Source organism: Neobacillus jeddahensis (assembly GCF_000612625.1).
Classification (GTDB): Bacteria; Bacillota; Bacilli; order Bacillales; family Cytobacillaceae; genus Neobacillus; species Neobacillus jeddahensis.
Map to the genome: position 1 here is coordinate 1 of NZ_CCAS010000031.1, position 51,571 is coordinate 51,571.

Consider the following 51,571-nt stretch of genomic DNA (forward strand, 5'->3'; position numbering starts at 1 on the left):
ACAATGCTTCTTTGTATAATTTCTCTATTCTTTAATGTAGATAGCATGAGCTTGAACTTTTCCTGATTCTGATACTGCTTTTCTAGTTTTTCAAGAGATACATAAAAATGACCAAGAATAATAATTGCCTTTAATTTTTTCTCAGCCCTGATTACATTATCCAGCTTTTCATTACTCAATCCGTTTTTAAAAACTTCTTCGTTTAAGACAAGATTTTTTATTATATCAAGTTCTTCAAGGTACTCCTGTTTTAGTTTTTGGTCAAGCGGCCAAATATTTTCCTTATCCCAAGGAACATTTATGATTTTCTCCTGGCTGATGAGAGGCTTGTAAGGAAATTCCGTTATGTCCGTATTACTGTCTTTCCGAAGTTCCACTTCAAGTTTTTCCAAATTCTTTGTAAGGGGGCGTTTATAGTTGATTAGTTTGTTTCTTGTTCTCTCCAGAAACAGTTTTTGATTCGTTTCTTCTTCAATATTAAAAAGTTTCGAAATTACAGCCATTCTGTCTTTGTCGGTCTTTTTAAAAAGATGTGTGCTTTCCTCTTGCTCAATATAGTGGTACAAATTAAACCTGTCACTCATATCCTTCATGCCAAACATATCATTGAGCTGGCTATCGGTTAAAACCTCTTTGTTTTCCTCATCCTCAAAACTAGTTAGCCTGTAAAGCTTATATTGGGAAAAATCCTGTGGCTTCTTCTGACTCACCAGTAAATTGGAAGGGGGCATAAGGACTCTCTGCAAAACCAGTTTGTTTTCTGGGGAAAGTTTATCAGTAAATTCGATAGTAATTGCGGTCGGAAGGGTTTGATCCTTGCTAAACAAATGATCTTGGAACCCCTTGTTCCCCGCAACAATCCTGTTGGATTCTATACGCCTAACGGAACCTGTTATCAACAATTGGATGGCATCATAAATGGTTGTCTTTCCAAAACCGTTCGGACCGTCAAGGACATTCAAATTAACGCCTTCTAGTTCGACTTTTGCTTCGTCAATGGATTTGAAATTTTTCAAAAAAATCCTTGAGATTATATAATTATTCACCATCGTCAACCCCCACTGCCTTCAATATTGCTTCAATAGAAGGGTCACTTCCGTTTTGTTCTCTCAACCCCATCAGCGCATCCCAGGTTCCTCTGTCATTTTCGCCGAAACTCTCAAGGATATCATTCAAAAGCAAATCCATCTCCTTATGCTGGTTTTTGATGCTAAGATACGGAAGTTTGATAAACATTTTTGAAACCAAGTCATACACCAAGGCGTTTTCATTTGTTTCTCGGTTTTTAAAGGTCGAAAATTTCTCTGTATCATAAAGGATTTTATATAAAAATGATGTCACATCTTGGCCTGATTCTTTGAATAGAGATGTGAGCAAGGATTCCTGTTCACCCGTGTATGTAAGAATATATTTCTTGAAAGTATATGGATCTTCTTCAATATCGAAGATTAAGGATTGGATGGCAGGAGGATGATCTAAAGAATCCACTTTTAGCATAATAAGTAAGGAGAGGTTCTTGTCCATCCCAACGATTGCACCGTTTTCCTCAGATACTGCTGAACGGAATCGCTGTATATTTTCAGTTAAAGTGTCTTCTGACATTTGGTCTTGGTTCATAAAAGAAACTGTAAGGAAATCAAACCCGTTTCCATCCAGACGATCCGCCTGGAAAGCTCTCTCATCCTTTAAGCAGTTTTCATCAATACTAAACCCATTCTCAAGTAAAATCCTTTTCATGAATGACTTCATGATTTAAACACCTCCATTGCTGTTTCTACCTTCATAAAATGCATTCTTTTATATTTTGTAATGGTATCCTTTTCCTCAAATCCAGGTATGACATTTTCAAAATCATGTCCTGCATCCACAATCTTACCTTCAAAGGGACCCTCCAGCTCATTTGTAATAACTTTGTTTACATCAAAAAGCAAATACGTCAGTTGATTATCATTTTTTAATGCCTCAAATATTTTCTTCCCTTGATTTGCAGCCTCGTTCTTCCCCCAAGTCTCTGCAATGGTGGTAATAAGGTGATGGATCCCCTCCTTATTCAAGACAAACATCTCTTTTACACCCTCGATTTTAAGTGCGAAATGTCCCGAACTCATTACCAATGGGAAAAGGGTTTTATGGGCCCCTGCCTTTACAATCAGCTCTCTCAAAATAATTGCTTCTAATTTCTTAGTGTTCGCATTGACCGTGGGAGTCAATTTTTTGCATAACAACAAGAAGTCATGATCATTCAGCCTACATATCCACTCCCAATTTTCCTTCCATGCCAAACAGTCCTCGGGTTCTAAATCGAATTTTTCGCAAAATTCAGCAAAGTAAGCAGAAAGGATGTTTTTCAGCATACTCGCAGCGGTCTTTTCTGTAAAAGCAAACACATACTCATTAGTGAGAATGTCCACAAATGTTGAAAAGGAGATGCTATTATCTTTTTCTTTATCTGCATGCCCTTTTGCAACCAACTGGTTGATTTCATGGATGAAATTAAAATAAATAAAGTTAATATTCTCATCCGATTCAACAAATTCGTATTTGCATAATTCATTATTCTTTTCTAAAAACATTCTGATTTGTCTTTTTATTTCATCCTCAATTTCTAGCCTGCCTATGACACTTCTAAATTCATTGCCTTCTGCTTGGTTCAATAATAGCTTTTCAATTGTTTCGTCATATTTCCCCTCTTTAAATAGAAGATTATTATACTCTACCAGTTGCAGCTTATTCTTTTCAGATTTGATCCCTTCAAGTTCAGTTTTAAATGCATCCTCTTCCGGCATTTCAATTTGATGGCACGTGTGTAGATAACATAAGGTAATCGCTGGATATTTAGCACACTTCCCCAATAAATCATGTATTGCTCTTTTAAATTTTCCAAATGTCGCTTTGTCCTGGTAAGCCTTTACTTGATGGATTGTCAAAGGGTATCCCTTATGATTAATGCTGAAATCCTCCAATGATTCTATCTGCAATTCGTAATCTTTTAATTGAATGCTAGATAAATCCATCTGATTCAATTGTTTCATCACCCAATAAATCGAAACTTGACCTTGATAATCAAACCCGCTCCAAGTAGGAACTGCACTGTGGGTATCTAATTTTTCAATTGCTACATTATCTTCAACGATATCCATCTTTCCACTCCACCCAAATATAAAAGAATATTTTAAGATTACTTAAATTGATAATATCAAAAACTCGACATAATATCCCCAGAAAAATTACAATTATTGTTGTTTTTTGGAAATTGTAACAACTTTTTGTCTAATTTAAAAAGCACCATTCCATTTAACGGGGTGTTATATTTTTTCTAAAAACCTTATTTACATATGATATGGCTATCCGTAATGTATTTAAATGAAGTTTTTCTAATCAATTTGCTTTAATAATTTGCTAAACACCTTGTCCATCCTTAAAACCTCCCTTATTCCCTTATAATATTTATATAAGGGAATAAGGGAGGTTTCAATTATCAACATTTACCTTTAACACAGCCTAAACAAAACAAAAAACCTTTCCTAACTATAAAGTTTCGGAAAGGTAATAAGCATCAGCATTCTGTATGCACAATTCAAAACGCAAATATTTTTAGTAGTTCTGCCCATATGTTGGATTCAACAAAAAAGTTCCCCCAAACCATTAGTTTGAGGGAACTTTTTATGAACCACTTATTACACAGGTGCCACTGCACGATTATTTGAAAGTAACAGTTACGGTATAATCTAGATTTTTATAAAAATCTTGCAGGGCAATGCGGGCATTATCTTCAGCAGTTTTTAAAAGACCAGACTCTCTAGCTTTCTTTTTTATCTTTTGTTTAGCAAGATCTTCTTGTTCGAACCCTTCCTTCCCATTTGGTTCACTACGAAACAGGCCTTCATTTGAAAAGATTTGAATGTTCTTTGAGTCGATAGATGGTTCTTGGACAATGGTGGCATGCGGTAAAGTGATATGAATCTCCTTCGTGTCGGTATCCAAAGTGATGTCCTTTTTAGTCAAATTCTTTAAGTCAACACCTGCAGTCACTTCTCCAGAAGCAACCAAGAAAAATGTCCTTTTTGTCCCAGGAAAATAAAATGAGATGTTTTTTCCAAATAATTTACTATCTTCTTTAGATATAATCGTTTCGATATGTGCTTGTACCGTTGCCAATGTAGCTAATTCTTGGACGCTCTCTACCACTGTTGCACTTTTTATTGTTTCTTCTTTTTGAAAAAAATCTCCTGCAAATGAAATGACTAGACCAACAATAACCCCTATTACAATCCCCAAAATCCAAGTTTTAGCCAATCGGAATTTTTGAAAAAGATGAATAGGTCTAGCTGGTTGCACTGCTAAAGTGGAAACTGTTTCCTTTTGCGTTTGTCTCAGCTGATTCATGATATAATCTAGATCACTCTTGGATAGTTTGTCTTCTTCGTTCATACGTTTTCCCCCCATACTCAACCTTCCATTTAGTAAAATGAGATTCTGTACCCACACGAAATAACTTTTTTTCATGAATCTATTATACTTTAATTCGACATTTTTTGTTGAATTTATTTTAATTTCACCAATTATTCACAGGGGGTTCAATAAAATTCCATCCACAAACATAATTTAAAATGATAAATCTTTGATTCTATGGAAATTGATGAAAATGATTTTATAATTGAAATGGAGCCACCATGTAATTACAAATTAAAAACAAAACACCAGTCCTGTTATATGGATTGGTGTTATTCTGTTTCCCCTAAAAACAACAATCTTTACGAAAAGAGTCAAAAAATAAAAAAAGAAATGAGAATTCCCACATTCGGCTCCCACTCCTTATAAAACAACCGATATTAGCGAATAGTGCTTTTCTCTTTTGGCTAATACCGGTTGTTTAAGATCAATGAATATTTCATTTTCTCTACATAGCTTAGATGGCAAATGAATTAAGGTGGTGACCCTAACTTAATTCAGGCAAATGATCATCCATATAAAATTTCATACTCTTCTTCGCGCCCCTATATATGGCTGCTCAATTACCTTTATTGCTTCGTTATTCGTATGCAAGATATATAATTCACGGCTTTGATTTTCCGCATGGAGTTTTTTATATACTTTCCATGCTTCATTGCCATTCTCAAAGTCATCGATTACCGACATTTCTTCAATGACTCTTTCTTTCCCTCTTGTTTCTGATCTTATTGCTTCTACTAAAACACAACGTTCTGGAAAATGCTGACGTACTTCAGACCATTTCATCCCCATGTGTCTCCACTTTATGAATTAAATTCCTTTTATTATATCATTTTTATTATGTTAAAAGTTGGATACTGCCACCAGGAATCTAGCACCTTGTGTCTGGCACTTAACCTAATATTTTTTTACTTTTTCGTTCATTTAAGAGGTGGTAAAAAAATATTTATATGATTTGCGGAAGGTGGTAAGGAAATAGTAACTTGTTGAAGTTTATGGATAAAGAAATGAAAGAGAGGAATTCAAAGAATACTCTAAAATAACGTTTAGCAAAAACAACCTCTTAACTAGAAAGAACCATTTAAGAGATTGTTTAAAACGTTGGGATTGTTTTATCATTCATCTTGAAATTAGTATAGTTACGGAAGTCATTATAAGTTGGCATAATAGTAGTTGTAAAATGATGATTTTATAGAGGAAGATTGCCATTTTACAAGAGAGGAATAAAAGATTCGAAAAAATAATATCATATTTAACTTCATATTTAATTTGACTTTACAAAATCTTTTCTACAAATATGTGAACAGCTTGATCATGCCCTTGCAAAATCTGAAACAACTAAAACTGACAATCAATAATAAATAAAACGGCCGCAATTGCTACCGTTTTATTCACTCAATACTTTATATATTAAACAATTTCATCATGGAATTATCGATGATTTACTCAACTCTCTGCTTTACCATTATTTATGATAAGGTTCTTCGTAACATCTGTAAAATCGGTTTCTTTATATTATGAGGAATTCTAATAAGACAACGAGTCAATGGTTACCAGCTTGGGCCTGAGAGATACAAAGATAGCGATAACTTTTTGATAGCCGTACGATGTTTAAAAAAGTCCTTTTCAGAAGAAGTGAATGGAAGACGGCAATTATGCCAGTAACTATGAGACAGCTGGCAACTTCAAACGATTGAATTCCATTTTATTTCTTCTTTTGACAATATGCAGCTATAAACCCGTTAAAGACACTATGACTTAATCTAAAACCATATTTTTCGTAGAGTTTTCCAACAGACTCATTACCATTCGCCACATATACCCATAAATCATCTACATCTTCATGACTATTAAGCCAATCCATAGTCATGTTGGACAATTGTTTCCCTATACTTAAATGTCTATATTCATCGTCCACATAAAGTATTTTAAAAGTTCCAATGGTCTTCGGTACTTGATAGTTTTCCGGATAAAATCCTATCCCATCCAGTTCCGCTGCCCAACCAGGTTTTCCCTTCACGTTTTCTTCAGTTACATTTCCGAGTGTTGCAAAGGCAAAACCTACTGGTCTTGCTTCATCATATGCGACTACCAGGTGTTTTCTCAAGGTGTTAGCATATTCCGGCTTCAATCTGTTATTGTAGTTCATAATTGCCATGATATCAGGACGTATCGTTGCATGATCTGCTTGAAATCTCATCAACTGATTACATAATCCCTCCAAGAAATCAATGTTATCGGTTGAAATTACTTGGTAATGAATATTTATCATAGTGCCTCCTTATAATAGCTTACTATCGGAATAACTATATTATAGATGTTGCCAGAGGAAGGCAACAGTCCCAAAAAGCCACGTATCAAACTCGACATCATAAATCTACTATTTTATTACGCATGGACATAGAGGGACCATCACATGACAACCCCGATGGTGAGGACGTTCCTTGCCACACATTCATATTTATCGCGAAGGTTTTGATGATTCCCTTTAGAGCAAGAAATAACAACGAATACAGAGGATTAAATCCGAGTGTTAATAGACTTTTTTACTTATTACCATATTAGTAACCGCCATTCGTTACTATATAAATCTTTCTCTTTTGTTTTATCAAGCCAATTTAAAAATCACTTTTTCCTGTCAAATACCCTTCAATGATTTAGAATCCTTTGCTTTCTCGGAAAGCCTTCGCCCGTTTTATCTCTTTTCTGCTGTAACAGAAGCGGGCGATGAAATAAAAAAGGCAAGACCGATTTAAAAAATCTGGACTTGCCTTTTTTCGTTTGGACTGATTGTGTGTCAAAAATAATATAGCCACCCCATTTTATTATTTTTCCAGACTAGGTGACTGCAAGAAAAACCGTACTTTAAATAAGCTAGCTATAAAATATACAATGGAGCCGATTAAAACGTACGTCCATAGTTGATTGATAGCAGGGGTGTTCCAGACGCCTAAAAAATACAGTAACGAAGGGATCGTTAATGTTACCCAAGACTGTATGAAGGCAACTTTGGCAATATAGTGGTCAATATCCTTATGGAGTGAATTGGATAAAAAGAATAAACACCAAAGATAGGCCCACATTCCCCATGTTAAAGCACTGACGGCATCATGGGAATGTAAAATTTCGGTGAGCGTGTAGACCACAGCTATAATAGCCACCCATAAACAAAACCAGCCGAGACCTTTACCATCAAGCCCCTTTAATGCGGTTACTCCTACATATAAATAGGTTAACCCAAATAAAAAGATGGACGCGATCGAATACAGTTCCCAATGATCTTGACTCGAAACAATCATTAAATAAAATGGAATCATTAATTGGATGATTCCTACGAAAATATTAAAGATCCCCACACTTTTTGCTTCTGCCTTTCCTGCTAGCATAAAACTATTAAGAAATAGAACAGCACCTGAAAGAAATAAACCAACGAAACTCATATCATTTGTTGTGAAAAGATCTTTTCACAACTTCCCACCTTTCAAAAGAGGAAAAAGCAGTCTTTCATCCTATTAAAGGAGAAAAATTGCTTTTTCAACAAAATAAATCAATCGCTTTCATTCTCACTAGAACAATAATATTTAAAGTATAAATAATATTAAAATAGATAATTACTATAACAGCCGTAACCTAGTATGTAAACAGTTCGATAAATTGTTATAATTTTTTTTTGATTAGCTAAAGTTTGGATTTTCACAATATAAGTATAGTTTGAAATCTAATTTAATCTGTCATATAGGTGTTAACTAATTCGTAACATCTTTCCTTTGTTGAGTTGTATAAAGAGATATAATTTGCAACGTTTTCAAAAGTTCCCCCGTCATACTTTAGTCTTTCTTCATTAGCCATATCTTCTTTCTTTTTTATCCATTTAATTTGTTCATTTTTTAAATCCTTCATTGCCCCTGGAGATAACTCCTTTTGTAGTAAAGCATAAATCTCATTTAATATTTTGTCATACGTTTCGTAAGAAATTCCATAGTAGTTTTTCATAGCGTTTGTTACACCTTTATCTGAATCCTTCTTTTCCGGCATAGCATCAAGTTCTTTTTGGATGTTGTCTAATCTTTCTATAAACTCGTTCCTTCTTCCCTCTATTTTTGATGTTTTTTCTTCCTGAATCGTTTCATTTATTTTATTTGATGTAGAAACACTATTATCGGATTTCACTGTACTGTCAGTAGATGAATCAGTAGATTCAGTGGAATCGTCCTTACTTTCTGAAATGTTATCAGGTTCCGACTGACTTTTGGTTGATGTAGTATTATCAGATGTATTGCTACAAGCAGACATTCCAACCAATAAAATAACTAAAAGGGTTGTCGTAATAAAACTTTTGCTTTTTTTCATTTCTCCAACTCCAATCTCCTTTTTTATGTTCCATACAAATTATTTTAGCATAACCAAAAATATCCTTTTAAATTTTTGTGTTAATCCCTCCCAGGCTTTACTTTTCCAAATGAACAAACCGCCCATATTGTTTGTTAAACCCAAGCTCAACAGTTCCAGTCGGCCCATTCCGATGCTTTGCAAGTATAATCTCCATTCTGTCTTTCTGTGGAGAATCATTCGTATAGTAATCATCCCGATAAAGAAAGGCGATCAAATCAGCATCCTGTTCAAGTTGACCGCTTTCCCTTAAGTCAGAAAGTATCGGTCGTTTGTCCTGGCGGCTTTCAACTCCACGGCTCAGCTGGGAAAGGGCAATGACGACTACGTTCAGTTCTCTCGCCATCGTTTTTAAGGCTCTACTTATTTCACTAATCTCTGCCTGCCGGTTATGTTTGTATTTTGGATCACCTGCGATCAGCTGCAGATAATCAATCACCACTAGGATTCTTTTTTCACGATCGTACTCACTGCGAATCTTGCGGAGCTTTGACCAGATATAGGGGACATCCATCCCTGCCCGGTCAAACATATGGAGATTGACCTTTGATAACGTTGCGATACTGTCCGTAAAATGCTGCCAATCTTCCTCTTGAAACTCCTTTTTTGGGTTCTTCATTTTGAGACTATCGATGCATCCTGTAAAACCAGCCATGCGTTTTAGCAGCTGTTTTTTTCCCATTTCCAAAGAAAATACGACACTTACATCTTGAAATGCCGCATGCAGGGCCAGATTCAAGGCGAATGCTGTTTTCCCCATACTGGGGCGGGCACCAATGATCACTAAATCGGATTCTTGGAACCCGCCCGTAAGCCGGTCTAAATGGGCAAAACCGGACGGAATGCCGACGATCTCGCCCAGATCTTTTTCACAGTCCGTAAATAAATCCACTAACGACGGTGTAATATCCCCATTATCTTCATCAGCTTCATCCTCTTCGACAGCCATTAATTCGTGGATCCCCTCGTGTAACGTCTTACTGATATCTTCTGCTTGTGCCTGCTCAATTATTTTTCCGGCAATTTGAATGGCCTTTCGTTTCTGGGCATATTCCCTGACCAGTTTCTCATAAAAATGAAAGTTGGCGGTCGTCGGTACACTGTCAGCTAATCGGGTAATATAACTGACCCCGCCCACCATTTTAACGTTCGGAATCCCTAGTTCCTCCACAACCGTGATGATATCAATCGGCTTGCCTTCTTCATCCAAACTGCGGATCGCTGTATATATTAGTTTAAGTTTCCAGGAATACAGCTGTTCCGGACGAAGACTGCACGCTTTCACCAATTCCCCTTCTAAAAAGAACGCCCCTACCACAGCCTCTTCTGCTTCTTGATTAAATGGCTCAAGCCCTTGCATCCTTCGCCCCCCTTTCAATCCCCAAGATGGCTCTCATTTTTGCCAGCTCTCTTTGAACAACGATTTCGCTTGCCGGTTTCAGCATCGAAGTCAATTTCATCGTTTCTTCCGCATTTGGAATCGTCTTTGGATTCGTAGACTTTAAGAGCAAATCAGACACTTTAGGCGGAAAGGCCGCCCCCTCTACAAAGGCCAACAGGTTTCCATGGATCTCGTCAAAAGTGTGACCCTTTAATACTTCATGCCACAGGTTCACTTTTTCCTGGTTCACAACAAACTGATCATAAAAAACAGCAATTCTCTTTAATAATTCAAACGTCTCACGCTTCATCATCTAGATCAAAATCCTCCTCGTTCAAGGATTTCTCGCAGGACTTTTGGTTGAGATACGATTCAAATTTACTGCCAAATAACGTGGCCGGCCTTAAGTATTTGCACATTCTCGGGTCATACATCCATTCTATAGTCTTCAAATCTATGACCTTTTTAAAATCCTCAACTGTAAAGCCTTCTCGTATTCTTGCTCTGATCATTTCCTGCGTTTTATATGTACTGGGTTTGTAGTCTGCTTTTGTTTTTTCATTAAGGTAGTGGATGATCTCGACGACAGGAGTTTCTTTCTCTGAAGTAATCTCTGAAGTACTCTCTGGTATTGCTTGGTTCAGGTTTGTGTCCTCGATTATGCAGGCTGACGTACTAGATAATTCAGTTTGAGCAAACGACGGCTCAGATTCTGTTGGCTCTAATGCTTCTAGCCGTTCATAATCGATCGTATACCACTTGGTCTTATCGATTTTCAGTTGATTAAAATTACCTGACCGTAAGTAGCCTTGGTCCTCAAGTGAGCGAATCGCCCGTTTGATGGTACTCTCCGACCAAAATGGAAGCTGCTTCTGCCAATCCTTATAGGTATTGTAGATCCATTTTCGTCCCTCGATGACATGAGTACTGGATGTAATCCAATAGTGGATTTGCTGTAGCACCACCGCTTCGTTTATGCCGAGCCGCACTGCCAATGAAGGAATAATCATCACTGGCGCCTCATTAATTAATAATTTACTCATCTTCACTCAACCCTTTCTTTACGGCCGAATCTGCATGAACCATCTGGAGCTTCCTGTTCATCAAGTTGATTCATCCATCGGACCTTTGTCATGCACTTTCTATATATAAAGGACGAGCGAAAAAGGACAGGTGCTTTTTACTATTTTTTCGACAAAATAGAAAAGACCTTATCCGATGATGGATAGGGTCCATTTTCACTTAGGTGATCAGTGGGAAACTCCAACTGAGGAATTTGTTCGATTTATGCTAAATCAAATCTACGATGGGGTTAAAACGAAGAATACCATTGAAAAATTTGAACCAATTTTAATTTCGCCCTATCATGGTGAAATTAGAGGAGCACAATTACCTCATGCCGCCATAAATTTTCTGCGGTAACCTATACAAACCACCCAAAGTGAATTGACTGATCTTATTACCTTTGTCAGTTCCCTACTGAGAAGAGAATTATTTATTCCCCTTCTGTATAGACCAGCACTTGATTCTGTACTTCTAACTAAAAATTGAACCACGAGAACCGTCCCCTATGTTACCACTAGGAACGCCACCAAGCGAAACCGCGGTAGCCATTCTGTGTCTACTTTCTTGACATAGTATCAATCTTATTACCCATGATCATTAGGAGATTTCGTGTTAATGTGATACACTCTATTTACCATTTGATTTACTGTTCACATGTTCCCCACTCACGCGCGAGTGGGGTTCCTTGTTTTTTAAGATAAATAAAAAAACAGACTCAAAAGAGAGCCTGTTTTTATCCTAATGGTTATTAAGCTTTTTGAACGTTAGTAGCTTGAGGTCCACGTTGACCTTGCTCTACTTCAAAAGTAACTGCTTGACCTTCGTCTAATGATTTGAAACCTTCACTTTGGATTGCTGAGAAGTGAACGAATACATCGTCTCCAGCTTCGCGTTCGATGAATCCAAAACCTTTTTCTGCGTTAAACCATTTTACTTTACCTTGTTCCATGTGTGTTTCCTCCTGCTGTGTGCTTTTGCACACAATATGTTACTATCCTTGCTACTAGTGATCATTAAGACGAAAAGTTCTACTAATACTATCCTTTACACCGAACAAAAATAATTCTTCCTTAGAATACCATTTTTCGAAAGGGTTTGCAAGTGTACCATTACATCTGCCGAAAATGTTGCGTACAGTAGAAGAAATATAGAAACCGTTCAATATCAGCTTTTGATAATTCCAATTTAATCTACAAAAAAACTCTCATACCGCCGAAGTATTATTTACTTACGTTACATAATTGACTATATTAGGTCGATAAATGCTCAATTATCTATGGTTTAATTAATGGTAATACAGTGCTAGTCCGGATTGCATTTGTATGATCAATTTCATTGACATCCTGAAACCTAAAAGCAATTGTGTGTTTCCGCCATTTTTGTTATGATTACATTAATTATTTATGAAATGGAGGTTTTCCTTTTGACAGCATCAATGAGATTAAGATTCCCTATTTTCATTCGTTAATTAAATACGTTTGAAGGCTCTGCCTATGTTCAGAGCAACGGGATTGGTCTGTCTATTTTTAAGGAAACCTATATTTAACGGTTATTTTAAAAAGAGGGGATAAGTCTTCCCTCTTTTTTGTTGTCTTTAAAAATAATTTGAATAGAGCGGGACGATGTTTATGTATGTAGGTGAAGCATCTTATTTGAAAAAATTTGAGTAGAAATGAGTTGTTAATCAATGAACGCAACAAATAACACTCTCAAGGAGAATTGGTTAAAAAATATCATTCTCTTTTTAAGCAGCCAGACGATTTCTCTTTTTGGATCGTCTTTGGTTCAATATGCCATTATGTGGCATATCACTTTAAAGACTGAATCTGGATTGATGATGACGTTGTACATTATTTGCGGTTTTATTCCAACTTTTATTTTGTCACCAGTTGCTGGGGTTTGGGCAGATCGCTATAACCGAAAAATACTGATTATGTTATCAGACGGACTCATTGCAATGGCTACACTCATTCTTGCCATTCTCTTCTTAATGGGATTTGATTCCATTTGGCTACTTTTTGTAATGGCAGCGATTCGTGCCTTTGGAACAGGAATACAAACGCCGGCAGTGGGCGCCATTTTACCACAGATTGTTCCAAAGGATAAGCTGACGAAGGTAAACGGAGCAAATGGCAGTATTCAAGCTGTTATCATGTTCGTATCTCCAATGGTTAGTGCCGCCCTATTAGGAATGGCTTCAATTGAAATCATATTCTTTATTGATGTCATTACTGCAGCAATTGCGATTGTCACACTGCTTGCCTTTTTAAACATCTCTGTACATGAGAAGGCAGCGAAAAAACAAACAACGAGCTATTTGAGTGACTTTAAACAGGGTTTACAATATGTGAATAATCATGCTTTTTTGAAGAAATTCTTCCTATTCTTTGCCGTCTTCTTTGTACTGATGGCACCTGCAGCATTTCTGACACCGCTCCAGGTTACACGCACCTTTGGCGATGATGTTTGGCGACTAACTGCAATCGAGATTGCCTTTTCCATTGGCATGATGGCAGGTGGTGGTATGATCGCATCTTGGGGAGGATTTCAAAATAAAATAAAAACGATGACGTTTGCAAGCCTAGTTATGGGAGCCTGTACATTGGCACTAGGTATCATTCCAGTTTTTTGGATTTATTTAGTTTTCATGGCTCTATTTGGGGTTGCCATGCCAATATTTAATACACCGACGACCGTTTTATTACAGGAGAAAATAGAAGAAGATTATTTAGGAAGAGTGTTTGGCGTAATGGGGATGATTTCAACCTCGATGATGCCGCTTGGAATGCTTATATTCGGTCCAATCGCCGATATCATCAAAATTGAATGGCTCCTAATAGGAACTGGTGTATTCATCATCATCCTAGCCGTTTTCTTAGGCCGAAACAAAGGACTAGTCGAAGCGGGAGAACCAGCATTGAAAGAATCATAACTTATCCATTCATTTAAGGATGTCCCATTTTAACATGTGTCACATCAAGATAATGGACGAAATGAAAAAAAGCTTCTCTCCCCCATGAGAGAAGCTTATTTTCATTATTAAACTTGTTTCCACTATTTCTGGTATGGTTCACCGTAAAGGAAAAATATTGACTTTCTTTGTAATGAGGAATGCATTTATTTTGTCCAGACTTTCAACTTAACAACAAAAATACCACCGATTTTAATAAAAATTTATTGTTAATCGATAAATAACATGTTAATATCAAATAAACAGGGAGGGAAAACCGTGGACACAAACAATTTGATTACTGAAAATATTGCTAACCCACAGGTGCTGGAGAGAATGTTTAGAAATGACCCCAAAGCTTTTAAAAAATCATTCTTACACGCCTGGGAACAAAATCCTGATTCACAGGTTCTTGCCGTTTGGTATGAAAGATTGCATTTCAAGGAGACGGCGCATGCAGAAAAAGCCTCCTTGCTTCAGAAAGGCTTCATATTCATGGGCATATTAGCCATTTTAGCCGGGATAACCACCAGGATCATTTTCCATTATGTCGAACAGCAAGCAATAGCCCCAATTAATCTTGCTTTTGGGATTCTTCCCTTTATTGCAGCCTATTTCGTATTTAATAATGCTCCCAAAAAGAATGTTCTTTATATCCTTGCATCCTTGTTCCTAATCTCCGGTTTATATCTTAATATGCTGCCATTAAATAATAAAGACAGTATTTTTCTTGCTTATTTACACCTTCCCATCTTCTTATGGGGATTGCTTGGGCTTGCATTTACAGGAAATGAATATGCAAAAGGCAGCACAAGATTAGCCTATCTTAAATTTAATTTAGAATTTTGCATACTCTACGCCAGCATGGCCATTAGTGGAATGCTGTTAGCAGCATTCACCATGCAATTATTTAGCTTTGTCGACTTGGATATAGAAGATTTCTATTTTAGAAATGTCGTGTTATTTGGTGCTGCAGGTCTTGCAATTGTGGCTGCCTACCTAGTATCAAAGAATCTTAAACTTGCTAAGAATATTACACCGTATATAGCTAAAATTTTTAGTCCTCTTGTCTTAGCTACATTATTGGTCTATCTTATAACAGTTATTTGGATTGGAAAAAATCCATTCATGGATCGTAATTTTCTGATAGTATTCAACGGAATACTCCTTGGTGTATTGATCGTTACCATATTTTCCATTACCGAAAGCGGTTCAGATGAGAAAAGGAACATTTCTGATTATATAAATTTTTCCCTAATTGTTCTTGCTCTTATCATTGACAGTGTGGCTTTGTCAGCCATAGTATTCCGGCTTTCTTCTTACGGGATTACACCCAACAGACTTGCTGTTTTAGGCGTAAATATACTTATCTGGGGAAATCTGATTTGGATTATGCTCTCCTATATGCGATTTCTACAAAACAAAACCGGACCTTCAACCATCCAAGATGCGGTTACTAAGTATTTGCCGGTCTACGGACTTTGGGCAGCTTTCGTTGCATTTACTTTTCCATTAATTTTTAATTAGAACGGCTCCCTTAATACAGCGATGTTGTTCTTCCTTATAAAGGCCAAAAATATACAAGTTTTTATTCCTAACTTGTACATTTTTGGCTTTTTATTTATTCTAAAAAGACCTCATTTACTTATGGTACCGTTGACTTTTTTAGATACATTTAACTCCCCAAAAGCACTACAATACAGCTGTTTTTAGGGAGTTGGTTTATTTAGATTAGTTTACAATACAATTATTTCGCAATGGGTTGGGTAATTTCAGGTCCCTTTTTCTCTTTATGTTTGTTGTACAAGTACGAAAATAATTTAATATATTGGCCGACAAGCAATGCGTTTAAGACTGTACCTTCTCGAATAAACATAATTTTACCGGCTAAAATCAATCCGAAAATGATTGCTAAGGCAAGCAGTGTCAAGTCAAAACACGTTTTAACGTTACCCCATTTAAATCCGGTCCGTAGCTTAATAAATAGAATTAACTAAATAATCGATAGGCATTAGAACAACTTCAGATTGAAGCATAAGAAATACACCAAAAGCCAAAAATGCATCCCCGACAACAAGTGTTAAAAGTTTAGCCCAATACACCGGAAGATCTAAGTAGGCAAATGTAAGCGATAAATTGAAATCTAGACAAACTGCGAAAACTGCGGAAACAACCAGCCCTAAAACATGGTATAATTTAAAGCCCTTTCTGTACACTAAAATTGCCAGCCCTAAACAGATACACTCTAAAATAAAATTCGCTCTTCCTTGGGTTAACCAATCAGTATGCACGACGAAAACCCTTTGGAAAGCACTTTGTGGTGAAATTCCGATCCCAGCTGTAATGGCAAAACTAACACCAAGTGACACCATATAAATACCAATAATATAAATAATCCACCGTTTTACTAAACTACCTCTTTCTACCTTTAAAACGCTTTCACTTTGCATAAAAACCCTCCCTTTACCCCTTAAGAAATTTTAATAGTGCTAGTTAATCATTTAATAACTTGGGTGGAACATTTCGCATATTGTGTCTCTTGGTAGAAGGTTATATTCTTATCTAAATACCTGGTGGTGAGATGGATAAATTTCATAATTTTTAGATAACGGCAGACATACTGCTAGCATTTGGCTCCATTTCTATTTCATTAGTCGGAAGCGGTGCAGCGAAATAAATAGACTTAAAAGCTTGTTCACAACCGGTTCACCTTCATTGCGGTTGCCCATTTCTTCCAAAGCTGCATCAATAGCATCGGCGCTGTTGGTTAATTCCTCAACAGTCATATTAGCCATCGCGCCATAGATTTCAAGCGGCATCACACTCTTAATCGTTTTATCATCCGTAACAATACATCCTCCTGAATATTGATCCACTTCTTTTGCGCAGAAGCACATTTCGTCACTTTCCTGTCCGACTACAACAAAATACGGTGATGGCGCTGACCAGAAAGTGGCTACGGCACCATGTTCGACATACACACCTTTAAATAAACCATTCACTACATGCCGTTTTCCATCTGCATAACGTTGGATAACAGACAGACGGCTTAATTTCTCCCCTTCATATTCCGGAACAATCTTGCCATTTACCATTGGCACCCAAATTTCTTGGTGAAACTTGGCATGACCGCGTCCGTATACATCGAATAAATACACTTTTGCCTTTGTCCCATCTTCAGAAACCTCAAAAGGAACAATGTCTAGCTCTGCTGGTGTTAAGTCATTTAAACCTTGTACGCCCTTCGTACACATGGCAGAGTAGTCTATTTCGACTTTCTTTACTAACTTTTTATCTTGTGCGATTAATTCACCATCTTTAAATACATACAGGGGATTTATTTTCGATAAGCTGTCTGTCAAGACAATATCCGCAAAACGCCCCGGTGTCAAGGAACCAATTTGATCTTCCATATGGTAGGATCTAGCTGTATTTAACGTGGCCATTTTAATGGCCTTAATTGGACTAATCCCCATCTCCGTACAAAGCGAGATAATCCAATCCATATGTCCCATCTTAAGTAATCGTTCAATCGAGATATTATCTGTACATAGCATAAAGTTATCTGTTGGAAACTTGCGGTCTACTATGGAACGAAGCAATGTTTTTATCACTACACTGCTGCCTACACCAAATTTAATTTGGGTTGAAAAACCGTAACGAATGCTTTTCTCAATATCGTCACCGTTCCAGACATCATGATTATTGGATGTACCAATGGCAGGCAAATAATTTAAGATCATATCCGGAAGACCCGTTAAGCCCCAATGTCCGTTCATGAATCCCCCTTTTTCTCTTACCCAGGAAGCCTTGTGGAAGTCATCCTCATCCCCCTTGCTATAAGTAAAATGTTCAAATTCACCTAATCCGATTACCGGATCCATATTTAAGACTTCCTTCGTTACCTATGCAGCTACTTTCTTCCCTGGAGCAAATGCATATAATCTGTATGGCAATTTTTCATAATCACGGAACAAGCCTTGAGCCGCTCTTACCCCATCCTCACCGGCTGCACTTAGAAGGTCTAAGGTCTCAGCAAAGATAGTCGTTGTTCCATTCGGGACCATTGCCTCGCCGAGCGCTACTGGATGAGCCAGCTGAGATTCAAAATGCAAATGAGCATCAATTAATCCTGGAATAGCATAAAGCCCTTGTCCATCAAATACATCCTTCACCTTGGCTATGGATTCATCCGGATTCAAAGCTACAATCCGTTTATCATAGATTAGTAAAGATCCTTGAAAGACCGTTTCCCCATGTACATCCAAAATGTTTACATTTTTAATAAGGAGATCAGCCTCTTTTCTGCCGTTTAAAATCTCGTAAATATCCCGAACCTTTTCAAGATGATATGTCGCTGTTTGTTTCATGATTAGTTCTCCCTTTCATTATAAATTTATATTTTTATAAGAAGAGCATAGCTCTTACCTTATCGAAAATAACGAATCAGTTAATCGTTTAACTAAGTGGGTAAAATCTATGTTAACGAATTAGTTAATCGTTTAACTAATAGATAAAAAAACTTTGTAACCTACATTTCTCATGATCAGGAAGATTTCCGTTCAACAATAAACGGTTCTAATACGGTTACCGGTTCAAACTCTTCTTTTCGAATTTCACTCAGAATAATTTCTGCACTTCTTATGCCTAATTCCAGGTTCTGCAAGTCCACACAAGTAAGCTCAGGTGTCGAAATTTGTGATAATAGAGAATTCCCCAAACTCAAAACGGCCATATCCTCCGCTATCCGAATGTCCGCTTGCACTAATGCTTTAGTCAAATAAACTGCACTTAATTCATTTAAGACAAATACACCATTAATATGATTTTGAAGAAGGATAGGAACACAATCTTTTGATAAGTTCATATCGTCTTCGATTTCTATCATCAAAGGCTTTTGCTCGCAATCGCTTGCTTGATGAAAGCCATTCAAAAATAATTCAAGCACCTCGTACGGCAGTTTTTTGTGAACTAAAGCAATTCTATTTTTACCTTTTGAAAGCAGATGCTCTGCCCCGATTTTCCCTGCCTTGGTTAAGTCCGGGTAGACGATTGGAAAGTCAGAGTACGAAATACATCGGTTTGCATAGACAACCGGTATCCCCCATTCGATAAAACTATAAATACTTTCTTTAAACGATAGATCAGAAAATAACCCAATAATGATAATTCCCGCTATCATGTTTTCGCGCATAAGTTGAACAACATCTGCTTCACTTAAATGGAGATTGTCAACTTCATAAATAAATAGATTATAATTATGTTTTATTAAAGTTTGGCTAATTCCGGAAGTGATCTCAGAATAATTAAGACTATTAATCTTTGGCAGGATTACCGCAACATTAGTCGTTTCCTTCCGCTTTAATGCTTTTGCAACCACATTTGGAACATATCCTAATTCCTTAATGGCGGTCTGGATCCTTTCCTCTGTTGATTTTTTTACAACAATATTTTTGTTTAAATATCTGGAAACAGTACAAGCGCTTACATTAGCATGTTCTGCAATATCTTTCAAAGTTGCCATTTCCATTCTCCTTGCCATAGGTTAAACGTATTAGTAAATCGTTTAACCTGATATAAACATAAAATATCATGTTGTAAACTGAATTGAAAGAAAATTATGTATAATTTTTAAATAAAGATACGAGGGGCACCTACCCCATAAAGTCCACAATTTAATGAGGCAGGAGAAAGCTCAACTAAGTTGAGTATTCTCCTGCCTTTTTACTTTTACAAAAAAACTAGGTACTCTTTAACTTTTCTGTCTCCTTCGTAAAAATATCAATACTTATTTTTAAAAAATGGAGAATGGTTTTTAATTCACTTTCATTGTAACTGGAAAATAATTTGCCCATTTCTACCCCAAACGATTGGAAGATTGGAACCATTTCTGTTTTGGTTTTCTCTATATTTCTTTTTATGATTACTTTCCGTCGATCATTGGGATGCTTATCTCTATATACAAAGTTTTTCTTTTCCAGTCGATCCACCACCGTTGTAACCATTCCCGTTGATAATCCTGATTTACTAGCAATTTCTCCTGCGGTAACCCCCTCATTTGTAATAATCCCTAACACTTTATAATCTGTAACATTTAAGCCTAACTTCTCTGCTATTTGTTGGTGAAACATAATTAAAGCAAAACTAAACTCTTGCCCCATTAGGTTATTTTCAAAATTTCCACTTTCCATTGACAGATAGTCCCCCTCCCATTATCATTATATTATCTCTATTTTAGAGATACTTTATTTTGGAGATACTCGTTTATTGGGTAATTTTTTTTAGTATACCAAAAAAGGAGGAAGCAATCATGCTCATATTGGACAGTTTTCAAACTTTACTTTCATCTTTCCAATTCTACTTCTCAAGTTTTATGTTTATTGGCCTGGGAATACTAACAACGGTTGGAAGAGTTTCACAAGTACTTTTAAAAGAAAAATTTAGTAAACGAGCTTATCTTCTTACGGAGTTTTGCGTAGAAGGTTTAAGACTTATTCAATACGTTCTCTTTATACTCATCGGTAGAAATATTATTTTTACTATCAATAATCTCTGGCAGACTATTATCCAAGGCTTTCAAGAAATAACTTACCCTCAAATTGTTTGGGACCTTGTGGGATTTTTAATTATTTTCGGTCTTTATAACATTCTCATATTTGTAGTATTTAGTAAGAGGAATACTAGTAACATCATGGAAAAATTCTCTATTAAACGGTATCTCGTTAAATCTGTTCAACTAGCATTCATACTTGGTTTTAAAAATTTATTTCTTATCCCAACAAGCATAATTTACCTGTTAATTATTTTTAAAGTCATCTAATACTTTTACAGTTAACTACATGCTATTCGGTTGCCTTTATAGAATCACTTCGATTATGTAAAGACTTTACACTTATTTCCCTGCTTCCTCATGATATTCCTTCACACTAACACCAAAATGACTGTTCGGGAGATAGGCTATTTCTAGCGGTTTTCCGGACAAATTTGCTGCGTAATAGTTTCTTGAAATATTCAGGTTATAGACGTCGATGGTGAGATCACTAAATTCCAACTCCATTATAAATTGGGTTCCGGTGTCAGGGTCATCATACTCCACCCCAATGGGAATCGCGACCAACTTTTCAAACTGCTTGTTTTCAAAAGCCGCTTTATCTTTATAGAGAAGGGTCGAGGTTTCCATAAAGGAATAGCCGGTTACGATCAACACACCTGCGGCGAGTAAACAAACAATCTTTGCCAACCAGTTCCTTGTCCCAACGATCATCCCGATAAACGTAAGACCAAAGCAGAGACTCAGGCTGGCAGAACTGTAAGCACCCAACATTTCCGACAGAATGAAATGTTCTTCGACTAACTTGGACATGCCCCACAAAATGAACGTGACAATCAGAAAAAGAAGGCCGATGATTATGAATAGGCCAGCAATGGCCTCCCTCCTATTCTCAAATATCCGGAAGCCCCGTTTTACCTTCTTTTTCTTCTTTAGCTTTATGGTCATTGGCTGCTCCCTCCTTCTAAACATAGTCAGAAAGCCAATTCAAACCGAACGGCTGCCCAGCTGGCCAAAAAAACTAGCCGGGCCTTTCCTACGGTCCTTTACTCCTATTGCCATTGCTGACGCCATTCTTCGACCTTCGCATTAATTTCCTCATAGACTTGCTTTCTTTCCGACTCTTTGTCCTCCTTAATGGCTTTGAAGTGTTCATTTCGTAAATCATGCATCGACTCCGCTAACTCCAGGACTTGCTTCTCCACCTCATCGGATATCAATTTCTCATCATACAAGAAATACGCAGCATGTTGAATACGATTCAATTCTGCATCGGAGGCAGTATATAAGGGATTATAGATTTTATTCATTCGATCCATCGCCCCAATCCATTGCTGCATGGTCACACCTTGCGTCCAAGCAAGCTGTCCCAATGTAGGCTGCCATTTTTTCGTGATTTGAACTTCGAGCTCAGCGGGATTCTCTACCGTGACATACTCTCCCGCGCCGGAATCGGCCACTTGTTTTAGCTGCTGCTGACCTTCGTTATCTACGTTAAATCCAATAATATTAACCTTTGCTTTGATATTTTGACTTTGAAGCTGCCCCGCCGCAGCAACGGGATCTCCATCACATGTTTCCACTCCGTCACTCACTATGTAAACTAGATTCGAGTAGTCGTCTGAAGGATAGGCTTGCAGAATTTCTCCCGCTTTATTAATCGCCCCAGCTAATGGAGTCCAGCCACTCGCCTGGAAAGAGTTCAACGAGTTTGTGAAGTTTTCAGCTTGATAGGCTGATAGTGGATACACCGCTTCCACGGACGAACAGGATGTGATCTTATCGGAATCGGCTGATGTGCCCACATGTCCATATGTGATCAAGGCAAGATTGGCATCACCGGGAATTTGCCCCACGAACTTGGCAATCGCCGCTTTCGCTAACTCCATTTTCGTTTGGCCGGTGATTTTCCCTTTCATACTGCCGCTTGCATCCATTAACACCAACACATTCATTTTCTTTTGTTTTGTGGTTACCTCATCCGCACCATTTGGCAATTCCGGCATCACGAAACCATGTTCATATGTAACTAATTGCTCATAATAGTTTTGATAATTTCCTGAACCAAGCTGATACACAAGGTAATCATATACCTGCTCACCGCTTAGGTTTTTATGTTTGGTCAAATAAGTTTTGAACTCCTTCTCGGCAATCGGATTGAACGTTTGCTCTAGAAAATCCCGGTATTGCTGACTGTCCCAGCCCCCCAGCGTTTCCAACTGCTGGTCCATATGTTTTTCGACCAAGGCGCCAGCTTTTTGGTCAACCATTTCTTCCACTGTCCTTGCTGCAAGTGGAATCTTTTCCTCCACCGTTTCTTTGGCTGCCGTTGTTTTGGCAGACTTTGGATTCTCTGTTTGCGTTTGCTCCATCGTACACGCTGCCAGTACTACAAACGACAGAATGCACACTAGGATTGCGCCTCTTTTGAAAAAACTCATCCCTTCCCCTCCTTTTAGAAAAAATACCATTATTTTCTATACGTTCTAAAGAATGATTGGTTTCTGAGACTTTTGTCACAATTTATACCGAGATATTAGGGTGCGTTTTCCTATCAGGAAAGCCCTCTTGATACACAAAAGAGTTAGGAAAATTTCATCCTAACTCTTTCTATTAATCCTTATTCATGACACTTTATTAGTTTATTATTGGCTTTTCATTTATATATGTCTTTCAATAACCAAAACCTCATTTACTTATGATAAGGCAACCATATTGCGAACCATCAAGATTACCGTCTGGTCGTCCATTCACATGCTTGCTCCCTAATATTAAGGGCGTTTCCCTACTAACCGTGATGAACACTCCTCACTTCATTTATCGATGGATTTTTGGCAATCTGATAACCAAAGTCCTATTCTGGAGCACTTTCCGCAAAATGGGAATCCGCAAGAATCTACATTGGTATAATTATACTGGTATGGCAGATCGCAGCTTGGAGGAACGGGTAAAACAACTCCATAGGACAGAGCAAAGGTTCGCTCAGCTATAACCACACAATCCAAGGGGACGGTTCTTGTGGTCACACAAATCTTCTCTGATGCACTTATTGGTTGTGTGATATCATGATGGACCCAATACTATTCTGATCTAACAAAGGATATAAACTTATCAAACATTGGGGAGAAGCATTTCCCAAAGGCCTTACAAAGAACCAAAAAAGACAAATTGATTATAGTCGTTGCTAATGACATTTTTTTAGTTGAAATGTAAAAGCAGTGCTTTTATGACACTGCCTTTTGTAAATTTAATTTTGCTTTTTTTGTTGTGCTAATTTTACTTTATCCAAAGTACCAGGCGGTTGTTCAAGCCATTCATTTTGAATCATCAAATAAGCAATATCTTTAGCGTACTGTGCAATCTCAAGGGAAAGTCTCTCATAATTTAAAATTAAATCACTTCGTTGACTTGCAGCGGCGGCTGTTGCATAGTTGCCCGTTCCTGAAGCAGTCAATAACCCTTGATGAAATATGATCAATTTATCAGAAAACACCTCTGCTGTGGAGTTGGTTATCGAAACATCAGAAGATACAGGTGATTGTGTATTATTATCAAGTAATGTAGTAGAGAAAATTTTCACGTGTTTTTCAGAAATGTCCTTTCCTTGTAGCATTAGTTTAATAACTTCTTTCCTCGGTGATGATTGTGCAAAAGCTATGGATAATTTAGCCCCGATTAAATTGGTTTGAATATTCATATTTAAGTGAGAAAGTTCAACAGCATTTAGTGGTCGTTTATTTGAAAATGGATTTAAACCGCTTAAATATTTTTTGCTGTCCACATAATCCTTTTGTTGAGGATAATCAATATAAGGTGAACGGATATATAGTCCTTTTTCAAGAAGAACCCCTGAACTTTCATCATATAAATCAGAAGTCATATGTAGAGCATTCTTAAAAAGTTTTCTAATGTCCTTTCTTGCACTCATTGATAAAAAACCACTATAACCTAACATCCCAGCTTTAGACATATGGTTTACATAAGTTATCATAAATGAATCTGTAAATAATCGAGGGGCATTTAGGTTCACATCACTATCTGAAAAACCATTCGGAATAGGGATATTCTCTTGTTGATAAACTTCGGTAATTTGGGCAAGATATTCGTCTGAAATGCTATGGCCTTTTTCAATAATTGACCTTACTTCAGAATCTTCAACTGTTCTTAGAAAATAGTTTAGAAATTGAATAGACATACTATTATTCATATAAGCTGTCCAAAGAGAAGCTATTTCTGACGAAGTAAGTTGAATCATCTTTTCATCCATTATATTTGAATTCCTTCCAATATTAGAATCATGTTCGTGTTATTATTTGTAAAAAAAGAAATTGTATTCAACTTAAAGTAGTAGAATTGCTATGACAACTAACCGTTTTCGAGTTATGTTTTGTAAAATAATCCTAAAATCGGTGCCTGACCCCCAGCGTATTAAAGCTTTAACGCAATGGGGGTCAGGCACCGATTTTGATATGTGGCCTGGGAGATTAATTATTTGTCGCTTTCCTTTTATTCGTTAAAAATAAAGCGGGAATAAACATAATCCCAATCACAATAACGGAAATGAGAAAGCCGACTTGATATCCATGAAGAATAGTAGGAATCGTTGGTTTCAATCCTGATACAACAGTGGCCACTACTGTTGCTAAAACAGCAGAACCAAAGCTCGAGCCGACATTTTGAATAATTCGACTGGCGATACTGGCTTGGGGAATTTGCCCTTTTTGAAGCCCCGTATAGGCATCCGTCATTAAAGGCATTGTAATCCCACCTACACCAATTCCGCGAATAAATAACACGACCGCAATTAAAACAAAACTAGTTTTTTCATCAATAAAGATAAAGGGAATCGAACCTGCTAGTGAAATAACAAGACTCACCATTACGACGGACCTTGCCCCGAGCTTATCAATCAGTTTCCCAATCGTCGGCCTTGCCACAAGCATCCCTACACCTTGAGGAATCATCGCAAGTGCAGCTTGAATAAGGGTAAACCCCTTTATATTTTGGAAGAATAAAGGAAGTAACAACATCGGTCCATTTGTTGCTAGCCCCACCAAGAACATCCCGATAATGGCTCCTGAAAAACTTTTACTTTTAAAAAGATTAAGCGGCATGACGGTTTTGTTCTGTTTCTTCCCATTATAAATAACATAGAGGATGGCCGTCATCAGCCCAAGCCCCACATACCAATAGGTTTGGTGATTATGAAAACTAGCAAAATGGGCAGCACGTGTAATGCCAAAAATCAAGGAAGAACTCATCATCGCCAGAAGAATGGTGCCGATCCAATCCATTTTACTCTCTGAATTAAATGGCTCAAAATCGTCAAGACGCTTGGATACTAAATAAAGGGCAATTAAACCGACTGGAATGTTGATAAAGAAAATCCACCGCCACGTCGTCCATTGGATGAGAAATCCACCAATCACTGGACCCAAAAGAGGTCCAAGAATTATCGGCGTTCCAACCACGGCCATCAATCGACCAAGCTTATCGGGACCAGCGACTTTCATCAATAAAGTCGTCATTAATGGAATAATAATCCCCGCACTCACCCCTTGTAAGACGCGAAAGGCTATTAAACTCTCAATATTCCAGCTTAATCCTGCCAGTACACTGGAAAGAATAAAGCCTAACTCTGCATAGAGTAACACTTTCTTACCGTTAAACTTATCCATAAGCCATCCTGATACTGGCACTGCCACCGCAAGTGCTAACACATACCCCGTTATCACCCATTGAATAATCTCGAGTGATGTATGAAAATCGTGGCCAAATTGGTTAACCCCAATATTAACCATCGTCGTGTCCAGCATTGGAGCGATGGCGGCCATTGCAATGGCCCAAGCGGCGCGGGTCACTTCTTTTGGAAGCTTATCCTGTTTTTCCTTTTTCATCATTTTACCTCTTCTCTTTTTAGATACATGTTGTATCTTAAATATCTCAAGTAGTAATATACAACAAAGTTTGCTAAAATACAATAAAGTACATGAAGTATCTTAAAAATATTTTGAGGTGGTAAAATGGCCCAACAAAGACGTCGTGGAAATGAACTTAAAGAGGCAATTTATTTAAGCGCCATTGAACTATTAGAAACTGAAGGCTATAAAGCCATTACATTTCAAAACATCGCCAAAGCGGCTCAGACAAGTCGCAGTGTCCTCTATCGTGCTTGGCCATCACCATTCCTTCTTTTATATGAGGCCGTCAAATGGAAAACCTTTCAAGATGGAAATGGAAGCATTTGGAGTTCCAACTATAACTCAGGCAGTCTCCGTGGTGATTTAATTGCACTATGCCAACATTTTGTTAAGAATTCTTTGGCCTTCTCCGCTGAATTTTTGAAAGGCTTTTTAAACGAATTGATTGAGAATCCGGAAGTGGTCCATTTATCGGAAAAGATAACGGTATCGAACTTGCAGGTGATGGGAAAAATCATTGAGAGAGCCAACCTTCGTGGTGAGATCAAGCATGAGGTTAGTGATATGGTGAAGCTGCTGCCTTTTGAGGTATTGCGATACCATCTTGTTTTTATGAAGGACGATGAGGTAGATGACCCATTCATCGAGCAGTTGGTGGATGATGTTATGCTGCCCGCTATGACAAAAGGTAATAGTGCTAAAACAGACCACGCCATGCCGTAACATGGCCAAAGGCATAAAATAATCCCCATCTGGTTGACAGATGGGGATTATTTTATGCTTTTCTTTTTTTGTAAAACTATCTCTATTTGTGGTATGATTCACCGTGATGGATCTAAATGAGGTTTCAAGTTTAAATGTATATTCGTTTTAATATTTTTACTTAACTACCATTTCATTAAAATCTATTATAATATTAGATTCGTACATGAAATCAACGCCGAGAATACCGTTAAATCCATAAGTTTCCTTTGTAATTCCTAAATGTAATTGGAAGGAATCGAATAGATGGTTATTAATTCTTATATTTGAAACAATTTGCTCATAACAGAGTTCACTTTCCCCACCAACTCCGTACATTCTTCTTGGTCTGCCATTTTTCCGATCGATAATAAGTCCGATCTCTTCTACTTCATCTGTATCAAAAATGGTTGTGGAGCAGCCTGTGTCTAATAGTACATCATGTATACACATTGTTTTTCCCTTATAAGTTAGAGAAACAGAGACTATTGGTAATCCCTCGAACATCTCAATCTTCATTGAAGTCGTCTCCTAACTCCAATAAATTTTTGTTCTTTAACTTCAATTTTTATGTGATCAGTATGAAAAATGTAGTATTCACGAGAAGGTTCAGCTAAATGCAGTTTTTTGTATTCTTTCCATGCATATGTTGATTCGGGGAAGTTAGAAATGACTGATAGTTCTTCGAGATAGCGAATTGAATTTTTCGAGTAGGCAGAAATAGCTTCTACAAGCACCCATTGCTCCGGGTATTGTTCACGTACTTGCTCCCATTTCACTTGTAACACCTCCTGATTCTTTTATCATTAGTATATCATTATTTTATTAAATAGAATAAATCTTATAAATGGCCATTCGTAAATGGATTGAACAGAAAGAACACCTAGATAATGATTAATTTTTGCAATTAAAACAAACAGACGATTTACTTATGATACGGTTCACCGTAACAAATCTAAATAAGGGGCCGGAGCCTTAAAAAAAAGAAAAGTGAAGCTATAGTCAGCTCCACTTCTGTCTTCATTTTTCTGTATTTTAAGACTAACTTATTTTCTTTTGTTTCCGCCCGTCGATATTTTGTATTTTTTCATATCTGCTATACATGAACCAGGCAGCAATGGAGAAAATAACCGGTCCTGCCACACTCCAAATCGTTGTTTGGATATCTCCTTCTATAGCAGGCTGTATGATACTAAAGAAATTGGCCAGTCCAACGGTTAGAACAACAATCCATGTCCAAATATTGACGCTCAATCGAGTTTTATATACACTAAACGGCTTTTCGATTTCCACTTTTTTCTTAAAATATGGAAATGCAAGTGCGATAAAGATATATGGTATCGTCATCGCCACGTTCGTCATCGAAACGAGTATGTTAAAGAATGTCGCCATGGTGCTTCCACCGAAAGCGATGAGGGCGATCATCACACAAACAATAGCAGCTTGAATCCACATTGCATTCACTGGCATACCATTCTTTGTTTCACCAATTTTTCCAGGCCACAAATTCTTAGGTGTGCCTTCAATCATTTGCTTTAACGGTGAAAACATCAAGGTAAAGAACGCACCAGACAATGCCAGAAACATGGAAAGTCCAATATATCTTGCAACCCAAAGGCCCAAAGTCGTAGAGGTAGCATGACTTGCTCCAAAAGCATCACCTAAAGAATATCCTAAATTAGCCATAACAATATAACTGGCGTTTCCTAGGTTTACATTCTCAATCCCCATAACATCCGCCCAGTTGGTGAATATTCCAATTAACAGGATTCCTAATGCATACCCTACAGAAATGATCCCTGCGGATAAAAGAATGCCCTTCGGAAACGTCTTTTCTGGTTTTTCGGTTACATCCACTAAACCACCTACTGCTTCCAGTCCACCAAAAGCAAAGAGGGCATAGACGACGAATGCTAATGATGCAATAATATCTCCTGCATAGATGGGATTTGGCGTTTGCATAAATGACTCCAGGCTTGTAATCGGCTGTGCCAAATGTCCATGATTACCGATAAGGACGGCGATTGCCCCGACCCAAAGAAAGACATTCAATAACAAGACAGCTGTACCACCTATAGAGGTGACTTTCTTAATTTTATCCAGACCCTTTGTTGAGGTATAGGTTACGATCAGAATCCAGACAATTCCTAAAACCCCTAGAACCTGAGGCCCTTTAAGACTTAAAAAAGTCCAGTTTTGCGTTGTATCTTCCCCAAAGATCGCATTTGACACCGGAACCCACATACCGGATGCGACATTCACCATCCACGTGATATAGGAAAAATACCACATAAACGTTCCGATAAAGGCAAATTTGGGACCAATGGATTTTTCCATCCAAGAGTAGATCCCACCCTTTTCTTTTTTAAAGGCGGCACCAAATTCAGCTACCATTAAAGCAAAAGGAACAAAGAAGGTGATCGCTGCGAATATGAACCAAGGAATAGCGGCATATCCCATTTTATAAAATGATCTTGGAATGTTGTTGAATCCATACACAGAAGTAAAAATCATTAATACTAGGGATACTAGAGTCAATTTTTTAATTGTGTTTGTGTTTGACACACATTTCCCTCCTAATTAAAGTTAGCATGTACCTAAAAACTTTTAAATATTTTCATTTCATCAAAGCCAAATTTTACAATTATATGGATGGGAGTAATAAATAAGAAGATGATAGATTGATATAAAACTATTTTAAAATAATATACCTTTGAAACCAGGAAAGCAATGAACAGAAATAACAAAATAATGTAACCGTTTTCTTTTATTGATTTTATTATATAGAAAAAATTATTTATAGGACTGAATGAATGGGACAATTATATAAACATTTTAAAAGCCCCACCGTGAGGAAGGGCTAGGATACTAACTAAGTAGGAAATTCATTCATATTGACCGGTTGTATGTAGGGCATTTTCAATAACAAGTAGGTTATCACGAAGCTCTTTCACTTCACCACGGTTGATTTTTCCCTTTTCAAAGTATTTCTGGATTAATTCTCTTTCAATTTGGGAAGCCAAATCAAAGGATTCTTGCACTTCCTCGGCTGAATGATCACTCTCTGGTCTTCCGCTATAGATAAGAATAAAAAAATCTATTATCTCACGTGGAAAAGAATTTTGCTCAATAAACTCCTCCAACCGGTTCAATATCGCTTTTCTATTACTTTCTTCAAGCAGCATTTGTTGCTGTCTTTTTTCCTTGAATGAAAGATTCTTCAGGTGAATGTAACGCATACCTTTTTTGAACCATTTACTTTGGAAGAGATGTGTCTTATATTTGTCCTCTTTCGTTAGGAAATAAAGGATTCTATTTATTCTCTTCAAAAGCGGAAAAGCTACTTGAAGATTAATTTCGTGTTGTTTAAGCATCGTTTCAATATTTTCTAATTGCCACTGCAAAATAAGGACCCTTAATTGTTTTTCCTGTTCATTTAATTTCTTTGGATTAACCAATGAATACGATCATTGTACATCTTCATTACTTTTTTAATACTGGCCTTGTTCTCTTCTGTTTGGTATTTCAGTAACTGTCCAATGACTTCTCGTAATAGATGTATTTCAGTCGAATGATCGAGAGACTTTTCTTTCGCTTCTTTCTTAGGCGCAAACAAGGCAGTGTAAAGTTCGCGAGTAACATCGTCATAACAATGACACCAGCTGCAATAAAAATTAATAAATCTCGTTCTACAAACGTCTCTCCATTTCCTAAAATGAAAGGAAGAGATAGAGTACTCACCAAAGTAATCGTTCCCCGCAAAACGGAAATCGTATAGAGAAAGATGTTCTTCATATGTGACTTCCGTGTTTCAGATGACTCTAATTTAAAATTAGGGAAACAAAGCACCCATAAGAAACGTAACAACAGGATTAACGCAGTAATACCAAAAATATACAACAAAAGGGTGCCTTTAAGAAATTGTTCATTTTCCCAAATGGTATGCATGACTTCGGGTAATTGGGTTCCTAAAAGAATAAACACAAGACCATTCAAACTGAACGTAATCATAGACCATGTATTCTTTGATAATAGGTTCAATTGAGCAATTTCTGGATTCAGCCTTTTATAACTGAAAGAATGGACAATCCCACCCGTTACAACTGCTAAGATCCCGTTCACCCCAATGTACTCGGCAATCATGAAAATTAAAAACGGCAGCAGTATCTCCATCAACATGTAAGACGTAGTATTCTCAAGCCCGAGTTGTCTTAACCAGCGCATCAAGAGAATCTTTAGGAAACTAATAACTGCACCTAATACCACACCACCAAGCGACAGCAGAAGAAAGCTTGTGGCAGCATTCATAACAGAAAAGTTCCTTATACACACGTTAAACTTATCCATCATTATACCCTTACCAGACTCTATTACTTATTTTAAAAAGAGCCAACTATAGCAGAAATTTAATTTCCATCATAACAAAAATTTATAAACGGAGTATGAACGATTCAAATTTATCCTTTTATAAACCCTTCCTCAAAAGGCAACTGATATTGATGATGCTATCAAAGCACTATCGATTAAGTTGACCACCGAAGAAATTCACTAACGGAATAATTAAAATTAAAAGACATTTTTATGATTTCTAAACCTTTATCGAGTCAAGACGATATCTATTATTTGGGAATCATTTTTCAGCAAGGATAATCCTAAAGGAGAGAAAAATATGACAGAACTAAAATCAAACAAAAAGGGACTTTCAATCAGAATAAAGTGGATTCTCTTTATTTGTATCTCTATATTGTTGGCGGTAAGTGCTTCTTTTGCCTTTAATTACTTTACTGTGAGCAAAATATTAAAGCAGGACGATGCTGACTTAAATAAAATCAACGCGATTCATGCCGCGGAACAAGTAAACCTCAATCTCAATACCTATAAAACGTCTATCGAACAATTTGCTACGCTTGTATCGAACGATATTAGTTCAAAAGACGCGATTCCACGAATTCAATCATTAATTCAAAGTTATAAAGAAAAAAATAATACACTGATTGCCGTATATTACATGGATTTCACTACAGGCAAGCTTCATATTGCACCTTACGCCGATATGGACTTAGATGTTAGAACCACTCGAACATATAAGCAGTTAAACCAAAACCCCGAAACCCAATGGATGGATGTTTACAAAGATACACAGAGTAATAAAATCATGACTTCTATTGTCACTCCGATCATGTCTAACGGAAAAATGGTTGGGGCATTGGGTTACGATATCGACCTTTCTTCAATCAGCACTATTCGTGAAGAGATTGAAAGTCAATCAAATGCAAAACTTGTCATTTTAGACGCACATGGCTTTATTGTTAGTTCATTTATAAAAAATGCAAATGGAAAAAATATAAATCCTGCACAAAGTGGCTCGGTTGAAGGGGTAGAAGATTTAATTTCCGATAACCAAAAATTAAAATCTGTATTTGGCTGGGTTGAAGATGTATATAAGAGCTCAGATCTTACCTCTCATATGTTAACATGGGACGAAAAAGACTATTCAGGTGAAATATCCACGATTCAAGATCTGAACTGGAAAGTGATGTCCTTTACCCCAACGGAAATTTTCGCAAAAAAAATTAATGATTTTAATTGGACAGGCCTCTATTCCATTTTATTAGGACTATTGATTGGAATTCTGTGCTCGATCTTTCTTGCAGAAAAACTGAAAAAGATCATCACTACTTTACTGCGCGTCATTGAAAAAACAGCCGATGGGGATTTAGTTACTACGGTTGATATTAAAGCAAATGATGAAATCGGACATTTGACAGAAAACTATAATAAAATGCTTCAAAATATGAACAATCTAATCAAAAAGGTATCAGGAAATGTAAACTCAATTGATCAAGCTACTGGTAACCTATCAGTCATTTCCAATGAGCATAAAATTGCTATATCCGAGGTATCAAAGGCTATTGGAGAAATTGCGACGGGGGTAGGAACCCAATCTGAACAAATTATCAAAGGCTCCAATGCCATTTCTGAATTAGGTGAAGAAGTTGAAGAATTATCAAAACAGTCTACTATTATAGAAAAAGAATTAGACGAAGCCTCTGAACGGATTAGTACTGGCAATCAGCAGGTGGTTAATTTAGAAGAGTCCTATCAAAGTTTAGAAAAGGCTTTCCAAAGAGTAACAGAAATGATGTCTAAGCTTAATGAAAAGTCAAAATCTATTTCTAATGTTTCAAATTCAATCGGCCAAATAGCCGAACAAACTAATTTATTGGCCCTTAATGCTTCTATTGAAGCTGCAAGAGCTGGTGAACATGGTAGAGGATTCTCCGTTGTTGCTGATGAAGTTCGTAAGCTAGCGGAAGAATCAAAAAAAGCAACGCAGGATATTCAAAGTATTATTAATAGTATACTTTCCGATACCATTGAACTAGTCGATGTAATGGGGGATACCAATCAGATTAATAAGAATCAAAAAAGTGCTGTAACAACAGTAAGCAGCTCCATAAATCAGTTAACAGAATCACTAAATAAGATTATGACATCCATCAAACAAGAGACAACTAGCATTAATACCCTTCAAGGTCAAAAAGATGTCGTTTTAAGGATGATTGATGAAATCTCTGCTATCTCTCAACAAACCTCTGCAGCTGCCGAAGAAATCGCTGCTGCAATGGAAGAACAGTCCGCATCAACCACCATGGTAGCCCAGCATACTACCAATTTATCCGAACTTGTTGATGATCTAAAAACAGCAGTTGGCAAATTCACTATAGATAAATAAAAATTAATGAGCCATGGGAGCCAAGGGGACGGTTCTTGTGGCCACATTCTTTTTCCCAGGGAAGGAAATCTATCGCAAAGCAATTGATAGATTCATGGCACTAATAAAGCCGACTGGTATTTAATGAACCCAATCGGCTTTATATAGACTTTATTTTCCTAACCAATCTCTCCTGCTCCCGAAAGGCAGCTAGCCAGTAATCTGACCCCTTCTTCAATTTCTTCTATTGATAATCCACCAAATCCTAACATAATATAGGAATTGGCTTCAGAAATAGGATGCATCCAAAACACTAAGGGGGAATACACTTTGACACCCTTCTGGAGACCACTTTCGATCAGCTCGGAGGCTGTTTCGCCTTTTATTTTTAATAAGATATGCAGGCCTGACTTTTCTCCTACCATTTGGACTTGCGTACCCAAATAGTGTTCAATACTCCTTAACAACGCCTGATGTTTTCTTTGATACATCTTGCGCATTCTTCGAATATGCCTTTCGAATTCTCTAGATTGCATGAACAGGGCCATTGCCCGCTGAATAATCGGAGAGACAGATTGATTATACGCCGCGAATTTTCGTGCATATTGGTCCACTAGAGAGGGTGGAAGGACAAGATAACTTAACCGGACTGATGGCAGGAAGGATTTAGAAAACGTCCCTAAATAAATAACTCTTTCCTCTTCATCCAGGGATTTCATGGAAGGAATCGGCTGCCCCCGGTAACGGAACTCGCCGTCATAATCATCCTCAATGATGTACCCTCCCGTTTGATTAGCCCATTTTAATAATCGCATTCTTTTTGAAATGGGCAGGACCATGCCCATTGGAAATTGGTGAGAAGGCGTTACATATACTGCCTTCGCTCGGCTTGTTTGAATATGGTCCACTGACAATCCGTCCTTCTCAAGGGGTACAGGGTCTATCTGGCAACCCTCGTCTTCTAAGACCGCTCGTACTCCACTATATCCCGGTTCTTCCAAGGCCACGGTTTTTTCCCGAAGCTCTAAAAGGCGGCAAATTAATGCGATGGAGGCCTGTGTTCCAGCTGTTATCACAATCTGTTCTGGCGCTTGACGAACCCCTCTGGATTGCAGTAAATAGTTTGAAATCTCCCGCCTTAATGCCCACTCACCCTGTTTTTCACTATACTGAAAGTTCTCTTGATCCACTGCGTCTGACAGGCATTTCTTCCACTGTTTCAAGGGGAATTTTTCAAGATCGATATTGCCATATTCAAAATCAACCAGGACCTCGTTTGCTGGCTTATTCTCCAACCGAGGAGGTTGTTCCACCTTATTCAGATGCAGTGAAGGCATCTCCATCTCGGCTACCCATATTCCACTTTTAGGAACACTTTCAAGATAACCCTCTGATTGCAGCTGCTGGTACGCTGCCTCAACCGTGTTCCGGCTGACCTTTAAATGAATCATCAGCTGGCGAATGGATGGCATCCTCATTCCCGGCAAAAGTCTGTCCTCTTCAATTTCCTTCTTAATCCAATGATACAACTGGCTGTATAACGGCTCTGGCAGCTCCTTTTGTAAAAATGGGGTCAGTTCCACTGCTACTCCTCCATCTGTCCCTATTATTTTTTTAAAATCTGGCACTTTTATCAGGCACAGGAATTTTTTAAAATTATTTTAACATTTAAACAAAAGGATGGGATGGAAAATGCAAAAGATTCGCCAAGAAAAATTAGTATGTACAGATGATCAGCGTATTGATCAGTTTATAAATCAAACACGAATCGGTTACCTTGGATTAACGGATGGGGAGCATCCTTATGTTGTTCCATTGAATTTCACTTGGATGAATGGGGCTATCTATATTCACGGAGCGGCACAAGGGAGAAAAATAGAGTTGATTCATGCCAATCCCAACTGCTGTTTCACCATATCTGAAGATTACGGAACGATGGTAAGCCCAATCCCCGCCAAGACAGATACAGCTTACATGAGTGTGATGCTGTTCGGCGTACTCGAAGCGGTAACGGATATAACCGAAGCGACCGCGGCCATGCAAGCCATGCTCGATAAGTACGTGCCAGGCTATTATGATAAAAGCCTACCCCAATCCCATGTTGAAAAATACCGTTCTTCACTAGGAAGTCATACAGCTGTGTTTAAACTTACTCCCAAAGGGCGAACGGCAAAAGAAAACCAATTGGATCCGAAATGGGCTTTTTATCCGGGGAGGAATGTGGGGATGGATGTCTAAACGAAGTTTTTGGGACAGGACAAAGAAGAAAGCGGAGTAATCACTCCGCTCCCGCCTATATTCCATTCGCTTCTATAACTTGTTTGTACCAGAAGAAGCTATCCTTTTTAATACGACGCAGGTCATGGGTGCCTTCCTCGTGCTGATTTACATAGACGAACCCATAGCGTTTTTGGAAACCGTTCAGCCAGCTTAATAGATCCGTGAAGGACCAGACACAATAGCCAAGCATATCGACACCATCGGAAATCGCTTCTTGAATGGCCGCAACATGGGCACGGAGGTAAGCAATCCGGTAATCATCATGGATTAGGTCCTCCTCTTCTAGCTTGTCGTATTCACCCAGCCCATTTTCACTAATCAAAATCGGCAAATCATACCGGTTGGTGATACGGCGAAGCGCAATCCTTAGTCCTTGCGGATCAATATTCCAATCCCAATTCGTGCGTTCCAGGTTTGAATTCACCGTTGTTTTAAACAGCCCAGGGATGCCCGTATCCTTTGACGTCCCTTTGATGCCGGTCGTATTCATTTCCGCGGCACCGACTCCGCCTTCTAGTGGATTCGCTTCAAATGTTGTTGTCTGATAATAGTTTAAACCCATAAAGTCTGGCTTTCCTTCTCTTAGTAAGGCAAAATCCCCCTCTTCCACCGACGGCGCAAGGCCTTGCTCCACTAAGTAGTTCCACGCTGCTTTCGGGTATTTCCCCCAGGTATAAATGTCCATCCACCAATGGCTGTTCAGTTCCTCAGCATTCTCAGCAGCTAAGATATCTTGCGGCTTTGACGATGCCGGATAGGCTGGTGAGTAGGCAAAGCTCGGGCCAATCTGTCCATTTGGAACATATTTACGGAATTCTTTGATCACACTGGCATTGGCTAGATTTGCATGGTGATTCACCTGATAAAACAGCTTCGGATTCTTGACCCCAGGTGGATGTGTGGCATGGACATACCCATGACTCGTAAAAATATTTTGTTCATTCAAGCTGACCCAATACTTCACACGGTCTCCAAAGCGCTTAAAACATTCCACACTATAATTGGTAAAGTCCTCAATGATTCTGCGCGACTCCCAGCCCCCATATTCGTCCTGAAGTACCTGAGGCAAATCCCAGTGATACAAAGTCAAAACCGGCTCAATCTGATTATTGCGCAGTTCATTAATTAGCTCGTCATAAAACGCGATGCCCTGCTCGTTGACATCGCCTCTTCCATTCGGAAAAATACGTGCCCAGGATACAGAAAAACGATAGGCCTTCAAGCCCATTTCCGCCATCAAACGGACATCTTCTTTAAAACAATGATAGTGGTCTACAGCCACATCCCCCGTCGTCCCTTTAAAGGTCTTACCGGGAATCCGGACAAACTGGTCCCAGTTGCTAACCCCTTTCCCGTCCACATCCCATGCACCTTCGACTTGGTAGGCAGCAGAAGCAGCTCCCCATAAAAAATCGACCGGAAACGGTTTTAGTGTTTTATGTATCATTGTTTTATCTCCCTTCCTCTTGAGTGTAGCTTTTCCCTTTAATAAAAATGAGTTATTCACGAGGTTAGCCTAAAACAAAAGTCAGTCCTTCTGCCGCTGCAAAAAGTGGTACAAGGCACCGATTAAATTAGAATCATTGCCAAATTGGCATCTTTCCACTTGGACTGTTAAACCCTCTTGTTCATATTTCAATTGTTGCAATGTTGCATTAATCTGTTCGACAAATCCCTCGCGATGACTGATGGCGCCGCCAATCAAAATCTTCTCCGGGTCGATAATAAATTGTAAATTATATATGCCGACAGCAAGCCGTTGCAAAAACTTCCCAATCTCATCCTGTACGTCTGTGTCCCCATTTTCAGCAAGCTCAAAAATCTTTTTACCGGTAAGAACATCGGGATCCACGTCTTTTCGTTTGGCCACCTGATTAATCAAGCCGCCCACAGCCGCTAAAGAACTCCACGTTTCCCCTGCTCGCCGCCCTAAGTAATCCTCCATTATCATATAGCCAAATTCTCCGGCAAAACCATTCTTCCCATGGCGGACCTTTTTATCAAGAACCACTGCACCGCCAATACCGGTGCCAATCACAATACAAAGATAGTCCTTTACATCCTTTGCTGCGCCAATCCAGCCTTCCGCCAGTCCAGCACAATTCGCATCATTTTCAAATTCAACCGGTAACTGTGTCCGTTCCTGAAGCAGTTCTTTCATATTTGGTCCATGAATAAAAGGGAGTGCCGTAACTCCCTCAATGATTCCGGTTTCAACATTCACTGCACCGGGCATACTGACGGCCAGCCCTTTTAATAGATAGTCCTTTTGAAACTCCTTAACGATGGAATCGACCATATCCATGAACATGGTCAGACTTTTTTTCGGAGTGGGAACGGAAGATTTCTGAATAAAACCACCCGTTTCATCCATAAGGGCATATTTAATTGAGGAACCTCCAACATCAAGTACCGCGTAGTAATTCACCATTTACCCTCCAATCAACCCTACATTTTAGAAAAAAGTCTATTTTCGTAAACAATGTTTTTAATGTCATGAATGGTGGGGTAAATGACATCACACCATCCTGATCATCTGGTTTATCAGCAAATCTATAAAAAATACTGCTAGCTCCTCACCGGATCGTATGATTTGTTCCGCATGATTCCCTGACAATTAATTCGGAGTCAATAAAAACCGGTTTTAATTGTGACCTGTCGTTAATTAAATCATCGAGCATATAGGCAGATAATTTCCCAAACTTCTCTTTATCCTGTTTCACCGTCGTCAGTTTGGGATTACTATAGCGGCAGGCTGCAATATCATCACAGCCGACGATCCGGATGTCTTGCGGACAGTTTAAGCCGGCCTCTTTAATTGCTTGCAATGCCCCAAGTGCCATCAAATCCGAGGTAGCAAAAATAGCCTCAGGCAGCTTTTTACATTGGAGTATTTGCTTCATCGCCACATAACCGCTTTCCTCATGGAAATCACCATATTGAATCCAGTCATCGCGAATTTCAAGTCCAAATTGATTCATTGCTTCTAAGAAACCTTGTTTGCGATATGTAGAAACAGCAGAATCAAACTTGCCGCCAATATAACCAATTTTTTTTATCGTATGAAGATATAAATACTCGACCACTTTTCTCGACAAATCCACATTATCGGTCATAATGTAGCTTGCTTTTGGTCCTTTTAACTCAATATCAATCCCGATGCAAGGCAAGCCTTCCAAAGCTAAATCGTAGGTAGTTTCCTCCACTTCCTCCCCGGCAATGATCAAGCAGCCATCCACATTGAAATGCCGGCATCTTGCTAAATAGCTGCCATTATCAGAATGAAAGCGTTCATTTGAAAACATTAAAATATCGTATCCGAGTAAACCTATATTTCTTTTAAAAGAAGAAATAACCTCATTGAAATAAGGGTGGGTCATATCCACATTGATTTTCCCAGCATAAATTAACCCGATTAAATTTGACTTTTTCGTTGCCAAAGATCTGGCAGAAAAGTTTGGCTCGTAACCATTTTGGTTAATAATATCCATAACCTTTTTCTTTGTACTTTCGCTTATTCCTTCGTAGTTGTTGATAACCTTTGAAACGGTGCCTTGAGAAACACCTGCCAATTGCGCAATATCTTTAATAGTTAAATTCATCTTAATCCCTTCTATGTTCCAATAATATAGTAGTTTATTTTTAGATTACTAGGAGTTTCAATAGATAACAATAAATTTGGCAGGAATGCTTATTTCACAGAGCCATCAGTAATACTCGATATGAATAATCGATTAAATAATAAGAAAACCACTAATAGCGGGACCGTTGCCCAGAATACACCTGACATAATCATCCCGAAGTCCACATTTCGGGTATTGCTTAATTGGGCTAATGCTACCTGAATCGTATAATTTTCCGGATCTCGGAGCACGGTAAACTGCCATAGGAACTCACCCCATGCTGCCGTAAAGACAATAATACCTAAAGTGGCAAAGGCCGGCAGAATAATCGGAAGGATAATACTACGATAGATTCGAAAGTTTGAGCAGCCGTCCAATTTTGCCGCTTCGATTAGCTCATCAGGGACCGATTCACTGATATATTGCCTCATGAGAAAGATGCCCAAAGGATTTAAAAAGAACAAAACCATTACACCTGGTAAGGTATCCAGCAATCCCGCTTTCGATATCAGAAAATATTGCGGGATTAAGCCTAATTGCGGCGGAATAATCATTGTTAACAGAATCGCGGCAAAGAGGATATTTTTCCCACGGAATGCAAACTTCGCAAAAGCAAAACCGGCTAATGAACTAATGAATAAGACAACCAGCGTCACAACGGCACAAATCACAAAGGAATTCCACATCGAATGGAAGAAATCAATTTGATTTAATACCTTTTTAAAGTTTTCAACCAGCAAATTCCCTGGTGTAATCGTGGGAGGAATCGAGTTATAGGCCGAACTTGGACTAGTGGCCATCACAAACATCCAATAAAACGGAAACAACGATAATAATGCAGTAAGGGACAAAAATACATAAATGAGGAGTTTTCCAACGGACAACTTTCTTGCCTTTTCTAAATTATTCATTGTCCACCCCTCCTCTTCCTGCCGATACCAGACGTTAAGAATACATTGATTGCCGCAAACACTGAGATCAACACTAATAAAATGATCGCTGTGGCTGATGCGGTACCAAAGGATTGTAATTTAAAGGCATCACGATACAAATACATCACGATCGTCATCGCCTCATCCCTCGTAAAGGCACTTGTTCCAAGAAATACAGTCGGTTCAGAAAAGAGCTGAAGTGCCCCAACAGTTGAAGTAAAGACTGTAAGCACGATAAACGGCTTCAGCATGGGCATCGTAATAAACCTGAGCTGCTGGAATTTATTTGCCCCATCAATGGTGGCAGCCTCATATAAATCATTTGGGATACTTTGAATCCCTGCCAGATAAATAATCGTGTTATAGCCGACCCACCGCCAAAAAACCATAATCGAAATGGCAATTTTCGTTCCCCATTCTGAACTTCCCCAATTCACCGGATCAAGCCCCGCTAGACTTAATACATAATTGACTAAGGAAGATTCATGATCACTAAACAACACACTGAAAATAAGGGCTACCGCCACCATTGACGTAATATAGGGCATAAAAATGGTGACTCTGAAGAAGTTTTTAAATTTAAGAAAGGCAAGATTTAATAAATAGGCAAAAATAATTCCAAACACTAATTGCGGGGCAGTTCCCATGATTCCCATGACAATCGTATTATAAACCGACTTCCAGAAAAGGGGATCTGTCAAGACCACTTTAAAGTTATCCAATCCCGCAAATGTCATCGGGCTTAGGCCGTTCCATTTTTGAAATCCTAAATAAATACTAAATAATACCGGATACAGGCCAATAATCGCAAAAATTATAAAGAAAGGGGCAATGTATAAATAGCCGGAAATCATGTCTTTTTTTGCTTCAGACCTGTACCGCTTCTTTCTTACCTTTACCTTATTAGTTACAGTATTCGCTTTCACTGGATCCATTTTCACACCTCGTTTCCCATCAAAGGTGGAAGTGGCGCACACCTTACCGGGTCACGCCAAATCCGCCTTCCCACTTTTCTAGTAATCTATTGGATTATCGGCTTAACAAACCTTTGGCGCGCTTAACGGCATCTTTCCATTCTTTTTCTGGATCTGTTCCTTTATTTTGAACGTTCTTCAAGGCATTCAGTACCTCAGAATAAATTGGGAAGTATTTTTCCCCTTTATAAACCGCTCCATTGATATCTTGGGCAGCTTTTGCAAACACTGGTGCAGTTGATTGCCCGCCAAAGAAGGCATCTTCATTCGTTTTGAAGGCATCCATTTCATATACAGATTGTGCAGATGGGAAAAGTCCCTTGTCTTGGAAGGATTTCAATTGATTGTCTGGAGAAATTAACCATGATGCAAATTTATACGCTTCTTTCGCATTTTTCGTTTCGTTTGGAATGGCGATGAAAGAGCCGCCCCAGTTTGCAGCAAATTCAGATGGCAGAGTCGCAACTTTCCATTTACCGGTTGCTTCTTGTGCATTGCCTTCCATCCAGCCTTTTAACCAGCCAGCCCCTAATTCAGCAGCAAATTCCCCTTTATTCACGGCATTTGCCCACTCTGGTGACCACATTTCGAATTTCCCAACAATACCTAATTTATTTAATTTCACGGCATAATCATAGGCATCTTTAACGGCGTTCCCATCCTTTTCTAGCAACAACTCCCCTTTAGGGTTGAGGAATGTTTCCCCAGCACCGTCTAAGTAAGCTCTGAATGCCATTTCAATACTATCTACAAATGGCTTTCCTGTTTTTTCTTTCACTTTAAGTCCCGCTTCTTCAAATGCAGCTGGTGAATTGATCAATGCTGTCACTTCTTCCGGATCGGTTGGCAGACCTGCAGCCTCAAATACATCTGTTCGATAGTACAATGCTTTCGGGCCAATATCCGTTGGCAAGCCAATTAAGAAATCACCTTTGTCGTTTTCGCCTGTTTTCCATTTCCAATCGAGGTACTGATCCTCAATATCCTTTGCACCAAGATCATATAAGTTTTCAAATCGGTCCTGTGCCGCTTTAAAACGGTCTAGTTGGTCAATTTCCAACATGGTAATATCTGGTGCCCCGCTTCCAGCGGATAAAGCGGTAAATAAGGCATCATGATGCTCTGCCGTTTCAGCCGACCTTACTTTAATTTTGACACCTGGATTTTTTTCTTCATATGCTTTCGCTAAATCTTCATATCCAGTAGCACCGAATGTCCAGAAATTCAACGTTACTTTTTTATCTCCACTTTTACCTTCGTCAGAAGAAGCCTTTTCATTTCCATTACACGCTGCTAGTGACAATGCAAGAGCCGTTGATAATCCGATCGCAGCCAGTTTTTTCAAGCTTTTCAATTGAGATACCCCCTATTATTGTTTTGTCAGACTTTCAACTAATGGAATGCTGCTACCACCCTCCTTTACATTCAAAGGAAACCGGTTTCTATAAATAGTTTAGTAGTTTTATGTATTAAGCCCGGAAACCGCTTTCATAAGTGATTATAAATCCATTTTCCTAAAAAATCAACCAAAATTTCATAATTTTTCCTCTAAATCAGAAACCGCTTTCCTTGAGTGTGCCACGGGGACGGTTCTGGTGGCCACAATTAGCCTAAAAAACACGGGAACTGTTCGTATGGAGTTCTGAAAAAAATCTTGTTTTCCGCCTATTGACCTTTTCAGTTTTTTGTATTAATATTGGCAACAATAATTATTCAGAAATCAAGTGAAGCTGTGATAAGGACATGAGTCATTCGAAAATTTTCTAAAAGAGAACAGGGTCATTGGCTGGAAGCCCTGAAGAATACACGAATGATTGACCACCTTGGAGCTATGTTAGGGAAATGGGTAACCAGAGTATCTTCCATCGGTAAATCCGTTATCTTTTCGAGCAAAAAACATGCGGAATTATGTGTTTTTTGGAATTAGGGTGGTATCACGACCGCACTCGTCCCTATTGTTGGGAGGAGTGCGGTTTTTTAATTCAAAAAATTAGAAGTGATCGCGTTGAAAAGGACATGAATCATTCGTACATTTTCTTAGCAGAGAACAAGGCCATGGCTGGAAGCCTTGAAGAATTCACGAATGATTTACCACCTTGGAGCTATGTCGGGGAAATGGGCAACCAAAGTATCTATCATCGGTAAATCCGTTATCTTTTCGAGCAAAAAACATGCGGAATTATGTGTTTTTTGGAATTAGGGTGGTATCACGACCGCACTCGTCCCTATCGTTGGGAGGAGTGCGGTCTTTTTGTATTTATTTTAATAAATTAGGAGGAATAATCATGTCTAATCAAATGGATGTCGAAAAAAGAAATCATCGAAAGTTAGGTCAAGAATTAGAACTGTTTACTTCAATGGAAGAGGCTCCCGGAATGCCTTTTTTCTTACCAAATGGAATGGTGATTCGGAATGAACTTGAAAATTTCTGGAGAAAAAAACACCACAGGGCAGGCTATCAGGAAATTAAAACACCCATCATGATGAAACAGGAAATGTGGGAACAATCTGGTCATTGGGATCATTATCACGAAAATATGTACTTCTCCACAGTGGATGAACAAAATTACGCGATTAAACCGATGAATTGTCCGGGGGCATTATTAATTTTTAACAGTAAGCGAAGAAGTTATCGAGAATTGCCGATCCGGTTCGCTGAACTGGGATTAGTTCACAGACATGAACTTTCAGGTTCATTAAATGGACTTTTGCGCGTCCGTTCCTTCACACAAGACGATGCTCATTTATTTGTTCGCGTGGACCAGATTGAAGCCGAGATTGATCAGGTTCTCGCTTTATTGGATGAATTCTATTCCCATTTTGGGTTTGAATATAAGGTAGAGCTTTCAACACGGCCAGAAGAATTCATGGGAGCTGAGAATATTTGGGATCAAGCAGAGCATGCGTTAGAGTCCGTTTTAAATGATAAAAAGATTAATTATCAAATAAATCCTGGTGATGGTGCTTTTTATGGTCCGAAGATTGATTTTCATATTTTAGACTCACTTGGACGAAGCTGGCAATGCGGGACGGTCCAATTAGATTTTCAAATGCCACAAAAGTTTCATTGTGCATATGTCGGTGAAGATAATAACCCTCATTGCCCCGTCATGATTCATCGAGCCATCTTTGGTTCGGTAGAGCGTTTTATGGCCATTTTAATTGAACATTTTGCCGGGGAATTTCCACTTTGGTTGTCACCAGTGCAAGCTAAGATTATCCCTATTTCTGATTCACACGCAGCTTATGCAAGTGACGTGAAGTCCGAATTAGAAGCAGCAGGAATACGTGTGGAGGTCGATTTTCGGACAGAAAAAATGGGGTTAAAAATTAGGGAAGCTGAAAAACAAAAGATCCCTTACATGCTTGTGATTGGTGATCAAGAGATGGAAAACCACTCCTTATCGTTAAGAAAACGAAAAGAAGGAAACCTCGGTGTGAAGAGCATTCCAGAAACACTAGAATGGTTGGGGAAAGAAATCACTAACGGTAGGTAAACAAGAAGAGCCAGGGGGACGGTTCTGGTGGCCACAATAGTCTCATGAAAGAGCCATGAGAACCGTCCCCCTGGCGGATGCTTCACAATCTCTGAAAAAAAATAAAAGGTTGCTGCTACTCGATTAGTAGAATTCTTTCGTTGACCAAGGGGACAAGTGACATAAATCCACTCCATCTTCTTTCGTGATATATTCTTGTTTACTTAGCTGTTAAGGATACTCCACGTCACCAGATGCACACATCTGCATGAACAGAAAGATATCTTAATATCCGTTTTTTTGTTTAAATTAAATATAATTCTTCTAATTTTTTCGCAGAATCTAGAATGGTGTCCTCAACTGGACGAGGACTCCAATTCAACTGGAGCCTTGCTTTTTCTGATGTATATCGGAATTTTCGTCCTAACATTGGTACTAGCGAACCTAGAGATGGATTCATTTTCGCGGCAGCCCTCAAAACAAAATTGGGAATCGTTTTTGTAGGAATGTTTTTTCCGATATCCCCTAATTCCTTTTTTAGAAACCTTGCCATATCGTTCATCCACATAAATCCGCTGCTGGCAATATACCTTTGTCCAGCCGCATTTGGATTAGTCATCGCCCGTATATGAAGATCCACTAAATCTCGTACATCCACTATCTCAAATCCTATTTTTGGATTTCCAATACCTTTTCCCTGTAATAATCGTTGGATCACTTCAATCGAACTAGTGACCGTTGATGAAAGATTGGGCCCAAAAATGGCTCCAGGAAGAATAGTTGTTAAGGTTGTTGTTTTACTGTTTTGCTCCTTCATAAAATCCCAGGCTGCTTTTTCAGCAATTGCTTTTGATTTTCGATATGCATTCAAATTCTTGTCATTGGGGTCAGTCCATAATAACTCATTTATATGTTGATCATTATTAGAAATATCTGGCGTTGCAGCGGCAAGCGAAGATGTCATGACAACTCTTTCAACTCCCGCATGGGTTGCTTCCCGAAGTACACGAATAGCCCCATCACGAGCAGGACCTACATAAGAATCCAAGTCTTCATGATTGCCAGTGCTAAGTGGAGAGGCAATATGTAGTACATAATCAACCCCTATGACTGCATCTTTCCACCCTTCATCACTCGTTAAATCAGCGACATAAAAAGACAATGAATCCGTATCAATTCCACTATTAAAAAGTGTATTCCGGACATTTTTTTCCTTTTCTTTACTTCTTACAGTTGTCCGAACCTTATATCCTTGTTTTAAAAGTTCATGAATCGCCCATCCAGCCACAAATCCTGTCCCACCTGTGACCAACACAGTTTTATTTTTTTTGTTAGTCATAACCATGGCCTCCATAATTTTTTTTATTACATGCTTGTAGATTACAATATAAAATTAACAAAATCAACATTTTTTATTAATTATGTTCATTTTGTTAAAACTATTCATTATGGTATACTTGTGGTAACTTGTAATGGGGTGAGAATGAATGATTACAGAAAATGAACGTAGAGAACAGATGATTAATAAAATCAATGATGAAGTCGTGAAAAATGGATTTAAAACACTAACAATGGATGGTATCGCGAAGGTAATGGGGATTAGTCGTGGTAAATTATACCAATACTTTTCTTCTAAAGATGAAGTAATTGAAGCTGTTGTAGCCCGTTACATACAATATATAGAGAAAAAATCAATTCTTGGAAGTCCTAATGAGAAGCAGGAATTTATAGATGAATTCATTTCAATTTATTTTCAAAATATAATACTAGCAGGTTCAACTTCTGATATTTTTGCAAATGATTTACGAAATGTATATCCGAGTTTGTATCAGAAGTTCTCAGATGCAATGGCTAAACGTAATCTTGTAATTCAGGAATTTTATGAAATAGGAATGAAAAAAGGGGTATTCAATCAAGGAATGAATGCTCAATTACTTAATATACAAGACCAAACAATGCTAGCCGTATTAGTGCTTCCCCAATTTTTATTTTCACATCGTTTAGAACCATCTCAGGCAATTCGAGACTATCTACGATTGCGTATTTTAGGAATCATAGCACCAGAACAGCAGCATTTAGTGAATCATGAAAATGTAGAATCCCAGATTAAACATCTTGATGAAAAATTCAGACGAGTTTTTCTAGAAAAACTGTAAAGAGGAGCCAGGGGGACGGTTCTGATGGCCACACTAATTTCATGAAGGAGCCATGAGAACCGTCCCTGTGGCTACTTTAAATCGTATCAATTTGATTCAGGAAATTAGTGAAACCCATCTCAGGGTCCATAATGCACCAATCAACTTCTCCATTTTTCCCTTCAATAAAACCATCTAAAGTAACGGCCAAATCTAAAATTATTCTTCTCTGTTTTACGTTATTTAACATAACTATTCCTCCTTTAATCAGCGTTGTTTCGTTGTCCTGCAATCGGACGCTTTTCCTTCATCATCATCACGCCGACCAAGCCAATCACCGAAAAGATCACTGGGGTAATGAAACCGTAGAAATATGCCTGACTTAAACTGCCTGAATCAGTCTGAAAATGATCCAATACCTTTCCGAAAATGGTTGGCAGCAAGACGGCGCTTAGAAACCCACCTGTATTAGCAAACCCAGAAGCAAGGCCTGATTCGTTAATTGGAAATGACTGACGAACGGCAGCAAACGTTAAGGCATTGGCTCCATAGGCAAGACCAATCACAAAGAACAGCATTGTTAGCAGGAAAAATGGCGGATTCCCCCTAAAAAAGAGAAACGTTGACCAACTCAATAATAGAATGATATGCACAACCACATAAGGTCGTTTTATCATTGCTAACCGACTTGAAATCCAACTAGATAAAGGCGCACCAATCAATGCCCCGATTAGACCAAGCAAGATGAGCTGACTCGCATTTGAACGTGTCATACCATACAGATTCATCCCAAAGGGCACGGCCCACGAACCGATGAATCCTACATACGTTCCGACAATCCCAAAGTGACAAAAAAATAAAGCCCATCCCTGCCGGCTCGAAAAGATTCTTCGCAGTAAAACCAACGTTTTATCCTGTTTTTTTACAACGAACGGTTCAATAGAAAAGAGCTGCTTTGGCTTTTTCAATAGGACAACATAAAGGAGGATCCCGCATAGACATAGAAGCAGTCCCGCAGAAAAAAACGCGGCTCTCCAACCAAGGAAGTCAATCCATAAGGAGAACGGTACGGTTGCCAAAAGGAAACCCAGACTTCCTGTCATTGCCGCAAGTCCAATCAATCTGACAAATTCCTTTACCTTAAACCATTGGCTCAAAATTAACACCATATTGACCCAAATTGTTGCATCCCCTGTCCCGGTCAGGATTCTGGCCAAAAACAGAACAGATTCATGCGTACCTAAGCTATAAATGATGGTGCCTAAGCCTGTAAGGAGCGCCCCTATTATGAGAAAAAAATTAGGACCAAACCGATCTGCCAACATTCCCATCGGAATTTGCAAGCCGGTGTAGACAAAAAATTGGATACTCGTCAGTAGCCCAATTGTTGAGGCAGTTACATGAAAATCCTTCATTACCTCATTTGTAATCAATCCCGGGGCGGTTCGCTGGCTCGCCATTAATAAATATGTAAACATGACAGAAGCAAAGACAATCCATCTAAACCTGCTATTTTGTTTATCCATTGATTTCTACCCCTGATAGTTTTTACTTTTATATATATGGATTTCGTGAGATAGTAGAAATCTATTTTTAAAAAGTAAGGGGTCACCGTTCGGCCCTTCATGATAAAATAACAATACATTGGATTCCCTCCATTCATACGAATGGGAGAGGCTGAATCGATTCTATAAAGAAGAGTGATCGACTTGACGTTAACGAACAAACCAATGAACACATTATCTAATAAAAACAGGCTGGCCTATATCGTCGCCGTTCTCATCACCATTTTATTAGGACTGGCCTCTAGAAAATTTAGCCAGCTGCTTCTGTCCTTTATTGCTCAGAATGGCGGAGATACTCTCTGGGCGATGATGGTTTATTTTGGATGGCGCTTCTTCCTCGTCCGCAGAAAACTCCTAACAGCCGGTATATTGATTGCTGCTAGCTTGGATGGACCAGGGGGACGGTTCTGGTGGCCCACTCATCTCATTAAAAAGCCATGAGAACCGTCCCCCTGGCTCACCATGGCTTATTCATTCAGCAACACCCTGGCAAGTCCCTCTAGTTCGTTGAGCTGTTGGATGCGATAGTGTCGGCCTTCTTTTTTCAAATAGCCTTTTTCGCAGAATTGTGCCAGCACATATAATAAGTGGCGGTAGGAGACGCCTAAAAAATCACAAACGGTGACGTGTTTCTCCTTATAGATCTCCGCATCTGCTGTTTGCAAAATAAAATCAGCAAGCCGGTTTTCTAGCGGGAAGGAGAGGCTTTGCGTGTATTTGGCCGCCATTTGAGTGGATTTTACACTTAAGAACTTCGCCAGTTCACGAAGAAAGGCTGCATCTTCAAGCATTTTGGCACGACAGCGATGAAAAGGAATTGCAAAGCAAATCATCGTGGTGGAGGCTTGAATCCCCTTCGTATAATAAATCGGATTTAATAATTCCATTTCCCCGAAGAAATCTTCCTCTTTGATAAAATTAATTAAGCTGACCTTTCCATTTTGATGCGTCACATAAATTTTTGCCTTTCCTTCAATGACATAAAATAAGAAATCCGGACGCATACCTTCTTGAATAATCCATTCATCCCGTTTATATTCATGCACTTCTAGGAACTCTTCAATCGGAAAAGAGAATAAATTCCCAATCGAATATTCCTCCAAATAACGCTGCCTTTTCTCAGTTCTATAAATTTCCATTAATCTCCTCCAAAATATGAGATATCTCATATTATTGTACGTTTCTCCATGTTATGATGCAAACATTGGAGGGGTAAGAATGAATTCACAACGATGGATGAACAGACAATTTTTTAGTTTTTTTATCACATGGGGAGTTTTTCTACCGTATTGGACAGGGTGGATGATTCATACAAAAGGAATGACGGTTTCACAAGCTAGTTTGATTATGAGCCTTGGGCTAGTAGTCCGCGGCCTTTCTACATTATTTGTCTTTCCTTATTTATCGGGGAAATTTAGCAGTAGAACCTTACTAAACGGGATGGCAATCGGCACGTTACTATCTCTTCTATGCAGTTTTCCAGCAAACTCTTATACGAGTTTATTAGTTGTCACCTTACTGTTGCATTTCTTTTATCCGAGCTTAATGCCGGCATTAGATAGCGTAGCAGGCATCCTTGTCCAAAATAAGCAATTACGAGATTACGGGAAGAGCCGCTCATGGGGGTCCATTGGCTTTGTCGTATCGGGGATGTTGTTGACGGTCTTTACAGGAGCGCTTGGAGATAAAGTAATTTTATGGGCGTTACTACTTGGCATAATGGTATTCATTGCCCTTTGTTTCTTGCCTGCCCCTGTTGTATTAATGGAAAAACCACAAGCTACTAAAATGAAAAAAGGCGGGATGCTGCAATTATTTCGCATCAAATACTTTGGCCTCGTGCTAGTGATTGTGATATTACTGCAAGCGGCACACGCGTCCTATTACAACTATGGCTATATTTTTTTACAAGAAATCCAGGCACCCAAATATTTAATTGGCATGATTCTTAACATAGCTGTGCTGGCAGAAATCATTTTCTTCTTAATCGCTGACCGAGTCTTTCACAAATTTTCAGTTGGCTCCTTGCTGACACTTGCGGCATTGGGATCAACAGTAAGATGGATCCTGATATTTCTCTTTCCCAATATTATTGTTTTCTGTATCGCCCAAACCTTGCATGCCTGTTCATTTGCGATGGGACATTATGCGTTTATGAAATACTTAACCAAGTATATTCCACAAGCACAGATTCCGAATGCACAAGGGATGTATTCAGCACTGGCACTAAGTTGGAGTACAGCGGTGTTCACCTTCTTCGGCGGATATTTATATGAAATTGAGCCAAAATACGCCTTTTTCGGCATGATCATTTGCACCATCCCATCGATGCTGCTTGCAATATTCTATCGGAAATTGGAAAACAAACACAAAAAGGGCCTGTCCCCCACTGCTTTAATACATTAAACCAGCGGGGGTCAGG

Annotated in this window: 47 protein-coding genes, 1 pseudogene and 1 other annotated feature; of the genes and pseudogenes, 10 read left to right on the plus strand and 38 right to left on the minus strand. The window is 38.5% G+C overall.

The genetic code is table 11. From position 1 onward, the window contains the following. The 6 genes from TY15_RS13985 to TY15_RS14010 all read right to left on the minus strand — a co-directional run. On the minus strand, positions 1–1,049 hold a 1,049-nt coding region (locus TY15_RS13985), incomplete at its 3' end, for an ATP-binding protein (protein WP_042374887.1). Further along, positions 1,039–1,749 carry an ABC-three component system middle component 1 gene (locus tag TY15_RS13990; RefSeq protein ID WP_040205917.1) on the minus strand — a complete coding sequence of 237 codons (711 nt, stop codon included), beginning with the start codon at positions 1,747–1,749 and terminating at the stop codon, positions 1,039–1,041. The genes TY15_RS13985 and TY15_RS13990, both read right to left, overlap by 11 nt. Further along, the gene (locus tag TY15_RS13995) at positions 1,746–3,140 is read right to left on the minus strand and encodes an ABC-three component system protein (protein ID WP_040205916.1); all 1,395 of its coding nucleotides are present in this window, start codon (positions 3,138–3,140) and stop codon (positions 1,746–1,748) included. The genes TY15_RS13990 and TY15_RS13995 overlap by 4 nt, the downstream gene beginning before the upstream one ends. Before the next feature lie 559 nt (positions 3,141–3,699). Next, entirely contained in the window at positions 3,700–4,431 is a 732-nt protein-coding gene (locus TY15_RS14000; RefSeq protein ID WP_052353777.1) for a DUF4230 domain-containing protein, read from the minus strand. A 546-nt stretch (positions 4,432–4,977) separates the two neighbouring features. Then, the gene (locus TY15_RS14005; RefSeq protein WP_040205913.1) at positions 4,978–5,238 is read right to left on the minus strand and encodes a hypothetical protein; all 261 of its coding nucleotides are present in this window, start codon (positions 5,236–5,238) and stop codon (positions 4,978–4,980) included. 919 nt (positions 5,239–6,157) lie between these two features. Further along, positions 6,158–6,724 (minus strand): GNAT family N-acetyltransferase, encoded by a 567-nt coding sequence (locus TY15_RS14010; protein ID WP_040205911.1) that lies wholly within the window; start codon positions 6,722–6,724, stop codon positions 6,158–6,160. Between the two features lie 41 nt (positions 6,725–6,765). On the opposite strand from TY15_RS14010, the gene TY15_RS25345 reads away from it, so the two are divergent. Then, the gene (locus TY15_RS25345; RefSeq protein ID WP_392391424.1) at positions 6,766–7,017 is read left to right on the plus strand and encodes a DUF6978 family protein; all 252 of its coding nucleotides are present in this window, start codon (positions 6,766–6,768) and stop codon (positions 7,015–7,017) included. Positions 7,018–7,277: 260 nt separating this feature from the next. Here the strand turns inward: TY15_RS25345 and TY15_RS14015 are convergent, their stop codons facing one another. From TY15_RS14015 to TY15_RS14045, 6 genes are all read right to left on the minus strand, one after another. Beyond that, entirely contained in the window at positions 7,278–7,892 is a 615-nt protein-coding gene (locus TY15_RS14015; protein WP_040205910.1) for an AmiS/UreI family transporter, read from the minus strand. Positions 7,893–8,175: 283 nt separating this feature from the next. Continuing rightward, positions 8,176–8,802 carry a lysozyme inhibitor LprI family protein gene (locus TY15_RS14020; RefSeq protein WP_040205909.1) on the minus strand — a complete coding sequence of 209 codons (627 nt, stop codon included), beginning with the start codon at positions 8,800–8,802 and terminating at the stop codon, positions 8,176–8,178. A 97-nt stretch (positions 8,803–8,899) separates the two neighbouring features. Next, positions 8,900–10,201, minus strand: a complete 1,302-nt coding sequence (gene dnaB / locus TY15_RS14025) for a replicative DNA helicase (RefSeq protein ID WP_040205908.1) — start codon at positions 10,199–10,201, stop codon at positions 8,900–8,902. Further along, positions 10,188–10,535, minus strand: a complete 348-nt coding sequence (locus tag TY15_RS14030; protein ID WP_040205907.1) for a replicative helicase loader/inhibitor — start codon at positions 10,533–10,535, stop codon at positions 10,188–10,190. The genes dnaB and TY15_RS14030 overlap by 14 nt, the downstream gene beginning before the upstream one ends. Further along, entirely contained in the window at positions 10,522–11,265 is a 744-nt protein-coding gene (locus TY15_RS14035) for a conserved phage C-terminal domain-containing protein (protein ID WP_040205906.1), read from the minus strand. Before TY15_RS14035 ends, TY15_RS14030 begins: the two co-directional genes overlap by 14 nt. A gap of 770 nt (positions 11,266–12,035) precedes the next feature. Next, positions 12,036–12,236 (minus strand): cold-shock protein, encoded by a 201-nt coding sequence (locus tag TY15_RS14045; RefSeq protein WP_040205902.1) that lies wholly within the window; start codon positions 12,234–12,236, stop codon positions 12,036–12,038. Between the two features lie 738 nt (positions 12,237–12,974). On the opposite strand from TY15_RS14045, the gene TY15_RS14050 reads away from it, so the two are divergent. Together TY15_RS14050 and TY15_RS14055 are read left to right on the plus strand one after the other, a co-directional pair. Further along, positions 12,975–14,219: an MFS transporter gene (locus tag TY15_RS14050; protein WP_040205900.1), complete on the plus strand. Its 1,245-nt coding sequence runs from the start codon at positions 12,975–12,977 to the stop codon at positions 14,217–14,219. A 297-nt stretch (positions 14,220–14,516) separates the two neighbouring features. Then, the gene (locus TY15_RS14055) at positions 14,517–15,764 is read left to right on the plus strand and encodes a DUF4153 domain-containing protein (RefSeq protein WP_040205899.1); all 1,248 of its coding nucleotides are present in this window, start codon (positions 14,517–14,519) and stop codon (positions 15,762–15,764) included. Between the two features lie 220 nt (positions 15,765–15,984). Here TY15_RS14055 and TY15_RS25450 read toward each other — a convergent pair whose 3' ends face one another. The 10 genes from TY15_RS25450 to TY15_RS14105 form a co-directional block, all read right to left on the minus strand. Beyond that, positions 15,985–16,227, minus strand: a complete 243-nt coding sequence (locus TY15_RS25450) for a DUF6198 family protein (protein ID WP_476738871.1) — start codon at positions 16,225–16,227, stop codon at positions 15,985–15,987. Then, positions 16,214–16,687 carry a DUF6198 family protein gene (locus TY15_RS14065; RefSeq protein ID WP_040205896.1) on the minus strand — a complete coding sequence of 158 codons (474 nt, stop codon included), beginning with the start codon at positions 16,685–16,687 and terminating at the stop codon, positions 16,214–16,216. The genes TY15_RS25450 and TY15_RS14065 overlap by 14 nt, the downstream gene beginning before the upstream one ends. A 192-nt stretch (positions 16,688–16,879) precedes the next feature. Further along, a complete protein-coding gene (locus tag TY15_RS14070) occupies positions 16,880–18,121 on the minus strand; it encodes an adenine deaminase C-terminal domain-containing protein (protein WP_052353778.1) in 1,242 nt (413 codons plus the stop codon). Between the two features lie 21 nt (positions 18,122–18,142). Beyond that, entirely contained in the window at positions 18,143–18,607 is a 465-nt protein-coding gene (locus TY15_RS24665; protein ID WP_052353779.1) for a hypothetical protein, read from the minus strand. 176 nt (positions 18,608–18,783) lie between these two features. Continuing rightward, positions 18,784–19,761: a LacI family DNA-binding transcriptional regulator gene (locus TY15_RS14075; RefSeq protein WP_179301762.1), complete on the minus strand. Its 978-nt coding sequence runs from the start codon at positions 19,759–19,761 to the stop codon at positions 18,784–18,786. 217 nt (positions 19,762–19,978) lie between these two features. After that, positions 19,979–20,428, minus strand: a complete 450-nt coding sequence (locus TY15_RS14080) for a MarR family winged helix-turn-helix transcriptional regulator (protein ID WP_040205894.1) — start codon at positions 20,426–20,428, stop codon at positions 19,979–19,981. Between the two features lie 701 nt (positions 20,429–21,129). After that, positions 21,130–21,735 (minus strand): hypothetical protein, encoded by a 606-nt coding sequence (locus tag TY15_RS14090; protein ID WP_040205892.1) that lies wholly within the window; start codon positions 21,733–21,735, stop codon positions 21,130–21,132. 104 nt (positions 21,736–21,839) lie between these two features. Then, entirely contained in the window at positions 21,840–23,228 is a 1,389-nt protein-coding gene (locus TY15_RS14095) for a vWA domain-containing protein (protein WP_040205891.1), read from the minus strand. Between the two features lie 806 nt (positions 23,229–24,034). Then, positions 24,035–25,054: a DUF3231 family protein gene (locus tag TY15_RS14100; RefSeq protein WP_040205890.1), complete on the minus strand. Its 1,020-nt coding sequence runs from the start codon at positions 25,052–25,054 to the stop codon at positions 24,035–24,037. 217 nt (positions 25,055–25,271) lie between these two features. Then, positions 25,272–26,684 carry an MDR family MFS transporter gene (locus tag TY15_RS14105; protein WP_392391423.1) on the minus strand — a complete coding sequence of 471 codons (1,413 nt, stop codon included), beginning with the start codon at positions 26,682–26,684 and terminating at the stop codon, positions 25,272–25,274. Between the two features lie 126 nt (positions 26,685–26,810). Here TY15_RS14105 and TY15_RS14110 point away from each other — a divergent pair, with 126 nt between their 5' ends. Beyond that, complete coding sequence (locus tag TY15_RS14110) at positions 26,811–27,431, plus strand: TetR/AcrR family transcriptional regulator (protein ID WP_042374894.1); 621 nt, start codon at positions 26,811–26,813, stop codon at positions 27,429–27,431. Between the two features lie 156 nt (positions 27,432–27,587). On the opposite strand, the gene TY15_RS14115 is transcribed toward TY15_RS14110, so the two are convergent. From TY15_RS14115 to TY15_RS14135, 5 genes are all read right to left on the minus strand, one after another. Then, positions 27,588–27,968, minus strand: coding sequence for a retropepsin-like aspartic protease (locus TY15_RS14115; protein ID WP_040205888.1), 381 nt, complete (start codon positions 27,966–27,968; stop codon positions 27,588–27,590). Then, positions 27,965–28,228 carry a hypothetical protein gene (locus TY15_RS14120; RefSeq protein ID WP_040205885.1) on the minus strand — a complete coding sequence of 88 codons (264 nt, stop codon included), beginning with the start codon at positions 28,226–28,228 and terminating at the stop codon, positions 27,965–27,967. Before TY15_RS14120 ends, TY15_RS14115 begins: the two co-directional genes overlap by 4 nt. 262 nt (positions 28,229–28,490) lie before the next feature. Further along, positions 28,491–30,014, minus strand: coding sequence for a glutamate/gamma-aminobutyrate family transporter YjeM (gene yjeM / locus TY15_RS14125; RefSeq protein WP_040205884.1), 1,524 nt, complete (start codon positions 30,012–30,014; stop codon positions 28,491–28,493). A 320-nt stretch (positions 30,015–30,334) separates the two neighbouring features. Further along, entirely contained in the window at positions 30,335–30,853 is a 519-nt protein-coding gene (locus TY15_RS14130; protein WP_142305369.1) for a hypothetical protein, read from the minus strand. A 121-nt stretch (positions 30,854–30,974) separates the two neighbouring features. Then, a complete protein-coding gene (locus tag TY15_RS14135; RefSeq protein WP_187373551.1) occupies positions 30,975–31,796 on the minus strand; it encodes a cation:proton antiporter domain-containing protein in 822 nt (273 codons plus the stop codon). 322 nt (positions 31,797–32,118) lie between these two features. On the opposite strand from TY15_RS14135, the gene TY15_RS14140 reads away from it, so the two are divergent. Beyond that, a complete protein-coding gene (locus TY15_RS14140) occupies positions 32,119–34,185 on the plus strand; it encodes a methyl-accepting chemotaxis protein (protein ID WP_040205882.1) in 2,067 nt (688 codons plus the stop codon). 158 nt (positions 34,186–34,343) lie between these two features. Here the strand turns inward: TY15_RS14140 and pdxR are convergent, their stop codons facing one another. Then, positions 34,344–35,747: a MocR-like pyridoxine biosynthesis transcription factor PdxR gene (gene pdxR, locus TY15_RS14145; RefSeq protein WP_042374896.1), complete on the minus strand. Its 1,404-nt coding sequence runs from the start codon at positions 35,745–35,747 to the stop codon at positions 34,344–34,346. 109 nt (positions 35,748–35,856) lie between these two features. Between pdxR and TY15_RS14150 the strand changes: the two genes are divergently transcribed. After that, positions 35,857–36,402 (plus strand): pyridoxamine 5'-phosphate oxidase family protein, encoded by a 546-nt coding sequence (locus TY15_RS14150; protein ID WP_040205880.1) that lies wholly within the window; start codon positions 35,857–35,859, stop codon positions 36,400–36,402. A 55-nt stretch (positions 36,403–36,457) separates the two neighbouring features. Here TY15_RS14150 and TY15_RS14155 read toward each other — a convergent pair whose 3' ends face one another. The 6 genes from TY15_RS14155 to TY15_RS14180 form a co-directional block, all read right to left on the minus strand. Next, the gene (locus tag TY15_RS14155; RefSeq protein ID WP_040205879.1) at positions 36,458–37,891 is read right to left on the minus strand and encodes a glycoside hydrolase family 1 protein; all 1,434 of its coding nucleotides are present in this window, start codon (positions 37,889–37,891) and stop codon (positions 36,458–36,460) included. A gap of 81 nt (positions 37,892–37,972) precedes the next feature. Further along, complete coding sequence (locus tag TY15_RS14160) at positions 37,973–38,875, minus strand: ROK family protein (RefSeq protein ID WP_040205878.1); 903 nt, start codon at positions 38,873–38,875, stop codon at positions 37,973–37,975. A gap of 145 nt (positions 38,876–39,020) precedes the next feature. Further along, complete coding sequence (locus TY15_RS14165; protein ID WP_040205876.1) at positions 39,021–40,046, minus strand: LacI family DNA-binding transcriptional regulator; 1,026 nt, start codon at positions 40,044–40,046, stop codon at positions 39,021–39,023. An 89-nt stretch (positions 40,047–40,135) separates the two neighbouring features. After that, positions 40,136–40,978 carry a carbohydrate ABC transporter permease gene (locus TY15_RS14170; protein WP_040205875.1) on the minus strand — a complete coding sequence of 281 codons (843 nt, stop codon included), beginning with the start codon at positions 40,976–40,978 and terminating at the stop codon, positions 40,136–40,138. After that, a complete protein-coding gene (locus TY15_RS14175) occupies positions 40,975–41,934 on the minus strand; it encodes a carbohydrate ABC transporter permease (RefSeq protein WP_040205873.1) in 960 nt (319 codons plus the stop codon). Before TY15_RS14175 ends, TY15_RS14170 begins: the two co-directional genes overlap by 4 nt. Positions 41,935–42,028: 94 nt before the next feature. Beyond that, positions 42,029–43,327 (minus strand): ABC transporter substrate-binding protein, encoded by a 1,299-nt coding sequence (locus TY15_RS14180; RefSeq protein ID WP_040205872.1) that lies wholly within the window; start codon positions 43,325–43,327, stop codon positions 42,029–42,031. A gap of 642 nt (positions 43,328–43,969) precedes the next feature. Further along, positions 43,970–44,203, plus strand: a binding site (T-box leader). Positions 44,204–44,258: 55 nt separating this feature from the next. Here TY15_RS14180 and thrS point away from each other — a divergent pair. Further along, positions 44,259–45,470 carry a threonine--tRNA ligase gene (thrS, locus tag TY15_RS14190; protein WP_052353782.1) on the plus strand — a complete coding sequence of 404 codons (1,212 nt, stop codon included), beginning with the start codon at positions 44,259–44,261 and terminating at the stop codon, positions 45,468–45,470. Between the two features lie 283 nt (positions 45,471–45,753). On the opposite strand, the gene TY15_RS14195 is transcribed toward thrS, so the two are convergent. Further along, positions 45,754–46,788, minus strand: coding sequence for an SDR family oxidoreductase (locus TY15_RS14195; RefSeq protein ID WP_040205870.1), 1,035 nt, complete (start codon positions 46,786–46,788; stop codon positions 45,754–45,756). Between the two features lie 148 nt (positions 46,789–46,936). Between TY15_RS14195 and TY15_RS14200 the strand changes: the two genes are divergently transcribed. Further along, positions 46,937–47,605: a TetR/AcrR family transcriptional regulator gene (locus TY15_RS14200; RefSeq protein ID WP_052353783.1), complete on the plus strand. Its 669-nt coding sequence runs from the start codon at positions 46,937–46,939 to the stop codon at positions 47,603–47,605. A gap of 79 nt (positions 47,606–47,684) precedes the next feature. Here TY15_RS14200 and TY15_RS24300 read toward each other — a convergent pair. Next, a pseudogene (locus tag TY15_RS24300) lies at positions 47,685–47,834 on the minus strand (dihydrofolate reductase family protein); the annotation flags it as partial. A 13-nt stretch (positions 47,835–47,847) separates the two neighbouring features. Beyond that, positions 47,848–49,110 (minus strand): MFS transporter, encoded by a 1,263-nt coding sequence (locus TY15_RS14205; protein WP_040205869.1) that lies wholly within the window; start codon positions 49,108–49,110, stop codon positions 47,848–47,850. A 183-nt stretch (positions 49,111–49,293) separates the two neighbouring features. Here TY15_RS14205 and TY15_RS14210 point away from each other — a divergent pair, with 183 nt between their 5' ends. Then, positions 49,294–49,590, plus strand: a complete 297-nt coding sequence (locus tag TY15_RS14210; protein WP_052353784.1) for a hypothetical protein — start codon at positions 49,294–49,296, stop codon at positions 49,588–49,590. Positions 49,591–49,616: 26 nt separating this feature from the next. On the opposite strand, the gene yeiL is transcribed toward TY15_RS14210, so the two are convergent. Further along, positions 49,617–50,288, minus strand: coding sequence for a transcriptional regulator YeiL (gene yeiL, locus TY15_RS14215; protein WP_040205868.1), 672 nt, complete (start codon positions 50,286–50,288; stop codon positions 49,617–49,619). Positions 50,289–50,367: 79 nt separating this feature from the next. On the opposite strand from yeiL, the gene TY15_RS14220 reads away from it, so the two are divergent. Continuing rightward, entirely contained in the window at positions 50,368–51,555 is a 1,188-nt protein-coding gene (locus TY15_RS14220) for an MFS transporter (RefSeq protein ID WP_040205866.1), read from the plus strand. Positions 51,556–51,571 lie beyond the last annotated feature (16 nt).

Bases quoted from the DNA above. Each gene is read 5' to 3' on its own strand.
- TY15_RS14035 (WP_040205906.1), bottom strand. From the start codon at position 11,265: ATGAGTAAATTATTAATTAATGAGGCGCCAGTGATGATTATTCCTTCA.
- TY15_RS14105 (WP_392391423.1), bottom strand. From the start codon at position 26,684: ATGAAAAAGGAAAAACAGGATAAGCTTCCAAAAGAAGTGACCCGCGCC.
- TY15_RS14200 (WP_052353783.1), top strand. From the start codon at position 46,937: ATGATTACAGAAAATGAACGTAGAGAACAGATGATTAATAAAATCAAT.
- TY15_RS13995 (WP_040205916.1), bottom strand. From the start codon at position 3,140: ATGGATATCGTTGAAGATAATGTAGCAATTGAAAAATTAGATACCCAC.
- TY15_RS14100 (WP_040205890.1), bottom strand. From the start codon at position 25,054: ATGGATGAAAAGATGATTCAACTTACTTCGTCAGAAATAGCTTCTCTT.
- TY15_RS14195 (WP_040205870.1), bottom strand. From the start codon at position 46,788: ATGACTAACAAAAAAAATAAAACTGTGTTGGTCACAGGTGGGACAGGA.
- TY15_RS14045 (WP_040205902.1), bottom strand. From the start codon at position 12,236: ATGGAACAAGGTAAAGTAAAATGGTTTAACGCAGAAAAAGGTTTTGGA.
- yeiL (WP_040205868.1), bottom strand. From the start codon at position 50,288: ATGGAAATTTATAGAACTGAGAAAAGGCAGCGTTATTTGGAGGAATAT.
- TY15_RS14030 (WP_040205907.1), bottom strand. From the start codon at position 10,535: ATGATGAAGCGTGAGACGTTTGAATTATTAAAGAGAATTGCTGTTTTT.
- TY15_RS24665 (WP_052353779.1), bottom strand. From the start codon at position 18,607: ATGAAACAAACAGCGACATATCATCTTGAAAAGGTTCGGGATATTTAC.
- TY15_RS14020 (WP_040205909.1), bottom strand. From the start codon at position 8,802: ATGAAAAAAAGCAAAAGTTTTATTACGACAACCCTTTTAGTTATTTTA.
- TY15_RS14140 (WP_040205882.1), top strand. From the start codon at position 32,119: ATGACAGAACTAAAATCAAACAAAAAGGGACTTTCAATCAGAATAAAG.
- TY15_RS14165 (WP_040205876.1), bottom strand. From the start codon at position 40,046: ATGAATTTAACTATTAAAGATATTGCGCAATTGGCAGGTGTTTCTCAA.
- TY15_RS14175 (WP_040205873.1), bottom strand. From the start codon at position 41,934: ATGGATCCAGTGAAAGCGAATACTGTAACTAATAAGGTAAAGGTAAGA.
- TY15_RS14005 (WP_040205913.1), bottom strand. From the start codon at position 5,238: ATGAAATGGTCTGAAGTACGTCAGCATTTTCCAGAACGTTGTGTTTTA.
- TY15_RS14110 (WP_042374894.1), top strand. From the start codon at position 26,811: ATGGCCCAACAAAGACGTCGTGGAAATGAACTTAAAGAGGCAATTTAT.
- TY15_RS14220 (WP_040205866.1), top strand. From the start codon at position 50,368: ATGAATTCACAACGATGGATGAACAGACAATTTTTTAGTTTTTTTATC.
- TY15_RS14115 (WP_040205888.1), bottom strand. From the start codon at position 27,968: ATGAAGATTGAGATGTTCGAGGGATTACCAATAGTCTCTGTTTCTCTA.
- TY15_RS14150 (WP_040205880.1), top strand. From the start codon at position 35,857: ATGCAAAAGATTCGCCAAGAAAAATTAGTATGTACAGATGATCAGCGT.
- thrS (WP_052353782.1), top strand. From the start codon at position 44,259: ATGTCTAATCAAATGGATGTCGAAAAAAGAAATCATCGAAAGTTAGGT.
- TY15_RS14015 (WP_040205910.1), bottom strand. From the start codon at position 7,892: ATGAGTTTCGTTGGTTTATTTCTTTCAGGTGCTGTTCTATTTCTTAAT.
- TY15_RS14050 (WP_040205900.1), top strand. From the start codon at position 12,975: ATGAACGCAACAAATAACACTCTCAAGGAGAATTGGTTAAAAAATATC.
- dnaB (WP_040205908.1), bottom strand. From the start codon at position 10,201: ATGCAAGGGCTTGAGCCATTTAATCAAGAAGCAGAAGAGGCTGTGGTA.
- TY15_RS14170 (WP_040205875.1), bottom strand. From the start codon at position 40,978: ATGAATAATTTAGAAAAGGCAAGAAAGTTGTCCGTTGGAAAACTCCTC.
- TY15_RS14075 (WP_179301762.1), bottom strand. From the start codon at position 19,761: ATGGCAACTTTGAAAGATATTGCAGAACATGCTAATGTAAGCGCTTGT.
- TY15_RS14090 (WP_040205892.1), bottom strand. From the start codon at position 21,735: ATGACCATAAAGCTAAAGAAGAAAAAGAAGGTAAAACGGGGCTTCCGG.
- TY15_RS14095 (WP_040205891.1), bottom strand. From the start codon at position 23,228: ATGAGTTTTTTCAAAAGAGGCGCAATCCTAGTGTGCATTCTGTCGTTT.
- TY15_RS14000 (WP_052353777.1), bottom strand. From the start codon at position 4,431: ATGAACGAAGAAGACAAACTATCCAAGAGTGATCTAGATTATATCATG.
- TY15_RS14065 (WP_040205896.1), bottom strand. From the start codon at position 16,687: ATGCAAAGTGAAAGCGTTTTAAAGGTAGAAAGAGGTAGTTTAGTAAAA.
- TY15_RS13990 (WP_040205917.1), bottom strand. From the start codon at position 1,749: ATGAAGTCATTCATGAAAAGGATTTTACTTGAGAATGGGTTTAGTATT.
- TY15_RS14155 (WP_040205879.1), bottom strand. From the start codon at position 37,891: ATGATACATAAAACACTAAAACCGTTTCCGGTCGATTTTTTATGGGGA.
- TY15_RS14205 (WP_040205869.1), bottom strand. From the start codon at position 49,110: ATGGATAAACAAAATAGCAGGTTTAGATGGATTGTCTTTGCTTCTGTC.
- TY15_RS14160 (WP_040205878.1), bottom strand. From the start codon at position 38,875: ATGGTGAATTACTACGCGGTACTTGATGTTGGAGGTTCCTCAATTAAA.
- TY15_RS14080 (WP_040205894.1), bottom strand. From the start codon at position 20,428: ATGGAAAGTGGAAATTTTGAAAATAACCTAATGGGGCAAGAGTTTAGT.
- TY15_RS14070 (WP_052353778.1), bottom strand. From the start codon at position 18,121: ATGGATCCGGTAATCGGATTAGGTGAATTTGAACATTTTACTTATAGC.
- TY15_RS14135 (WP_187373551.1), bottom strand. From the start codon at position 31,796: ATGGATAAGTTTAACGTGTGTATAAGGAACTTTTCTGTTATGAATGCT.
- TY15_RS14010 (WP_040205911.1), bottom strand. From the start codon at position 6,724: ATGATAAATATTCATTACCAAGTAATTTCAACCGATAACATTGATTTC.